This is a genomic window from Limnohabitans sp. MMS-10A-192, from assembly GCF_003063335.1.
Taxonomy (GTDB): Bacteria; Pseudomonadota; Gammaproteobacteria; order Burkholderiales; family Burkholderiaceae_C; genus Limnohabitans_A.
The window spans coordinates 57,672-115,342 of the sequence record NZ_NERX01000008.1 but is presented as its reverse complement, the minus strand read 5'-3'; the positions used below and the strand labels follow the sequence as shown (position 1 = coordinate 115,342).

General features: G+C 57.9%; 49 protein-coding genes and 2 pseudogenes (1 of these 51 only partly in view). 21 read left to right on the top strand and 30 right to left on the bottom strand.

All coding sequences use genetic code 11. The annotated features are described in order from the left end of the window. Positions 1–351 carry the 3' portion of a TolC family outer membrane protein gene (locus B9Z43_RS15130; protein WP_108326789.1) on the top strand. 987 nt of this gene lie to the left of the window's left edge, so the window shows 351 of its 1,338 coding nt (coding positions 988–1,338); its start codon lies beyond the left edge, outside the window; its stop codon occupies positions 349–351. Between the two features lie 29 nt (positions 352–380). Here the strand turns inward: B9Z43_RS15130 and B9Z43_RS15125 are convergent, their stop codons facing one another. The 5 genes from B9Z43_RS15125 to B9Z43_RS15105 all read right to left on the bottom strand — a co-directional run bounded on the left by B9Z43_RS15125 (position 381) and on the right by B9Z43_RS15105 (position 5,613). Continuing rightward, entirely contained in the window at positions 381–1,148 is a 768-nt protein-coding gene (locus B9Z43_RS15125; protein WP_108326788.1) for a class II glutamine amidotransferase, read from the bottom strand. A 3-nt stretch (positions 1,149–1,151) separates the two neighbouring features. Further along, entirely contained in the window at positions 1,152–2,636 is a 1,485-nt protein-coding gene (locus B9Z43_RS15120) for a DHA2 family efflux MFS transporter permease subunit (RefSeq protein WP_108326787.1), read from the bottom strand. Then, a complete protein-coding gene (locus tag B9Z43_RS15115; RefSeq protein WP_108326786.1) occupies positions 2,633–2,851 on the bottom strand; it encodes a cysteine-rich CWC family protein in 219 nt (72 codons plus the stop codon). The genes B9Z43_RS15120 and B9Z43_RS15115 overlap by 4 nt, the downstream gene beginning before the upstream one ends. Before the next feature lie 77 nt (positions 2,852–2,928). Next, on the bottom strand, positions 2,929–3,195 hold the full coding sequence (locus B9Z43_RS15110; RefSeq protein ID WP_233250102.1) for a hypothetical protein: 267 nt from the start codon (positions 3,193–3,195) through the stop codon (positions 2,929–2,931). Positions 3,196–3,381: 186 nt separating this feature from the next. Continuing rightward, positions 3,382–5,613, bottom strand: coding sequence for a malate synthase G (locus B9Z43_RS15105; protein ID WP_108326784.1), 2,232 nt, complete (start codon positions 5,611–5,613; stop codon positions 3,382–3,384). Here B9Z43_RS15105 and B9Z43_RS17175 point away from each other — a divergent pair. Both B9Z43_RS17175 and B9Z43_RS15100 read left to right on the top strand, forming a co-directional pair. After that, a complete protein-coding gene (locus tag B9Z43_RS17175; protein ID WP_158270132.1) occupies positions 5,612–5,788 on the top strand; it encodes a hypothetical protein in 177 nt (58 codons plus the stop codon). The genes B9Z43_RS15105 and B9Z43_RS17175 overlap by 2 nt on opposite strands. Positions 5,789–5,796: 8 nt before the next feature. After that, positions 5,797–6,720 (top strand): LysR family transcriptional regulator, encoded by a 924-nt coding sequence (locus tag B9Z43_RS15100; protein WP_108326783.1) that lies wholly within the window; start codon positions 5,797–5,799, stop codon positions 6,718–6,720. A 75-nt stretch (positions 6,721–6,795) separates the two neighbouring features. On the opposite strand, the gene B9Z43_RS15095 is transcribed toward B9Z43_RS15100, so the two are convergent. Then, positions 6,796–7,092, bottom strand: a complete 297-nt coding sequence (locus B9Z43_RS15095; protein ID WP_108326782.1) for a PsiF family protein — start codon at positions 7,090–7,092, stop codon at positions 6,796–6,798. Positions 7,093–7,267: 175 nt separating this feature from the next. Between B9Z43_RS15095 and argS the strand changes: the two genes are divergently transcribed. From argS to B9Z43_RS17520, 18 genes are all read left to right on the top strand, one after another. Further along, positions 7,268–8,941: an arginine--tRNA ligase gene (argS, locus tag B9Z43_RS15090; protein WP_108326781.1), complete on the top strand. Its 1,674-nt coding sequence runs from the start codon at positions 7,268–7,270 to the stop codon at positions 8,939–8,941. A 6-nt stretch (positions 8,942–8,947) separates the two neighbouring features. After that, positions 8,948–9,592, top strand: a complete 645-nt coding sequence (locus tag B9Z43_RS15085; RefSeq protein WP_108326780.1) for an SPOR domain-containing protein — start codon at positions 8,948–8,950, stop codon at positions 9,590–9,592. Positions 9,593–9,633: 41 nt separating this feature from the next. After that, positions 9,634–10,275 (top strand): thiol:disulfide interchange protein DsbA/DsbL, encoded by a 642-nt coding sequence (locus B9Z43_RS15080; protein WP_108326779.1) that lies wholly within the window; start codon positions 9,634–9,636, stop codon positions 10,273–10,275. Between the two features lie 138 nt (positions 10,276–10,413). Then, positions 10,414–11,037 carry a lipopolysaccharide transport periplasmic protein LptA gene (gene lptA, locus B9Z43_RS15075; protein WP_108326778.1) on the top strand — a complete coding sequence of 208 codons (624 nt, stop codon included), beginning with the start codon at positions 10,414–10,416 and terminating at the stop codon, positions 11,035–11,037. Then, the gene (gene lptB / locus B9Z43_RS15070; protein WP_108326777.1) at positions 11,034–11,789 is read left to right on the top strand and encodes an LPS export ABC transporter ATP-binding protein; all 756 of its coding nucleotides are present in this window, start codon (positions 11,034–11,036) and stop codon (positions 11,787–11,789) included. Before lptA ends, lptB begins: the two co-directional genes overlap by 4 nt. Before the next feature lie 37 nt (positions 11,790–11,826). Beyond that, positions 11,827–13,365 (top strand): RNA polymerase factor sigma-54, encoded by a 1,539-nt coding sequence (locus B9Z43_RS15065; RefSeq protein WP_108326776.1) that lies wholly within the window; start codon positions 11,827–11,829, stop codon positions 13,363–13,365. A gap of 13 nt (positions 13,366–13,378) precedes the next feature. Further along, positions 13,379–14,677: a class I SAM-dependent RNA methyltransferase gene (locus tag B9Z43_RS15060; protein ID WP_199222325.1), complete on the top strand. Its 1,299-nt coding sequence runs from the start codon at positions 13,379–13,381 to the stop codon at positions 14,675–14,677. After that, positions 14,674–15,111 (top strand): putative toxin-antitoxin system toxin component, PIN family, encoded by a 438-nt coding sequence (locus B9Z43_RS15055; protein ID WP_108326774.1) that lies wholly within the window; start codon positions 14,674–14,676, stop codon positions 15,109–15,111. The genes B9Z43_RS15060 and B9Z43_RS15055 overlap by 4 nt, the downstream gene beginning before the upstream one ends. Positions 15,112–15,126: 15 nt before the next feature. Beyond that, positions 15,127–15,900: a YecA family protein gene (locus B9Z43_RS15050; RefSeq protein WP_108326773.1), complete on the top strand. Its 774-nt coding sequence runs from the start codon at positions 15,127–15,129 to the stop codon at positions 15,898–15,900. An 863-nt stretch (positions 15,901–16,763) separates the two neighbouring features. Then, positions 16,764–18,038, top strand: a complete 1,275-nt coding sequence (locus tag B9Z43_RS15045; protein WP_108326772.1) for a TolC family protein — start codon at positions 16,764–16,766, stop codon at positions 18,036–18,038. 19 nt (positions 18,039–18,057) lie between these two features. Continuing rightward, positions 18,058–20,148 carry an ATP-binding cassette domain-containing protein gene (locus B9Z43_RS15040; protein WP_108326771.1) on the top strand — a complete coding sequence of 697 codons (2,091 nt, stop codon included), beginning with the start codon at positions 18,058–18,060 and terminating at the stop codon, positions 20,146–20,148. Further along, positions 20,145–21,296: an HlyD family efflux transporter periplasmic adaptor subunit gene (locus B9Z43_RS15035; protein WP_108326770.1), complete on the top strand. Its 1,152-nt coding sequence runs from the start codon at positions 20,145–20,147 to the stop codon at positions 21,294–21,296. The genes B9Z43_RS15040 and B9Z43_RS15035 overlap by 4 nt, the downstream gene beginning before the upstream one ends. A 5-nt stretch (positions 21,297–21,301) precedes the next feature. Then, positions 21,302–22,021, top strand: a complete 720-nt coding sequence (locus B9Z43_RS15030) for a response regulator transcription factor (RefSeq protein ID WP_158270131.1) — start codon at positions 21,302–21,304, stop codon at positions 22,019–22,021. Beyond that, a complete protein-coding gene (locus tag B9Z43_RS15025; protein WP_158270130.1) occupies positions 22,014–23,345 on the top strand; it encodes a FecR domain-containing protein in 1,332 nt (443 codons plus the stop codon). Before B9Z43_RS15030 ends, B9Z43_RS15025 begins: the two co-directional genes overlap by 8 nt. After that, on the top strand, positions 23,342–25,654 hold the full coding sequence (locus B9Z43_RS15020) for a CHASE2 domain-containing protein (protein WP_108326767.1): 2,313 nt from the start codon (positions 23,342–23,344) through the stop codon (positions 25,652–25,654). Before B9Z43_RS15025 ends, B9Z43_RS15020 begins: the two co-directional genes overlap by 4 nt. A 146-nt stretch (positions 25,655–25,800) precedes the next feature. Continuing rightward, complete coding sequence (locus tag B9Z43_RS15015; protein ID WP_146183937.1) at positions 25,801–26,688, top strand: EAL domain-containing protein; 888 nt, start codon at positions 25,801–25,803, stop codon at positions 26,686–26,688. Further along, positions 26,669–27,280 carry a helix-turn-helix domain-containing protein gene (locus B9Z43_RS15010; protein ID WP_158270129.1) on the top strand — a complete coding sequence of 204 codons (612 nt, stop codon included), beginning with the start codon at positions 26,669–26,671 and terminating at the stop codon, positions 27,278–27,280. Before B9Z43_RS15015 ends, B9Z43_RS15010 begins: the two co-directional genes overlap by 20 nt. Before the next feature lie 97 nt (positions 27,281–27,377). After that, positions 27,378–31,403, top strand: coding sequence for a hypothetical protein (locus B9Z43_RS17520; protein WP_146183936.1), 4,026 nt, complete (start codon positions 27,378–27,380; stop codon positions 31,401–31,403). A 299-nt stretch (positions 31,404–31,702) separates the two neighbouring features. On the opposite strand, the gene B9Z43_RS15000 is transcribed toward B9Z43_RS17520, so the two are convergent. The 24 genes and pseudogenes from B9Z43_RS15000 to B9Z43_RS14890 form a co-directional block, all read right to left on the bottom strand. Next, the gene (locus tag B9Z43_RS15000) at positions 31,703–32,011 is read right to left on the bottom strand and encodes a HigA family addiction module antitoxin (RefSeq protein ID WP_108326763.1); all 309 of its coding nucleotides are present in this window, start codon (positions 32,009–32,011) and stop codon (positions 31,703–31,705) included. A gap of 13 nt (positions 32,012–32,024) precedes the next feature. Continuing rightward, a complete protein-coding gene (locus B9Z43_RS14995; RefSeq protein WP_108326807.1) occupies positions 32,025–32,303 on the bottom strand; it encodes a type II toxin-antitoxin system RelE/ParE family toxin in 279 nt (92 codons plus the stop codon). A 357-nt stretch (positions 32,304–32,660) separates the two neighbouring features. Continuing rightward, positions 32,661–33,374 (bottom strand): nucleotidyl transferase AbiEii/AbiGii toxin family protein, encoded by a 714-nt coding sequence (locus tag B9Z43_RS14990; protein WP_108326762.1) that lies wholly within the window; start codon positions 33,372–33,374, stop codon positions 32,661–32,663. After that, positions 33,367–33,852 (bottom strand): helix-turn-helix transcriptional regulator, encoded by a 486-nt coding sequence (locus B9Z43_RS14985; protein ID WP_108326761.1) that lies wholly within the window; start codon positions 33,850–33,852, stop codon positions 33,367–33,369. Before B9Z43_RS14985 ends, B9Z43_RS14990 begins: the two co-directional genes overlap by 8 nt. A 440-nt stretch (positions 33,853–34,292) precedes the next feature. Further along, positions 34,293–34,957, bottom strand: a pseudogene (locus tag B9Z43_RS14980) (phosphomannomutase/phosphoglucomutase); the annotation flags it as partial. 43 nt (positions 34,958–35,000) lie between these two features. After that, the gene (locus B9Z43_RS14975; protein ID WP_108326760.1) at positions 35,001–36,350 is read right to left on the bottom strand and encodes a hypothetical protein; all 1,350 of its coding nucleotides are present in this window, start codon (positions 36,348–36,350) and stop codon (positions 35,001–35,003) included. Beyond that, on the bottom strand, positions 36,347–37,657 hold the full coding sequence (locus B9Z43_RS14970; RefSeq protein WP_108326759.1) for a hypothetical protein: 1,311 nt from the start codon (positions 37,655–37,657) through the stop codon (positions 36,347–36,349). Before B9Z43_RS14970 ends, B9Z43_RS14975 begins: the two co-directional genes overlap by 4 nt. Continuing rightward, complete coding sequence (locus B9Z43_RS17080) at positions 37,654–37,848, bottom strand: hypothetical protein (RefSeq protein WP_146183935.1); 195 nt, start codon at positions 37,846–37,848, stop codon at positions 37,654–37,656. Before B9Z43_RS17080 ends, B9Z43_RS14970 begins: the two co-directional genes overlap by 4 nt. A 22-nt stretch (positions 37,849–37,870) precedes the next feature. Further along, positions 37,871–38,728 (bottom strand): NAD-dependent epimerase/dehydratase family protein, encoded by an 858-nt coding sequence (locus B9Z43_RS14965; RefSeq protein WP_108326758.1) that lies wholly within the window; start codon positions 38,726–38,728, stop codon positions 37,871–37,873. A 17-nt stretch (positions 38,729–38,745) separates the two neighbouring features. Continuing rightward, entirely contained in the window at positions 38,746–39,783 is a 1,038-nt protein-coding gene (gene gmd / locus B9Z43_RS14960; protein ID WP_108326757.1) for a GDP-mannose 4,6-dehydratase, read from the bottom strand. Positions 39,784–39,852: 69 nt separating this feature from the next. Then, positions 39,853–40,959: pseudogene (locus tag B9Z43_RS14955) on the bottom strand (glycosyltransferase family 4 protein); the annotation flags it as partial. Further along, positions 40,955–41,524, bottom strand: coding sequence for a glycosyltransferase family 1 protein (locus B9Z43_RS17440; RefSeq protein ID WP_233250104.1), 570 nt, complete (start codon positions 41,522–41,524; stop codon positions 40,955–40,957). The gene B9Z43_RS17440 and the pseudogene B9Z43_RS14955, both read right to left, overlap by 5 nt. A 491-nt stretch (positions 41,525–42,015) precedes the next feature. Further along, on the bottom strand, positions 42,016–43,209 hold the full coding sequence (locus B9Z43_RS14945) for a hypothetical protein (protein ID WP_146183934.1): 1,194 nt from the start codon (positions 43,207–43,209) through the stop codon (positions 42,016–42,018). A 38-nt stretch (positions 43,210–43,247) separates the two neighbouring features. Continuing rightward, entirely contained in the window at positions 43,248–44,135 is an 888-nt protein-coding gene (locus B9Z43_RS14940) for a glycosyltransferase (RefSeq protein WP_108326753.1), read from the bottom strand. 15 nt (positions 44,136–44,150) lie between these two features. Beyond that, positions 44,151–45,476 (bottom strand): lipopolysaccharide biosynthesis protein, encoded by a 1,326-nt coding sequence (locus B9Z43_RS14935; protein ID WP_146186078.1) that lies wholly within the window; start codon positions 45,474–45,476, stop codon positions 44,151–44,153. Positions 45,477–45,541: 65 nt separating this feature from the next. Next, on the bottom strand, positions 45,542–46,147 hold the full coding sequence (locus B9Z43_RS14930; RefSeq protein WP_108326751.1) for a DapH/DapD/GlmU-related protein: 606 nt from the start codon (positions 46,145–46,147) through the stop codon (positions 45,542–45,544). A gap of 5 nt (positions 46,148–46,152) precedes the next feature. Beyond that, a complete protein-coding gene (locus B9Z43_RS14925) occupies positions 46,153–47,283 on the bottom strand; it encodes an NAD-dependent epimerase/dehydratase family protein (protein ID WP_108326750.1) in 1,131 nt (376 codons plus the stop codon). A gap of 19 nt (positions 47,284–47,302) precedes the next feature. Beyond that, positions 47,303–48,748 (bottom strand): mannose-1-phosphate guanylyltransferase/mannose-6-phosphate isomerase, encoded by a 1,446-nt coding sequence (locus tag B9Z43_RS14920; RefSeq protein WP_108326749.1) that lies wholly within the window; start codon positions 48,746–48,748, stop codon positions 47,303–47,305. Between the two features lie 9 nt (positions 48,749–48,757). Next, on the bottom strand, positions 48,758–50,146 hold the full coding sequence (gene wbaP, locus B9Z43_RS14915) for an undecaprenyl-phosphate galactose phosphotransferase WbaP (protein ID WP_158270128.1): 1,389 nt from the start codon (positions 50,144–50,146) through the stop codon (positions 48,758–48,760). Between the two features lie 69 nt (positions 50,147–50,215). Then, entirely contained in the window at positions 50,216–51,121 is a 906-nt protein-coding gene (gene galU, locus B9Z43_RS14910) for a UTP--glucose-1-phosphate uridylyltransferase GalU (RefSeq protein WP_108326747.1), read from the bottom strand. A gap of 50 nt (positions 51,122–51,171) precedes the next feature. Further along, the gene (locus B9Z43_RS14905; protein WP_108326746.1) at positions 51,172–52,341 is read right to left on the bottom strand and encodes a Wzz/FepE/Etk N-terminal domain-containing protein; all 1,170 of its coding nucleotides are present in this window, start codon (positions 52,339–52,341) and stop codon (positions 51,172–51,174) included. Between the two features lie 203 nt (positions 52,342–52,544). After that, positions 52,545–53,945: an RNA-binding domain-containing protein gene (locus B9Z43_RS14900; RefSeq protein WP_108326745.1), complete on the bottom strand. Its 1,401-nt coding sequence runs from the start codon at positions 53,943–53,945 to the stop codon at positions 52,545–52,547. A 274-nt stretch (positions 53,946–54,219) separates the two neighbouring features. Beyond that, positions 54,220–56,613 carry an SLBB domain-containing protein gene (locus B9Z43_RS14895; RefSeq protein ID WP_146183932.1) on the bottom strand — a complete coding sequence of 798 codons (2,394 nt, stop codon included), beginning with the start codon at positions 56,611–56,613 and terminating at the stop codon, positions 54,220–54,222. Between the two features lie 478 nt (positions 56,614–57,091). After that, positions 57,092–57,376 carry a GIY-YIG nuclease family protein gene (locus tag B9Z43_RS14890; protein WP_108326743.1) on the bottom strand — a complete coding sequence of 95 codons (285 nt, stop codon included), beginning with the start codon at positions 57,374–57,376 and terminating at the stop codon, positions 57,092–57,094. Between the last annotated feature and the right edge of the window lie 295 nt (positions 57,377–57,671).

Genomic DNA, 57,671 nt, shown 5'->3' with positions numbered 1-57,671 from the left:
ACAGCAGCCAACTACGAAAAATCACAGGCTTTGCTCAACGCCAAGATCAATGAGGTGATGGTGGATTTGCGCAAGCAATTCAATCAAATCCGAACGGGTGGGACGCGGATCGAAGCGTTGAAAGAAGCGGTGGATTCCGCGGAGAACCTGGTCATCGCCGTTCGAAAAAGCATCACGGGCGGACAACGCGTCAATGCAGACTTGCTCAATGCGATGCAGCAACTGCATACGGTCAAGAAAGATCAAGCACAAGCACGCCTGAGTTATTTGCAAGCTTGGCTGCGTATCAAAGCACACACCGGACTGGTTGACGAACAAGACATGGAGCAGATTGCCGCGTACTTTCGATGAAGTCGCAAGGTCCACAGGGAGGGCACGGCTCAAGTGCCAGACACGTCACCGTCTTCAAACGTGTAAACCCGTCCCGGCTCGAAGGCCACCCATGCCTCGTTGGTGGTCAGTGGCTGCGTAACGACCACGGCCACGCGGTCGGTCTCGCGGGTGTGTTCGGCAAAGTTCACGCTCAGGTCTTCGTCGCTCAAGGTGGCTTGGCTGAAGGGGTGGCGGCGCAGCACATAGTGCAGCTGCGTGCTGGCATGCGCCCACAAGGCCTGGCCGTTGGACAGCAAAAAGTTGAAGGTGCCGTGCTTGGCGATGTGCGGCACCAGTTCGCGCAGCGTGAGCGACAGCTCTTGCACGCTGGGCACGCTGGCGTGTGACTTGGCCAGCTCTTGCATGAGCCAGCAAAAGGCGCGCTCGCTGTCGGTCTGGCCCACGGGTTTGAAGTTGCCGTGCAGGCGCGGCTCGAAATTGACCAGGTTGCCGTTGTGCGCAAACACCCAGTAGCGACCCCACAGTTCGCGCACAAAGGGGTGGCAGTTTTCCAGGCTCACCTCGCCTTGCGTGGCTTTGCGGATGTGGGCGATGACGTTGGTGCTTTTGATCGGGTAGCGGCGCACCAGCTCGGCCACCGGCGAGGTGCTGGCGCTTTGGTGGTCCACCATGTGGCGCACGCCGCGCCCTTCAAAAAACGCGATGCCCCAGCCGTCGCTGTGGTGGTCGGTCACGCCGCCGCGCTGCGCAAAGCCGCTGAAGCTGAAGGTCACATCGGTCGGGGTGTTGCAGTTCATGCCGAGCAGTTGGCACATGGGTCAGTCTTTCTTGTGGGCGGGCGCGGACATGAGCCAGGCCGGGATGATGGCCAGCGCGGTGAGCACCGCCAAAAACCAGAAGGTGTGGTGGAAGGCCTGCAAGCGGGCATGGGCATCGCCAGCGCCGAGCAAAGCCACGCCCATGGCGCCCAGCCGCCACTCCAGCACGATGGCGCACAGGCTGACACCGGCTGCGCCGCCGAGCATGCGCAAAAAATTGACCACACTGGCCCCCTGCGGGATCAGGTGCGCCGGGATGCCTTGCATGGCCCCGAGGTTGAGCGAAGGCAAGATGAAGCCCAGGCCGATGCGGCCCACGATGGTCCACAACCACAGGGCCAGCAAGCCCCGGTCCGGGTCGACCGTGCTCATGAGTGCAAACGAGCACGTCAACAGCACCAGGCCCACCAACACCAAATACCGTTTGTCGGTGCGGTCGGCCCAGCGCCCCACCAAGGTGATGGTGATGGCCAACATGAAGCCCGCAGGCAACAGGGCCGAGCCCACATACGAGGCCGACAAACCCAGGCCGCTTTGCATGAACACCGGCAGCAGATAAGTGGAGCCAAACAGCGCGGTGCCATAGGTCACGGCCACCAAAGACCCCATCAGGAAACTGCGGTGGGTGAACACGCGCAAGTCCATCAAGGGCGCCTGTGCGCCGGTGGCGTGGTGCTGAAAGCGCCGCTGCAAACGCATTTGCCAAGCCACAAAGCATGCGGCCATGAGGGCGGCGCCCAGCAGCAAAGGCAGGCCCTGCGCGGTGCCCGATTCGCGCCAGGTGACCATGCCATTGAGCAAGAGCACCGTGCCCAGCAACGCCATCAACAGGCCCCACCAGTCCAGGCGGCCCGAGGCAGCATTGGCCTGCACGCCGCCGGGTGCGGTGGTGGGCACGTAGCGCCGCGCCAGCCACAGCGCGGCCAGCGCCAGCGGTACGACCATGAAAAAGATGGAGCGCCAGCCAAAGGCATCGACCAGCAAACCGCCCACGCTCGGGCCGATGGCAGGGGCCAACACCACGCCTGTACCAAACAGGCCACTGGCGCGGCCGCGCTCTTCGGGGGCGAAGGCGTTCATGATGATGATCACCGGGATCGGCTGCACCACACCGGCGGCCAAGCCTTCCACAATGCGCGCCACCAGCACCCAGCTGTAATCGTCGGCCAAGCCGCCCGCGATGCCGCCGCCCAACAGCATGAGCATGCAAATTTCGTAGGTGCGGCGGTAACCAAAGCGCGAGAGCAACCAGGGCGTGGTCAGCATGGACACGGTCATGGCCACCATGAAGCCCGAGCTGACCCACTGCACCCGCGTCTGGCCCAGCGTGAAATGCTGGCTCATGTCGGGGATGGCCACGTTCATGATGGTGGACGACATGACCGAGGCCATGGTGCCCAGCATCACCGACAAGAGCAGCAGCCAGCGGTGGCGCTCGCCATAACGGACCTTGAGGGCCTGCAGGCTGTGCGGGTCTTGACTCATGTCGCTTGCGCTGCTTTCTGGACGCAGGCCTGGCAGATGCAAGCTTTGCCTTTGGCTGCATCTGGAATTTGCCGCAGCAAGGCCGCGCTGAATTGTTCACGGGTGCACCAGCAAGCCGCCTGCGCCTGTTCATGGGCCGGTGCTTCCATGGCGCAGCGGTTGGCTTGCCCGCACAGGGGGCAAAGGCAAGGGTCAACGGTGGAACAAACGCTCATGGCAAGGGTGGTGGCGGTAAAGCATCAAGTTTAGGTCTTTGGTGCGACCTTGGACCCAGGCCAGGTCAACAGGCGTTTCAGTTTTTGTTCTGGCGGCGCTGCGCATCGCGCCACAGCCGCACAGCCAACAACACGAGCGGCGTGGTGTGCAAGAACAAATCAAAAATATCGATCGGCCGACTCAGCGTGCCTTGAAACAACATGCGCCATTTCTCACTCAGATGAGGCTCTGGCACAAAAGGGGCGACAGCGAGATAAACCGCAATCAGCGCCAGCCAAAGCAGCGGGATTCGGTCAATCCAGCGCATGCGGTCCTTGGAGGTGGAGTTTGAAATGGGGGTCATGCACCCTATTACAGCAGGTTCCATAGCATCTTCGATTTGAACCCATGCCTCGTCTGCTTTTGCCCTTGGGGCTGCTTATGCATGCCCCAAAGTCTGGGAGATGGCCTGCTCAAGCGCCAACGAAAAACGACTCCCGAGGGAGCCGTTTTCACAGATGCCGGAACCCGTCCGGCATGAGCGGACCGATCAGGCCGCCTTGACCTTCAAACGCCAAGCGTGCAGCAATGGCTCGGTGTAACCGGAAGGTTGCGCCTTGCCCTTGAAGACCAGATCGCAAGCGGCTTTGTAGGCGGCCGACTTGGCGAAGTTGCCCGCCATGGGCTGGTAAGCCACGTCGCCCGCGTTTTGCGCGTCCACCACAGCCGCCATGCGCTCCATGGTGGCTTTGACTTGCTTTTCGGTCACGACACCGTGGTGCAACCAGTTGGCCATGTGCTGGCTGGAGATGCGCAGCGTGGCGCGGTCTTCCATCAGGCCCACGCCGTTGATGTCGGGCACCTTGGAGCAGCCCACGCCTTGGTCCACCCAGCGCACCACATAACCCAAGATGCCTTGGGCGTTGTTGTCGAGTTCCTTTTGCTTGTCTTCTTCAGACCAGTTGGCGGCGTCTTTGGCCACCACGGGGAACTGCAGCAAGGCGTTGAGGGTGTCTTCGCGCAGTTGTTTCGGGTCTTGCTTGGCCACGGCTTTTTCCATCTGCTTTTGCAGCGCAGGCACGTCCACTTGGTGGTAGTGCATGGCGTGCAGCGTGGCAGCGGTGGGGCTGGGCACCCAGGCGGTGTTGGCACCGGCCATGGGGTGACCGATCTTGGCTTTGAGCATGTCGGCCATCAGGTCGGGCATGGCCCACATGCCTTTGCCGATCTGGGCACGTCCGCGCAGGCCGCAGGCCAGGCCCACGTTGACGTTGTTCTTCTCGTAGGCACCCAGCCAGGTGCTGTTCTTGATGTCGCCCTTGCGCATGACAGGACCGGCCAACATGCAGGTGTGCATTTCGTCGCCGGTGCGGTCCAGGAAGCCGGTGTTGATGAAGGCCACGCGGCTCTTGGCAGCGGCGATACAGGCTTTCAGGTTGGCGCTGGTGCGGCGCTCTTCGTCCATGATGCCCAGCTTCACGGTGGAAGGCTTCATGCCGATGACTTTTTCCACGCGGCCAAACAGTTCGTCGGCAAACGCCACTTCGGCGGGGCCGTGCATCTTGGGCTTGACGATGTAGACGCTGCCGGTGCGGCTGTTGCGCAGCGGGTGCGAAGACTTTTTCTGCAAGTCCACCAGGGCGCAGGTCACGGTGACCATGGCGTCCAGAATGCCTTCAGGAATCTCTTTCATGCTGCCGTCAGCGGCTTTGTAGAGGATGGCGGGGTTGGTCATCAGGTGACCGACGTTGCGCACGAACATGAGCGAGCGACCGTGCAGTTTGACGGTGCCTTTGCCTGTGGGCTTGGTGTACTCGCGGTCACCGTTCATGGTGCGGGTGAACGTCTTGCCGCCCTTTTGCACTTCTTCGCTCAGGCTGCCTTGCAAGATGCCCAGCCAGTTGGCATAGGCCAGCACTTTGTCGTCGGCGTCCACAGCGGCCACGGAATCTTCCAGGTCGAGGATGGTGGACAGCGCGCTTTCAGCGATCAGGTCGGACACGCCAGCGGGGTCGGTCTTGCCAATCGCAGTGGTCTTGTTGATTTGCAGGTCGAGGTGCAGGCCGTTGTGCACAAACAGCACCGAGGCAGGTGCCTTGGCATCGCCGGTGTAACCCACGAATTGCTTGGCATCGGCCAAGGTGGAGTTTTTGCCATTGGCCAGGGTCACCACCAGCTTGCCGGCTTTGACGATGTAGCCCTTGCTGCCCACGTGCGAGCCGGTCTTCAGCGGTGCGCAGCGGTCGAGCACGTTGCGGCAGTAGTCGATGACTTTGGCGCCGCGCTTGGGGTTGTAGCCCGTGCCTTTTTCGCAGCCGTCGGCTTCGCTGATGGCGTCTGTGCCGTACAGCGCGTCATACAAACTGCCCCAACGGGCGTTGGCGGCGTTCAGGGCGTAGCGGGCGTTCAAGATCGGCACCACCAGTTGGGGGCCTGCGAGCTTGGCCAACTCAGCGTCCACGTTGGCGGTGGTGGCTTGGGCGTTGCGTGGCTCGGGCACCAGGTAACCGATTTGGCTCAGGTATTTGCGGTAAGCCTTCATGGCCTTGCCAGCGGGCACGGGGCCGGGGTTGGCGGTGTGCCACTCGTCCATGGCGGTCTGGATGCGGTCACGCTCGGCCAGCAGGGCGATGTTCTTGGGGGCCAAATCGGCCACGATGCTGTCAAAGCCAGCCCAGAACTTGTCCTTGTCCACGCCAGTGGCGGGCAACAGGGTGTCGTTGATGAAGCTCAGCAAAGGATTGGCCACTTGCAGCTTGTGAATCGCGGTGCGTTCGGTCATGGGAACCTCGGATGTTGAAAAAAGGAATTCGGGCGCACTGCCAACCCTGCGCGCTTGGGCGCGAAAGACTTTGCAGCATGGGAAGGACTTTATTCTAAGTTTCGATGCGGATAAAGACGGCAAAAATTCATTAACCCGTGACTTTTTTGCACAAATATCCGGCAAAAAAGCATAATTGCCCCCATGGACAAGCTCAAAGCGTTCGACACCTTTGTCTCGGTTGCCACCAAGGGCAGCCTGACGGCCGCCGCCCGCGGCGAGGGCGTGGCCCCGGCCATCATTGGGCGCAGGCTGGACGCGCTGGAGGAGCACCTGGGCGTGAAGCTGCTGGTGCGCACCACGCGGCGCATCACCCTCACGCACGAGGGCAGCGCCTTTCTGGAAGATTGTCAGCGCCTACTCTCAGACGTGGCCAATGCCGAAGCCAGTGTCTCGGCCGGTGGCGTCAAGGCCAGCGGGCATTTGCGCATCACGGCCCCTGCGGGCTTTGGGCGGCGGCATGTGGCGCCGCTGGTGCCCAAGTTCCGCGAACTGCACCCCGATGTGACGATCTCGCTGAACCTGTCGGACCGCGTGGTGGACCTGGCGGGCGAAGGCTTTGACTGCGCCGTGCGCGTGGGCGATTTGCCCGACTCGTCTTTGGTCAGTGTGCGCATGGCCGACAACCGCCGCTTGTGCGTGGCCACACCAGCCTACTTGGCACGGCGCGGCACACCGCAGCAACCATCCGATTTGCTGCACCACGACTGCCTGACCTTGTCGAGCGACGCTTCGCAAACCCGGGGCTGGGCCTTTCGCACCGAGGGCGGCAGCAGCGAGGTGATCCATCTGCGCCCCGGCGGCCCACTGGACTGCTCGGACGGTCAGGTGCTGCACGACTGGTGTCTGGCCGGTTACGGCATCGCCTGGCGCAGCACCTGGGAGGTCGAGGCCGAAATTCAGGCTGGCCAGTTGGTGGCGGTGCTGGAGGACTTTGCCGCACCGCCCAACGGCATCTACGTGGTATTCCCACAGCGCAAGCATTTGCCTTTGCGGGTGCGCCTGTGGATCGATCACCTCAAACAAAACTACGGTCAAGCCGAGTTCTGGCAACGCACCGGCCTGTGACCGCCCCCATGAAAAAAGCCTGACAAGTGTCAGGCTTTGGAGACAGTCAACAGGACAGGCGCCCTGCGGACGCCATCACTTTTTCAGGCATTCGGACATGAAGGCTTTGCGCTCGTCGCCCTTCTTGCCGGTTTCCTTGGCTTCAGCGTTGCAAGTTTTCATCTTGTTTTGCTGGGTTTCTTTTTTGTTGGCGCTCAGGCAGTCTTTCATGAAGGCTTTGCGCTCATCGCCTTTTTTGCCGTCGGCCTCTTTGTTGCAAGTGGCCATTTTGTTTTGCTGCGGGGTTTTTTCAGCGGGTGCCGGGTCGGCGGCCTGCGCCCAACCCGAAGCCAATGCCAAACCCAAAGCCAGAACTGTGAAACCGTGACGCATATGAAACTCCCTGATGGTGAAGATGGATGGTGGCGCGACATGCATTTCAGCGCCGCATGCATTAGGGCACTTGGGCTGGCGATTTGTCCAGCGCGAGCTTGTAATCAACTGTAAATGAACACACACAAAAGCGTTCATCCGCGCAGACCGGGCCACGCCCCGTAAAATCCACCCCATGCTTTCTGCCAAACAACATTTGCTCACGGCCCTGGCCGCCGAGCTCGACAAACTCCAGCCCGGCGCAGGCGCACGGGCCGCCTTTGAATCCCCCAAGGTCGCCGCCCACGGCGACCTGGCCTGCACGGCCGCCATGCAATTGGCCAAGGCCCTGAAACAAAACCCCCGGCAACTGGGCGAAACGCTGCGCGCCGCCTTGCTGGCCACCCCCGCTTTCGAGCGCTGGGTCGACGCCATTGAGTTGGCGGGCCCGGGCTTCATCAACATCCGCCTCAAAGACGCCGCCAAGCAGGCCATCGTTCACGAAGTGCTGCAAGCGGCCGAATGCTTTGGCGATCAACCCGCGCAAGCCCACAAGGTGCTGGTGGAATTTGTCTCGGCCAATCCCACCGGCCCGCTGCACGTGGGTCACGGCCGCCAAGCCGCTTTGGGCGATGCCATTTGCAATTTGCTGGCCACACAAGGCCAGCAGGTTTACCGAGAGTTTTATTACAACGACGCAGGTGTGCAGATCGGCACCCTGGCCAACTCCACCCAGCTGCGCGCCAAGGGCTTCAAGCCCGGTGACGCCGAGTGGCCCGAGGCCGCCTACAACGGCGACTACATCCAGGACATCGCCAACGACTTTTTGGCCAAGAAAACCGTCAAGTCCGACGACCGCGAATTCACCGCCAGCGGCGATGTGAACGACCTGGACGGCATGCGCCAGTTCGCTGTGGCCTATTTGCGCCACGAACAAGACCTGGACTTGAAGGCCTTTGACGTCAAGTTCGACAACTACTACCTGGAGTCGAGCCTGTACACCAGCGGCAAGGTCGATGCGGCCGTGCAAAAGCTCAAGGACGCGGGCAAGACCTACGAACAAGACGGCGCGCTGTGGCTCAAGTCCACCGACTACGGCGACGACAAAGACCGCGTCATGCGCAAGGGCGACGGCACCTACACCTACTTTGTGCCCGATGTGGCCTACCACATCACCAAGTGGGAGCGCGGCTTCACGCGCGTGGTGAACATCCAGGGCACCGACCACCACGGGACGATTGCCCGTGTGCGCGCTGGCCTGCAGGCCGCAGGCGTCGGCATTCCGGAAGGCTACCCCGACTACGTGTTGCACACCATGGTGCGCGTGATGCGCGGCGGCGAAGAGGTCAAGATCTCCAAGCGCGCCGGCAGCTACGTCACGCTGCGCGACCTGATCGAGTGGACCAGCAAGGACGCGGTGCGTTTCTTCTTGCTCAGCCGCAAGCCTGACACCGAATACATCTTCGACATCGACTTGGCGCTGGCACAAAACAACGACAACCCGGTGTACTACGTGCAGTACGCCCACGCACGCATCTGCTCGGTGCTGAGCGCCTGGGGTGGCGACAAAGCCAGCCTCACGCATGCCGACCTGTCTGCTCTGCAAAGCCCACAGGCCCATGCGCTGATGCTGGCCCTGGCCAAGTACCCCGAAATGTTGACCTCTGCGGCCAACGACTTCGCCCCGCACGACGTGACCTTCTACCTGCGCGATCTGGCCTCGCTGTACCACAGCTACTACGATGCCGAACGCATTCTGGTGGACGACGAAGCCGTCAAGAAAGCCCGTTTGGCGCTGGTGGCGGCCACGGCTCAGGTGCTGCAAAACGGCTTGAAAGTTCTGGGTGTGTCAGCACCTGCCAAGATGTAAATGACAATGAAAAACTCTCAACGCGGCGGAACGTTCATGGGCGTCATCATCGGTCTGGTGGTGGGCTTGGGCCTGTCACTGGCTGTGGCCATCTATGTGACCAAGGTGCCCACACCGTTTTCCAACAAAAACCAGCCCCGCTCGTCCGAGCAAGACACTGCTGAGTCGCAAAAGAACAAGGACTGGAATCCGAACACGGTGCTCCAGACCAAGCCGTCCGCCGAACAGCCCCCTTCACCGATCGTGCCCAGTGCAGAAATGCAGCCCAAGCCGATCGACAAGACTGCTGCTGCCCCTGTCGAACCGGCCAAGCCCGATGCCCGCCCGCCCGCCGTCTCGGCCGACCCGCTGGGTGACCTGGCCAAAGCCAAATCGGGCTTGTCCACACCGGCCGCCAACGCCAACGCGGGCGACCCCTTTGACTACGTGATCCAGGTGGGCGCCTACCGTGGCGCGGCCGATGCCGATGCCCAAAAAGCCAAACTGGCCATGATGGGGCTGGACGCCAAGGTCTCTGAGCGGGATCAAGGCGGACGCACGGTTTACCGCGTACGCTTGGGGCCTTACGATGACAAGGCTGCGGCCGAAAAAGTGCGCGCCCGTCTCGAAAGCAGCAGCATTGAAAACACCTTGGTGCGGGTGCAGCGCTGAGCGCCCCGCCCCACCCGCCCAACACCCACTGAGGAGACCCCATGAAACGCCGTCTTTTTTCTGGCGCTTTGCTCGCCACTTCTGCTTGGCTGAGTCAATCCACGGCTTGGGCGCAAGCCTTGTTCAAAGCGGGCAAAGACTATTTGCCGCTGGAGCGCCCCGTGAGCACCGACGCCGCAGCGGGCAAGATCGAGCTGATCGAGTTCTTTTGGTACAGCTGCCCACACTGCAGTGCGTTTGAGCCCACATTTGCGCAATGGGTCAAAAACGCCCCCAAAGACGTGGTGGTGCGCCGCGTGCCTGTGGCTTTTCGCGACGACTTTGCACCGCAACAACGTTTGTTCTTTGCACTCGAAGCGATGAACCTGCTGGACAGCCTGCACGCCAAAGTGTTCACCGCCATCCATGCTGAAAAGCAGCCGCTCAACACCGAAGCGGCCATCCTGGACTGGGTGGCCAAGCAAGGCGTGGACAAAGCCAAGTTCAGCGAGACCTACAAATCGTTTGGCGTGGCCAGCAAACTCAAACGCGCCGTGCAACTGCAAAACGACTACAAGGTCGAAGGCGTGCCCTCCTTTGGCATTGCCGGCCGCTTTTACACCGATGGCTCGATCGCCGGCAGCATGGAGCGCGCCATCAAGGTGGCCGAATCGCTCATCGCACAAAGCCGCACACGCACTTGACCTCTGGCATGCACCCATTCGGAGCCAAAGCCCGCCCAGGCCCCGCCTGCGCGGGCTTTTTTGTGGCCAAGCTGCGGTATCGGTGCCGATATGCAGACGCTTGCGCCTACAATCAAAAAGCCTCGAACAGCAAGATTCATGCCTTTTAAAACTTTTCTCCACTTGATCGCCGGTGCAGCCCTGAGCTGGGGCCTGCTCTGTGCGCCCGTGCACGCTGAAAAAGCCGACAAAGACAAGCCCATGAACATCGAGGCGGACAACATGCGCCACGACGAAGGTCTGAAACTGACCCAATTCAACGGCAATGTGGTCGCGGTCAAAGGCACCCTGGTCATACGCGCCGACCGCATGGAAGTACAAGAAGACGGCAAAGGCCAGCAATTGGCGCAATTTTGGGCCGCCCCCAAACAGCGGGTTTTCTTTCGCCAAAAACGTGAAGGCGTCGACGAATACACCGAGGGCGAAGCCGAAACCGCCATCTACGACAAACAAGCCGATCAAATGACGCTGGTGCAGCGAGCTGAAGGCCGCATCTTGCGCGGCACCGAAGTGGCCAACCGTGTGACGGGCGAGAAAATCGTCTTCAACAACACCACCGAGGTGATGACCGTGGATGGCCAAGCCAAAGGTCAGGCCGCCAACGGGCGTGGCGAGCGCGTGCGTGCCGTGATCACCCCCCGCAAAGAGGGCACAGACACGGCCCCCGCCCTGGCACCGGTGCTGCGCACCAGCCCCTCTTTGGGCGAAAGCAAAAAACCATGAGCGACACCCCCACCAGCTGCCTGGAAGCGCGGCATCTGAAAAAATCCTACGGCAGCCGCAAAGTCGTGCACGACGTGTCGATGAAAGTGTCCAAAGGCGAAGTGGTCGGCTTGCTCGGCCCCAACGGTGCGGGCAAGACCACCTCGTTTTACATGATCGTGGGCCTGGTGCGCGCCGATGGCGGCCAGATCCTGATCGACGGCGAAGACGTGACCCGCATGCCCATCCACAAACGTGCACGCATGGGCTTGTCGTACCTGCCGCAAGAAGCCTCCATCTTTCGCAAGCTGTCGGTGGCCGAGAATGTGCGTGCCATTTTGGAGCTGCACACCGACGCGCAAGGACGCCCGCTCGGCAGTGCCGAGATTGAACAAAAGCTGGACGCTTTGCTGGCCGATTTGCGGGTCGACCACCTGCGCGACTCACCTGCTGTGGCCTTGTCGGGCGGCGAGCGCCGCCGCGTGGAGATTGCCCGTGCGCTGGCCACCGACCCGCGCTTCATCTTGCTGGACGAGCCATTCGCCGGCATCGACCCGATCGCCGTGATCGAGATCCAGCGCATCATCGCCTTCCTCAAACAGCGCGGCATTGGCGTGCTGATCACCGACCACAACGTGCGCGAAACGCTGGGCATTTGCGACCACGCTTTCATCATCAGCGACGGTCATGTGCTGGCCCAAGGCACCCCCGAAGAGATCGTGGCCAACGCCGATGTGCGGCGCGTCTATCTGGGCGAACACTTCCGAATGTGATGCGCCCTGATTTGACATTCGACATGCGAGCTGCAGCGTGAAACCAGGTCTGTCGCTGCGCATGTCGCAGCACCTGGCGCTCACGCCCCAGTTGCAACAATCGATCCGCTTGCTCCAGCTGTCCACGCTGGAGCTGACGCAAGAAGTCGAGCAAATGCTCGACGAAAACCCCTTCCTCGAACGCACCGACGAAGAGGCCCCACAAGAAGCATTTGGCCTGGAGCAGGCCGACAGCCATGTCAGCCTGGGCGACCGCGTGAGCGAAAGCGCCAGCGAATCCAGCCACGACGATGGCCCCAGCGAAGTCACCAGCGAAGCCGTGAGCGATGTGGCCGAAAGCTGGGACGGCGACGGCAGCGTCGAGATGCGCCCCGACGACAGCGAATGGGGCGGCGAAGCCGGATCGCGCCAAAACCATGGCGACGACACCGCCGATGCGGTGGAGCTGGCCCGCAGCATGGGCTCGCTGACCGAGTTTTTGCACCGACAAGCCCTGTCACTGCGCCTGTCCGAGATCGACCGCGCCGCCCTGCGCTTTTTGATCGAGTCGCTCAATGACGACGGCTACCTGACCGACACCCTGCCCGAGCTGGCCGCCAGCCTGGCGGGCAGCGAAGACGACGAACAGCTGGACGAGCTGGTGCACCGCTTCACAGTGGCGCTGGGTTTGCTGCAATCGCTCGAGCCGGTTGGGGTGGGCGCCCGCGATCTGTCCGAATGCCTGCGCATCCAGATCAAGGCCTTGCTGCAGGACGACCCGACCCACGCGACCATGCAAGCCGCACTCAAGGTCTGCGGCCAGCCCATGGAGCTTTTGGCCAAGCGCGACTTCAAACGCCTGGCCGGGCTGACCGGCGAAAGCGAAGCGCTGATCAAAGCGGCCATCCCCTTCATTGCGCGGCTGGAGCCCAAGCCGGGCCGCCCCTTTGTGCAGGCCGAGCAAAACATCATCGTGCCCGATGTGATCGTGACCAACCTGCGCAAAACCGGCGCACCCAAGTTCCGCATCCAGCTCAACCCCGACGTGATGCCCAAGCTGCGTGTGCACGACATCTATGCCAACGCCCTGCGTGGCGGCAAGGGCGAGTCGCACGCAGGCCTGCAGCAGCGCCTGCAAGAAGCGCGCTGGTTCATCAAGAACATCCAGCAACGCTTTGACACCATCTTGCGCGTGTCCTCTGCCATCGTGGAGCGGCAGAAAAACTTTCTGGTTCAAGGCGAGCTGGCCATGCGACCGCTGGTGCTGCGCGAGATCGCCGACGAGCTGGGCATGCACGAGTCCACCATCAGCCGCGTGACCACGGCCAAATACATGTCCACGCCGCAAGGCACGTTTGAGCTCAAATACTTCTTTGGCTCGGGCCTGGGCACCGACAGCGGCAATGCCGCGTCGAGCACCGCCGTGCGGGCCTTGATCAAACAACTGGTGGCCGCCGAAAATCCAGCCAAACCCCTGTCGGACAACCAGATCTCGGAAATGCTCAAGGAACAAGGCATCGACTGCGCACGCCGCACCGTGGCCAAATACCGTGAAGCCCTGAAGATCGCGCCCGCCAACCTGCGCAAAACACTTTGAGAAACCTGCTGCCGTGAACTCACTCCAACTTTTCATGCCCTGCGCCGCCGGCGTTGAGGGCTTTCTGGCCGACGAAATCCACCAGATCACCGGCCTGACCGGTCAAGACCTGCTGACCGGCCGCGGCGGCGTGATGGCCCGCGCTTCGTGGCGCGATGCCCAACGCATCAACCTGCACAGCCGCCTGACCCAGCGCGTGCTGGTGCAGCTGTCCGAGACGCCCTACCGCAACGAAAACGACCTGTACCAGGGCGCCAGCGCCGTGGCCTGGGAGATCTGGTTCACGCCCAAGCAGACCTTCAAGATCGAGATCACCGCGCAGCACAGCCCGCTGACCAGCCTGAACTTTGCCGCACTCAAGATCAAAGACGCCGTGGCCGACCGCTTCCGCGCCAAGCGCGGCGAGCGCCCCAGCGTCGACACCTCCTGGCCTGACGTGCGCATCTACGCGCACGTGACGCCGGAAACCCTCAACCTGTACATCGACACCTCGGGCGAGCCTTTGTTCAAGCGCGGCTGGCGCACCGACAAGGGCGACGCGCCTTTGAAGGAAACCCTGGCCGCCGCCATGATCGCCGCCAGCGGCTGGGACGCCACCGTGCCTTTGTACGACCCTTGCTGCGGCAGCGGCACCATCCCGATCGAAGCGGCGCAAATCGCCTGCGGCATCGCGCCCGGTTTGCAGCGGCGCTTTGGTTTCGAGAAACTGCTGCCCTTCCAGAACCACGTCTGGCAAGGCTTGATCGAAGAAGCCCGCGACCTGGAGCACGAACCCACGGCGCCAATTTTTGGCAGCGATGTGGCCTTCCGCATGGTCGACTTTGCCGAACGCAATGCCGAGCGTGCTGGTGTGTCGGGCGTGGTCGAGTTCCGGGGTGGCGACGCGCTGCAACGCATGCCGCCCAGCGAAACCCCCGGCGTGATGCTGCTCAACCCGCCCTATGGCGAGCGCATTGCAGCGGCCGGTGTGGCCGGGCGTGGACGCGACAACTTCCAGCCGGGCGCCCTGGCCAGTTCGCGTGCAGCCGACCAAAGCCACCACCGCGAAACCGCACAGGTTGACGACGGCGGCGACTTCTTCGCCCAACTGGCCAGCCACTGGAAGAAAAACTACAGCGGCTGGAGCGCCTGGATGCTCACGCCCGACCTGAAGCTGCCCAGCAAGATGCGCCTGAAAGAATCGCGCCGCGTGCCCATGTGGAACGGCCCCATCGAATGCCGCCTGTTCCGCTTTGACATGGTCAAAGGCAGCTTGAAGCGCACCGCTGCAGATACCCCCACCCCGGGGGCCGCCGGAACACCTGCGCCATGAGCGCACCGCAGGGCGGCCAGGCCCCGGCACGCTGCGTGCTGGACACCAACATCGTGCTCGACCTGTGGGTGTTTGACGAACCCCGCGCCGAGGCCCTGCGCCTGAGCGTCGAAAACGGCCACACGCAATGGCTGGCCACCACCGCCATGCGCGAAGAGCTGGCCCGCGTGCTGGCCTACCCGCAAATCGCCAAACGCTTGACGCACCGCGAACTGCCTGCCAGCGCCGTGCTCGGCCACTTCGACCGCTGGGCCCAATTGCAGCCCGACGCGCCCAAAGCCGAATACGCCTGCAAAGACCCGGACGACCAAAAATTCATCGACCTGGCCGTGGCCCACACCGCCAGCTTGCACAGCAAAGACGCGCAGGTGCTGTGCATGCGCAAACGTCTGGAGCGCTGCGGCGTGGCGCTCAACCCTACAATCCTCGCCTGATCACCGGAACACCCCATGAACACCACCGCTGGCTTGCAAGCCGAAGACTTCGACACCCTGGACAACATCCTCGACGACCTGCGCGAGCGTTTTGAAGAAACGCCGCAATGGGAGTTCTGCGAAGGCTTCATGGCCGCCATGGTCTGCTGCCGCCGCCCCATCCCTGAAGGCGAATGGCTGCCCATGCTGCTGGGTGTGGACGAAGGCGAAGAAGGCGGCAGCTTTGCCGACGATGCCCAGCGCCAGCAATTCCTGGCCTTGTGGCAACGCCGCTTTGACGAGATCCAGCTGTCGCTCGACACCCCCGTGGAAGCACTGGACGACGACAAGGCCTACGCCCCCGAAGTGATGGACGTGCGCGGTGCGATCGCCACGCTGCCCGAAGAAGAACGCGCCGAAATCGACGACAACGAAATCCCCGCCTTTGCGCAAGTCTGGGCACTGGGCTTCATGTTCGCGGTCGAGAACTGGTCCGACGAATGGGCCGCCCCCAAAGACAAAGACGCCGCCAAGTGGCACGACCTGTCGCTCGAAGCCATCGTGGCCCTGACCGAAGACGACGCCGACACCCCCACCCTGTCCGCCCTGTCCGAAGACGGCCCCCCCAGCGTCAGCGAAAACCGCCTGAACGCTTACGGCGAAGCCCTGTGGGCCGTGTACGACCTGCGCGAAATCTGGCGCAACATCGGCCCCCGCGTGGAACAAGTCATCAAAGCCGCCACCCCCGGCCGCAACGACCCTTGCTCGTGCGGCAGCGGCAAGAAATACAAAAAGTGCTGCGGCGCCTGAACGGGATCACCACGTCGCTTCGCGCCGCGCGATGACGACATAAGCGTCATCGCGAGCAAAGCGCGGCAATCCAGCCGCCTCCTGTCCTTGCGAGCGAAGCGCGGCAATCCAGCCGTGAAGGGGATGGATCCCGGGTCAGGCCCGGGATGACAGAGGGGAAGTGGATCCCGGGTCAGGCCCGGGATGACAGTGGGGAGCGGTCACCCCACCCTTCCAATGTCACCCCGCACACCCAATGTCACCCCGCACACCCAATGTCACCCCGGGCGAAGACCCGGGGTCCATCTGCAACTGCATGGATGCCGGATCAAGTCCGGCATGACAAAGAGGCGTGGATACCGGGTCAAGCCCGGCATGACCGAGGGGAAATGGATCCCGGGTCAGGCCCGGGATGACGGAAAGAGCGCTGTCACCCCCAGCCCATCCAATTTCACCCCACCTTTCCAATTTCACGCCTCCCTTCCAATTTCACCCCGCACCCCAATGTCACCCCGGGCGAAGACCCGGGGTCCATCTTCAACTGCATGGATGCCGTATCAAGTCCGGCATGACAAAGAGGCGTAGATACCGGGTCAAGCCCGGCGTGACGAAGGGCGATGGGTAACGGTCAAGCATGTCCAGTGTGCCGCCTGATGACTCGTTTTGATATGGATTGCTGCGGCTCCTGGATCGCCACGTCGCTTCGCTCCTCGCGATGACGGAATGGGGGTCGCCAGGACAGCGAAGGAAGGGTTCCGTGACGTCCGCACCGCTCAAATTTACAAGTCCTGATATTTGATTAATCGAATAAATCAAAAATAACATTTTGATTGTTTACAAAAACGAGATCGGTTGAAGAAATACAGGACATCGGCGGCGACACCATGAAGTTTTTTATCCAGCTGCCTGCATCGGTATTGCTGATTTTTTTGTGGCCCCAATGGCTCCATGCACAAAGTCTGCATCAGCTCATTGCGGCCAGCCTCGAAAGTCACCCCAGCATCCGGGCACAACAAGCTCAACTGCAGGCCAGCGAATCAGAGATCACGCTGGCACAGCAACAGTTTTTGCCCACCTTCTCACTGAGCTGGGAAAAGGCGCAAACCAACAGCCCCATGGACAGCGCCTACGCCAGCGGTCGCCCGGTGGCTTTGGCGCGCTTGCAGCAACCGCTGTGGACCGGCGGTCGCCTCACAGCGAGCCTGGACAAAGCGCGTGCACAAAACAGACTGGCCATGGCCCAACTTGGCGAAGCGCAATGGCAACTGAGCTTGCGCGTCGTTCAAGCCTATGGTGAGTGGTGGGCTGCCCAACAAAAAACCCAGGCACTGAACAACAGCCTGGCCGTTCACGCCGAGCTCAAGCGGCAAATCAGCCACCGTGCCCAAGAAGGCGCCTCCGCGCAAGGCGAAGTGACCCTGAGCACCGCACGGCTGGAACAAACCCGTGCCGAGCTGCAAAACACGCGCATGCAAACCGCGGTGGCTTTGGCCAAACTGCAGCAACTGAGCCACCAGCCACTGGAGACTCAACATCTGCAAAGCAGCACCACGCCGCCGCCCGCCATCAACACCCAGGCCGAAGACGCGCTGTATGCGCAAGCAGTCAACCATGCCCCCACACTGCAACGCCTGCAAGCACAACAAGCCATTCTGAGCCACGAGCGGGAAGAAAAAGAAGCCGCCCGCTGGCCCGAGGTTTATGTGCGCGCAGAACACCAATCGGGCAGCCCCTACACCACCCAACCGTTCTCCACCAACCGCATGTTCGTCGGCTTGAGCGCCTCCACAGGCGCGGGTCTGAGCCTGATCCAGCAAATGGAAATCCTGCAGCAACGGGAAAAGGCCCTCGAAGCCGACGTCGCCGCCGCACACCTGAGCCTGCAAGAACAAATCAGCACCGATGTGCAATGGCTGCGCACCAGCCAGGATCGCCTGGCCAGTCTGGCAGCGCATGCGCAAGCCAACCAGGCCATCAACGAAGCCTATGCCCGGCAATTCAATGCAGGCCGCAAAACCTGGATCGACGTGATGAATGCAGCACGCGAATTGACCCAGGCACACCTCCAGCTGTCCGACGCACAAGCCACCGCCCTGACCAGTGCCTGGCGATTGCACATCTTCACGCAAGGCCTGGCACACCTGTCGCCCACGCCCTGAGAGACCGGCCCCTACACACATGATCACACTGTTCCCCGCACTGCTGCGCCTGGCACAACGACAAGGCCAATTCCTCGACAAAAACGCGGTCCTGGTCACCATGACCGACAGCGCCCAAAAGCAAACCGACCCACACAAGCAACTGCAAGCGTTTGCCCAACACTGGCCGTCATTGCACTTGCTGTGGCCGCAGCCACGCCAGGTCGACCCCACATGCCTGCCCTGCCTGGTGCATCGCCCGCAAACCGGCTGGGCAGTCTTGCACAGCCAATCCGCCCAAGGCCAATGGGTGCTGGAGAGCTGGAGCACAGCCCAATCGGGCTGGCAAGAAATCACACTGCCCACGCTCGACGACGTGCTGGTGGCGCAACTGCGTTTTGAAAAATCCAACGACGCCAGCCCCGTTGTGGCGCAAATCAAAAGAGCCCTGGGCACACGCCGCAAAGAACTGCTCGAAGCCCTCGCCGGCAGCGTGATGATCAACCTCGTCGCCCTGGCCGCATCGATGTACAGCATGCAGGTGTACGACCGCGTCATCCCCACCTCAGCCAGCCAAACGCTGTGGGTCTTGACGCTGGGCGTGATCGGCGCCACCGGCTTTGAACTGTTGGCCAAATGGACGCGCTCGCGGCTGTACGAAAACGTGGTTGACCACGTTGACCAACACCTGGCACGCGCCGTCTATGCCAAATTCTTGGCCATTCGGCTTGACCAAATGCCCCGCAAAGTCGGCGCCTTGGCCTCCCAGCTCAGAGGCTACGAAACCATCCGCCAGTTTCTGACCGCCAGCGCCACCCAATGGCTGGTGGAAATACCCTTCGCCCTGGTGTTCACCAGCATCGTGGTCATGTTGGGTGGCGCGTTGGCAGCGATCCCGCTCGCGTTCCTGGCCGCATCGGTGGCGCTGGGCCTGTGGTCACACCGCCGCATCGAACAACTGGGCGTGCAGGCGCAACAAGCCAGCCACCGCAAAACAGGCCTGCTGGTGGAAGCCATCGAAGGCGCCGAGACCATCAAATCCGGGCAAAGCGGCTGGCGCATGCTGACCCGCTGGATGCAAAACGTGGACCAAGCCCGGGTCGAAGAAAACCAGATGCGGCAACTTGGCGAACACAACCAATACCTGATCGCCGCCATGCAGCAACTGTCTTATGTGCTCATGGTCGCCATCGGTGCGCTGTGGGTCTCGCACGGCGAAATGACCATGGGCGCACTGATCGCCTGCACCATTTTGTCGGGCCGCATCCTCACCCCCGTCAGCCAACTGCCCAGCCAGATCACACAATGGGCGCACGCCAAAGCCGCACTCAAATCGCTGGAACAGCTGTGGGCCCTGCAAGACGACCACCACGGCATCGACCACCCGATTGTGCTGAGCAACGTGCGAGGCGACTACCTGATCGACAAACTGCAATTCAGCCACGGCGTCACAGCGGCACTGAACATCCCAAGGCTGCACATCGCAGCAGGACAAAAGATCGGCGTTCTGGGGCCCATCGGCTCCGGGAAAACCACCCTGCTGCGCATGCTCAGCGGCATGTACAAACCGCAACTGGGCACCATCACGCTGGACGGCATTGACCTGTCGCACATTGCCAAACCCGTGCTCAGCGAACGCCTGGGCTACCTGCAACAAGAAGGCCGCCTGTTTGCCGGCACCCTGCGCGAAAACCTGATCCTGGGCCTGCCCGACCCCGGCGACGAAGCCATCCTTGCTGCGGCGAACGAAACAGGCTTGTTGGCCAACGTCATCCAGCCCCACCCCCAAGGCCTGCACCAAACCATCGACGAAGGCGGCGCCGGACTGTCGGGCGGCCAACGGCAACTGCTCAATTTCACACGCGTGATCCTGCGGCGCCCTCGCATCTGGCTGCTGGACGAACCCACCGCATCGATGGACAAGCACATCGAGCAACGCATCATCCAAGTGCTCAAGCACCGGCTGCGCCCCGAAGACACGCTCGTCATGGTCACCCACAAAAGCGAACTGCTGGAGCTGGTGGACCGCGTCATCGTCATCGCGCAACACCAAATCGTCCTGGACGAAGCCAAGCACAGCGCCTTGGCCCGTCTGGCCGGGCACACCCCGCCCCATGGAGCCGAAACATGAAACGCCCCTTCGAACACCTTCGCCCCAGCATGACGCTGGTCATGGCCAGCGGCCTGATAGGGTTCATGGCCTGGGCCAGCTGGTTTGAAATCGACCAGACCGTGCGCGCCACAGGCCAGATCATCCCCGGCACACGAACCCAAATCATCCAAACCGCCGATGGCGGCGTGCTGTCAGAAATCCTCGTCCATGAAGGCCAAGTCGTGCAAGCAGGCGAGCGCCTGGCCCTGCTCGAAAAAGACCGCAGCCACGCCGCCTACTCGGAAACCCAGGCCAAAGTGGCCTCCGTGCAAACCGCCCTGGTGCGCGCCCATGCAGAAGCACAACAACGTCCACCGGTGTTTGCACCCGCACTGCAACGCTACCCGCAATTCATCCAAGCGCAAATGGCCCACTACCAGCAACGGCGCCAAACACTCGACGATGAACTGCAGGCCCAGCGCCTGGCCTTGAAACTGGCCCTCGAAGAACACCAACTCAACCTGAACCTGTTCAAAACGGGCGACGTCAGCAAAGTCGAGGTGCTGCGCACACAAAGGCAAGTGAGCGAAATCGAAAGCCGCCTGCAAGCGATACTCAACAAATACCAACAAGAAGCACGGCAAGAAGTCATCCGGCTCGAAGACGAACTGTCCTCCCACCAATACAAACTCGAAGAACGCCAAAGCGTGCTCGAGCACACCGAGCTGACCACCCCCACCGCTGGCATCGTCAAATACCTCAAGGTCAACACCGTCGGTGGTGTGCTTCGTGCTGGGGACGAATTGATGCAAATCTCCCCCACCGACAGCGACATGGTCATCGAAGCCAAGGTCAACCCCGCCGACATCGGCCAACTGCACACCGGCCTGCCCGTGGCCATCAAATTTGACGCCTTCGACTACAGCACCTACGGCACCTTGCAAGGCGTGCTCACCTACATCAGCTCCGACACCCTCAACGAAACCAGCCCCACCGGCGTCAGCACCAGCTACTACCGAGCACACGTCCAACTCAGCCCCACAACAGCCCACGCCAAGCTGCGCACCGACATGCTCAAAAACGGCATGACCGCCAGCATTGACATCCAAACCCGCCGTCGCTCCATCATGAGCTACCTCACCAAACCCCTGCACAAAGCCTTTGGCGGTGCACTCAACGAGCGATGAACACCATGCACATCGCCATCCTCGAAGACGAATACATCCTGGCCCTCCACACCCAGGACCTGCTTCACCAAGCCGAACACACGGTCGAAATTTTCACCACCGGCAAAGCCTTGCTCAAAGCCCTGCAGCGCGACACCTTCGACCTGCTGATCCTCGACTGGAACGTGCCCGACATCAGCGGCATCAAAGTCCTCAGGCACGTGCGGGAAGAACTCAACAGCAAGATCCCCGTCCTGTTCTTGACCAGCCGGCAATTCGAGCAAGAAATTGTCTACGCCCTGTCCTGCGGTGCCGACGACTACTGCGCCAAACCCGTGCGTGAAAACGAATTCATGGCACGCGTTGCGGCACTGGGCCGCCGGGCCTACAGCCCGGACGCCCAAAACACCACGACCCACAAACTGTGGGGCTACACCTTCAACCGCCTGGACAACACCGTGCAATGGACATCGCGCGGACAAGAGCAACACACCAAGCTGTCGGAAAAAGAATTCAACCTCGCCCTGTTCCTGTTCGAGAACACCGGCCGCTCACTGTCACGCAAACGCCTGATGACCCACATATGGGGCCGAGACGACGACGCCTGCTCGCGCACACTCGATGTGCACATCTCGCAAATACGCATCAAGCTCGACTTGTCCGCCACCTCCCAACTGCTGCGACTCAAAGCCATACACGGATTTGGCTACCGGATCATCACAGCAGAAAGCACCTCCGATGTTTGAGCTGCGCCCAACCCTGTGCACCTGCATCACGGCGGCGCTCAGCCTGCACACCAGCGCCATGTGGGCCCAAGCGCCCGAAAAAATCACGGCCAAACCCCACGTCATCGCCTATGCCGTTCAACCCGGCGACAGTTTGACCAGCGTCATCCAAGGCCTGCAACTGCCCGAGCACAGCGCACAAGCGCTCAGCCGCCTCCACACCATGAACCCGGGCCACAGCATCACCGCACTGCGGCCGGGGCAAACACTGCAAATCCCAGAAAACTGGCTGCGACAAGAAGCTGCCCATGTGCGCGTCAACCACCTCAGCTGCACAGGCACCCTCTTGCCCGAACTGAGCGATGGCCGGGTCCTCGCACAAGACCAATGGCTCGCCGAAGGCAGCACCATCAAAGTGCCCGCCGGCTGCAAAGTCGGCCTGCTGCTGCAAGACGGCTCACGCTTGCAACTGCCATCGGGCGCAGTCCTTCGCCTGGATGTCCTGCGGCATCAACCCCTGCACAAAGCGCCCCTGGTTCAAATCCACCTGCTGCAAGGCAAGCTGGGGCTCGACATCTACAAACAACGCCCCGCCCGATCCCGCTTCGAAGTCCAAACCCCCAAAGCCATCACGGGCGTGCGCGGCACCCAATTCAGAGTCGGCATTGCGCCGGACAGCCAAGCCACCCTCATCGAAGTGCTCGAAGGCAAAGTACAAGCCCAAGGCGAGGCCGACCCGCAAAACCAAACCATCGAAAAACGCGAAGGACTGGTCATCAACGCCCAAGGCCAAAACCAAGGCCTGGAAGCCTTGCCACCGCCCCCTGTGCTGGGCGTTGCCCCGCAAGCCAACGCATGGGCATTCATGCCCGTTGCCCAGGCACACGCCTATCTGATCGAACAACTCGGCAGTGCCAACGCCATGGCCACAGACACGCCACCGGTCACGCAAGCCCCCACCGTCGTCGCCACGGCCGACCGCTCGCCACAGGCACAGCTTTACCGTGCAGCATCACTCACCCGCAGCGGCCTTCAAGGACCCTCCGCCACCTACGCCATGTGCAGCCATGGCCAGCACTGCGGCGTGCCCTTCGACCTGAGTGAAGCGCACGGCCGCACCAAGCGCTTTGAGCTCCAACAAGTCAAAGGCAGCGCCGTGCAAACCATCCTGAACGCGCAAGTCCCCCTGAACACCACCCACATGATTGCCACAGGACTGGCACCCGGACGCTACCACTGGCACATCGAATACACCGAGCCATCGCCCCCGCCCCAGCCTGACCACACCGTCAGAACACAAGGCGACTTCATCTTGACAGGCCAGCCCAACGTCAGCGCCCCGTGACAGGACGCACCGGCCGTCCTCATTGGAGACACCACCCAGCCACCGACTGGTTCATCACGCTGGTCTGCGCGCAACTGCTGCTGCTCATCTTCCACTACATGGCTTTCGGCAGCAGCGCCAACCTGCGCCTGTACGACTACCTGGTCATGAAAACGGGCTACACCGCCAGGCCCGACATCGTCGTGGTCAGCATTGACGACCCCACCATCGAAGACCACGGGGGCTGGCCCCTCCAACGGAGGCACTACGCCGACCTGCTGCAACGCATGAGCACACCGGCCAACCGCCCCAAAGCCATCGGTTTGGACTTGCTCTTCATCGACAGCACAGACGACGACATGCAACTGGCCCAAGCCCTGCACGATCTGCCCGTGGTCCTGCCCTTGACGCCCATCGAGTCCTCGCCACTGCCCGCCCTGTCTGCGCCAAGTCCGAACGCCAGCATGCCAGACAACAGCATGGTCATCCCGCCCAGCCTGGCCCGTGCCGTGCAAACCTACGGCCACATCCTGCTCGCCTACGACCAAGACGGCATCAGCCGCAGCATTGCACCCAACGTGCCCCACTCACCCCACATGGCCCTGGCCATGATGCAACGCAGCCAAGACCCCGACGCGGTCAGCAAAGTCGAAGCCCTCAGCCAAAGCAAGACCCGACAACGCTTTCGCATGGTCGACCCCGAAGTGGGCTTCACCACCATCTCCTTGAAAGACGCGCTCAACCCACACCTGTCGGCCGACTTCTTCAAAGACAAATGGGTCCTGATCGGCGTCACCAGCCCCAGCCTGGGCGACCACCACGCGACGGCCTACACGGCCATCACCGGCGCCAGCACCCCAGGCGTCTACATCATTGCCAGCGTGCTCAACGAAGCACTCAACGGCCAATGGATCTCGGTGCTGCCCGACACCCCATCGATGCTCCTTGGGCTCATTTGGGTGATGCTGACATCGCTGGCCCTCTTCTGGAGCAATCCCTCGCGCGTCTTTGTGGTCACCCCCATCGCCTTGCTCATGCTCTGCGGCATCGACTTGTTGCTGCTCAGCCAATTCAACACCTGGGCCAACATCATGCCCAGCTGCATCGTCATCGGCTTCATGGGCGGCTTCTGGTCATGGCGAAGGCTCATGACCACGGTCAACATCCTTCACCTCCAACTGGAAAAAACGCAAGCCAACGCCCCCCTGAAAATTGCCAAAAGCCCAATCCTGCCCGATGCAACGGCCCTGTTTCTGAACCCCTTTGTCGACACGACACACCGCGTCGTCGAAGAACTCAACACCGCCATCGAACTGCAAAAGAATGACTTGGCACTGCTCAACAGCATCCTGCAGCAGATCCCCGAGCCGGTGGCCATTTTTGATGCCGGCCACAAACACCTGACCAGCAACCAAGCCATGAACGGACTGGCCAGAAAACTCCAACTGAATGTGCACAGCAGCGCGCACTACGACTTCGACCAATTGGTCAACGCCCTGCAAATCTCCAAATCACGCGCCCTGCATTCAGGCCAGGAAGAAACCACCGTCAGCCTGAGCCAATACAACCTGCCCAACCTGTACTTCATTTTCAGAACCTCCGAGATCCAAAGCAACGACGTGTACAAACTCAAGCTGGTCACGCTCAGCGACATCACCGCCAGCCAACGGCATCAGATACAGCGCGAACAAACCTTGCAATTTCTATCGCATGACATGCGCACCCCCGTCGCGGCCATCCTGGCGCTCAAAAAACGATTGCTTCTGCTGCCCACCAACAACATGCCCCAGGTGCAAGCCTGCGCAGACCAGATCACCCAAAACGCACAGCGGCTGATGGACATGATGGACGGCTTCATCGTCCACAGCCAGGCCGAACAAATGCCCCTGCACCTGACGGGCTGCCTGGTCAGCGACTTGCTGGACGACGCCATCGAACAAGCACAACCCCTGGCCGACCAGCACCACATCCAACTCCAACTCATGGAAACACCGGCCTTGCTGCGCATCATGGTGGACACCCACCTGATCGTGCGGGCTCTGCTCAACTTGCTGCACAACGCCATTCGCCACGGCATGCCCGGCAGCTGCGTCATCATCCGGACATCGCCCCACGCAGGACAAGTGCAGCCCATGGCCCGCATCGAAATCCTCAACCCCATTGGCGCCATGCTCCCCGACAACGACGTCAAAGGCTTCGGCCTCGGGCTCAAGTTCGTCAAAACCACCATACAACGCCACGATGGCAAATTCCACCTGCAAATCCCCTACCAAGAGGTTGACGACCACATGGCCTGGATCGCGCTGGACATCCCGCTCTACAACGACTGAACCCCGATCGACATTTTCTGAAATTTACGAGATTTAAGAATTTAGACAGTACGCAAGCCGTCCAATCAAGACCATTCACTGCACACCACGATCATCACAAAAGCAGGTGAACGGTGACAGGCAAAACCGGCAAGGGTACCGTCGACATGAAACTTTTCTCCACGCAAAAACGTCTGGCTGCACCGCCCAGCTGCGCGACCCGAAGCACGCCACAGCCCATCAGCGGACAACACCAACGGCTCACCTCCAGAATCCGCAACGCCTGTGCACAAGCCGGCATCCAGCTCGCCTACGAACCCCTGATCCACCTGCCCAGCGGCCAGCTGTGGGGGGTTGAGGTTCGCGTGCTCAAACCCACCGAACAAGGACAACTGATCAACCTGCGTGCCGATGAACTCATCAGCCATGCAGAAACCAGCGGCTACGTGCTGCCCATGGGCTACTGGGCACTGGAGACCGCCCTGAGCGAACTGCAACCCTGGTTCGCACAATATCCGCAAGGCCAGATCCTGATCCACCTGCGCCCCGGCCAAATGGCCTCACCGCACCTGGAAGCCACCGTTCAACACCTCTGCCAGCAATATGCCTTGTGCCCCTCGCGCCTGAAACTGCAAATGCGCGAACCCGGACTGCAAGTGCACGGCCCCAAAATTTGGCGACAACTGCAACGCAAACCCTTCGAGCAACTGCAGCTGGTGATCGACTCGTTCGATTGCTCCGGCGCAGACTTTTCCTGGCTCAACAGCGGCCTGATCCAAGGCGTCAAAGTCACCCCCCCACGCCAGCCACAACCCCACCAAAGCCTGTACACACAGCAAATGAAAACCCTCATGGTCTTTAAAAACCTGATGGGGATCGACATCATCGGCTGCGACATCCACAACGCCGTCGAACTGCAACAACTGCGCGAACTGGGCTGCGACATCGGCATGGGCCCCGCACTGGCCAGCGCCGTCGACAGCCACACCCTCATCCACGCGCTGCCGCGCACCATCCAACCCCATGGGACCCCACATGAAACACAAACACACTGACGCCGCCAACCAAGACCTGCCCTTCATCACCTCCGGCGAGACCGCGCAAATTTTGGGCCTGTCAACGGGCACCGTGCAAAAACTGGCCGACGAACAACAAATCACCGGCTGGCGCACCTCGGGTGGACACCGCCGCCTGCACAGGAAATCCGTCATGGACTACCTGCGCAAACAACCCTTCAATGAACCCGCCAACGAAGACAACTACGCCCCCAACACCCTGCTGATCACCGACGACGCCCAAAAACTCAAGACCCAAAGCGAGGGCTGGCTCCCCATCCATGGCGGCGGCAAAGTCCACATCACCGCCTCCCTCTTGGAAGGCCTGCTGCTTTTGAATCTGCGCGACATCGGCATGTTGATCATTGAACTCGAGCGCAGCACCCACGAACTCAACACCCTGATCCAAGACCTGATGGACAGCTGCCGCAAACAAAGACTCAGCCTGGTGGTCGCTGTTTTTGCCCCTGGCCACGTCCTGCGCCTGCCCAGCTCGGGCGAACACCTGCGGGTGCACCACGTGCCAGAAAAGCTCAGCGCCCACCACCTGCAAGCCCTGTGGATCGGCAGCCAAATGAACCCAAACGAGTAAATCGGCAAATTTATCAAATCACTTTACAAAATTTATGAACTTCTGAGACCCACACGCCAAGAATCAAGTCTTTCTCCTTTCAGACTTGGACAAGCCCATGGCACAACTCACACTTCAGCAATCGCCCCAATTTTCAAAATCATTCGCCACACAGGCCATCGACCCAGGCACCACGCTGGCCGAATTGAAAAACACCCAGCAAACCGTCCTGCTCAAAACCCAGCCGAACACCAGCTACCGCGTGACGGACCCAGCCACCGGGCAAATCCAGACCGTCAAGAAAGTCCTGCGCAAAAACCGCGACCTCAGCGTCGAACTCGACACCGGCACCACCATCGAACTGCAAGACTTCTTTACCCAGGCCAACGCCCAAGCCACACCCGAAGCCACCAGCGAATTCGTCCTGCACACCGGCGACACCGTCTGTCCCTACTCGCAAGTGGCCTCTGATGCGCCAGCAAGCGCAGACACCAACGCCGAAGCCATCATCTGGCAGCCAGGCACCGCATCCGCCATGTGCATACCCGTCATGGCGGCCACAGAATCGGCCGCCGCCGCGAGCGGAGCCACCACAGCAGCCACTGCAGCAGGCACCGCAGCCACAGGCATGTCCACAGGCGGCCTCATCGGTGCATTGGCACTGGGCGCAGCCGCCCTGGGCGGCGGTGGCGGTGGTGGCAGCACCACCACACCCGAAGCCAAGAAAGCACAAGCGCTGGAAACCATCCAGGCCGCCACCCAAGACAACACCGCCGCGCAACTGACCCCCACCCAATACAGCGATGCCGGCGTGACAGGCGTCACCAGCGACAACGTCGCCGCCATCAACAGCGCCCTCAACACCGGCGAACTGAGCAAAACCCAAGTCGACACCACCGCCAAAGTGCAAACCATCGTCGACGCCTACAACGCCATCCTGGCCGAGGCCAATGGCAGCGCCGCTGACGCCACAGTCACCAACCCCACACAAACCGACTACGCCGCCATCGGTGCCGACATCGGCGCCGCCGCCACCGACAACGCCAAACTCGGCCTGCTCAACGACATCGTCGCCAACCAAGCCAGCACCGGCGTGGACACCGTCGCAGAAATCAACAACCTGGCCAACATCGCCAACACCATCCAGACCATCGCCGCAGAGGGCACCCCCGCCACCGCGCTGACCGTCACCGACTTTGCCACCGCAGGCCTGACCGGCGTCACCACCGACAACCTGCCCGCACTGATCAACGTCATCCAAGCCCAAGCCGACAACGGCAGCGCCACCGACACCGTCACCGAGCTGCAAGCCCTGATCAACGCGATTGCCCCCAACGTCAACCTCATCAGCGCCGCCGCCGAAGGCAACACCGCCAACACCCTCACCACCGCTGAATTCACCAGCGCAGGCGTCACCCACGTGGACAGCACCAACCTGCCCGCCGTGCTGGACGCACTGAACACCGCCAGCAACACCGGCGCCGCCACCGACACCACCGCCAAAGTGCAAACCATCGTCGACGCCTACAACGCCATCCTGGCCGAAGCCAATGGCAGCGCCGCTGACGCCACAGTCACCAACCCCACACAAACCGACTACGCCGCCATCGGTGCCGACATCGGCGCCGCCGCCACCGACAACGCCAAACTCGGCCTGCTCAACGACATCGTCGCCAGCCAAGCCAGCACCGGCGTGGACACCGTCGCAGAAATCAACAACCTGGCCAACATCGCCAACACCATCCAGACCATCGCCGCAGAGGGCACCCCCGCCACCGCGCTGACCGTCACCGACTTTGCCACCGCAGGCCTGACCGGCGTCACCACCGACAACCTGCCCGCACTGATCAACGTCATTCAAGCCCAAGCCGACAACGGCAGCGCCACCGACACCGTCGCCGAGCTGCAAGCCCTGATCAACGCGATTGCCCCCAACGTCAACCTCATCAGCGCCGCCGCCGAAGGCAACACCGCCAACACCCTCACCACCGCTGAATTCACCAGCGCAGGCGTCACCCACGTGGACAGCACCAACCTGCCCGCCGTACAGGACGCCCTGAACACCGCCAGCAACACCGGCGCCGCCACCGACACCACCGCCAAAGTGCAAACCATCGTCGACGCCTACAACGCCATCCTGGCCGAAGCCAATGGCAGCGCAGCGGACGCCAGCGTCGTCAACCCCACGCAAGCCGACTACACCGCCATCGGCGTGCCCAGCGACACCCTCACCGCGGCAGGCAGCACAGAACTGCTGAACAACATCATTGGCGACAAAACCACCACCGACGTGGACACCGTCGCAGAAATCACCGCCCTGGCCACCCTGGCACAAAGCATCCAAGCTGTCGCACAAGGCGGCAACGACGTTGTGCCCACCGCCAGCTTCACCACACTGGGCATCACCGGCGTGACCGACGACAACATCACCGCACTGAACAACCTGATCCGCGCCCAAGCCGACGACGGCACCGCCACCGACAACGTGGCCGAACTGCAAGCCCTGGTCACCAACATGAACGCAGCGCTCATCAACCTGAGTGCCATCGCCCAAGCCAACAGCGCCACACCCAGCGGCCCCACACTCAGCGACTACACCCAGGCCGGCATGACCGGCGTCACCGAAGACAACCTGGCCGCCATCAACGAGATCCTCAACACCGGCAGCATCGACGGCAGCGCCACCGACACCGCCGTCAAAATCCAGAACAGCATCAGCTCGTTCAACAAAATCGAAGCCGAAGCCAACGCCACGGGCGCCAACCCCAACGGCACCCAATGGCTCACCGTTGAGGACTTTGCCAACGTGGGCGTCTCGATTGCCAGCGGCAACGCACGCTACCTGCTCAACAACACCATCGCCAACAAAACCGTGGCCGACGTCAACACCGTCGCGGAAATCGCAGAACTGGCCCGCATCTCGGGCGCTGTGGTTGCCAAATCCTCCGGCACAGGCACCCTCACTGCGGCAGACTTGACCACCCTGGGCATCACCAGCGCGACCGATACCAACATGACACTGATGAACGAAGTGGTCAGCCGAACCATTGACGGGGGTACCCAAGTCAATACCCTGTCCGCCGTTCAAACGTACATGAACAAAGTCAATGTCATCGTGGAAGAAGCCAACGGCTCAGCCGCCGACAGCACCGTGGCCAACCCCGCATACGCCGACTACCTGTCGGTCATGTCGATCAGCTACGTGACCAACACCCCTGCTTTTGTGAACCTCATGAACGACATGGTGGGCAGCAAAACCACGGCCGACATCGACACCGTGGCGGAACTGCAAACCCTGGGCACAGCGGTCAAAAAAATCGCTCCGGTTGTGAACGGGACCACCAACAACATCCTCACAGCCGACTTGCAAGCATTGGGTATCGTGACCAATTACGACTCAACCACCAACTTGCGTTTTTATGTGGCCCGGATGTTTGCCAACGAAAACGACGATGGCTCCACCACCGACAGCGTTGCAGAACTGCAAGCCCACCTGGACGGATGGATGACCGCGCAAACCAACATCCAGGCAGCAGCAGAAGCCAACAACGCCAACAGCGCCATCACCTACGCCACCTATGCCAAGACCGGCATGAGCAACGTCGTTGAAGCCAACGTCAGCGCCTACAACAGCGCGCTGGAGAGCGCTGAACTGCACAACTACAACGTTGACTCACTCGAAGGCGAACTGCAAACCATGGTCAACTCCTACAACAACATCCTGACCATCGCCAACGGCAGCGCCTCCGATGCGGGCGTGGGCTCCACCCCCACCGCCAGCAACTACAACGCCATTGGTGTGACGGGTTTTCTGAACCCCGACAACATTGTGCGCATCACCAGCTCGATCAGCATCAACTTGCTCAACGACATCATCCGCACCAAAACGGCAGACCAAGTCGACACGGTTGACGAAATCAATGCCCTGGCCAGCGCAGGCATGCGCATCATGCGGGAATCCACCAACTACCACCTGAGCCCCCAAGTGCAGGACTTCACAGACATCGGCATCACATCGGTCACCTCCAGCAACCTCACGGCCATCCTGAACGCCATCAACGCCACAGCCGACGACGGCTCTGCCGTCGACACACTCTCTGAAATCCAGAACCTGGTCAACCAGGTCAACTCGGCAGTGATCTGACGCTCACTGTCATCACGAGCAGAACGTGGCAATCCAGTTGTGAAGAGGATGGATCCCGGGTCAAGCCCGGGATGACAGAGGGAAGCGGTCACCCCACCCTTCCAATGTCACCCCGCACACCCAATGTCACCCCGGGCGAAGACCCGGGGTCCATCTGCAAAGCATGGATACCGGATCAAGTCCGGGATGACAAAGGGGGGCGGGATCGCCGCGTCGCAAACTCCTCGCGATGACGGTATGGGGCGCACAAACTCCGAAGGGGCCCTTGGGCCCCTTCATCTTGCGCTGCCAACTGGCGTTCAAGCCAAGGCAACACCGCCCATAGGCATCACAGTTTTGAGGATGGTCTTGAGCATCGACTGCTCGGCCACTTTGAGGTCATAACTTTGCTGCAAATTGAGCCACGACTGCGCGTCCCCGCCAAAGTAACGGGCCAAGCGCAATGCCGTATCTGGCGACACACCGCGACGACACAACACGATATCGTTCATTCGGGACGGCGTCACATGAAGCGCCTTGGCCAAGGCATTGACACTCAAGCCCAAGGGCACGAGGTATTCCTCCTTGAGGACCTCCCCAGGATGGATGGCGCGCATTTTATTTTTCATAAAAACTCCAAACTCAGTGGTAATCCACAATCTCCACACCCATCGGGCCACGCTCAGTCCAGACAAAGCAAATGCGAAACTGATCATTGACCCGGATGCTGTGCTGTCCAGCACGATCACCGCGCAAAGCCTCTAACCTGTTGCCAGGAGGTGAACGCAAAAACTCCAACGTCGCGGCACTGTCGAGCATCTGCAACTTGCGTTCAACAACCGTTTTCATCGCATTGAACCGCTTGACCTTACCGCCCTCAAAAAGGGCTCTGGCGTCAGCGCATGCAAATGAGATGATCATGACTTGGATTTTATACCGATGATCGGTAAACGGCAATCCACTGCCAAGCACTGCTAGATCCGCCCTTCCAATGTCACCCCGCACACCCAATGTCACCCCGCACTCCAAATGTCACCCCGGGCGAAGACCCGGGGTCCATCTGCAAAGCATGGATACCGGATCAAGTCCGGCATGACAGAGGGAAGTGGATACCGGATCAAGTACGGGTTGACAAAGGGGGACTGGATCGCCGCGTCGCAAGCTCCTCGCGATGACGGTCAAACGTCATTGCGAGCGGAGCGTGGCAATCCAGTGCGCGGTCAAGCGCGGCGACTTAAACAATCAGGATCTGAACCCGATTACGCTGATTGTTTTCAGTCATGTCGCCGCAGGCAAAACCTGTCGGAGACTTCGTATTTTTTGCCACAGCACGGCCTTGGGCATGTCCATGGCCATGGCTTGCATGCACCTTTCGAGCCAGCCCTGCCTGTTTTGCATTCTGTCTATGGCTTTGCCCAGATCTCTGGCTATGGAGATGCCGTAGGCTTCGGTGGCTTTTTCAAGTGCTTCCCGCAGTTGGGGTAATTTCAAACTCATCATGGCCAAATCTATGATGTCCCGACCGAAAACGCCGTCATCGGCTTGGCGGTCTGAATTGGCCAACATTTTGCTGGCCGCAAGGTCAAGCAGCGTCAGGGTCTTGACGCCACAAACGGAGTCTTGCTTCCCGGGATCTTGAAACAGGATTCGGGCTTCTCGCACGATTTCAAATTTGATCGCGTGCCCGTCCATGCGCACTTGGGTGCGAATGCCGTATTGGTCAGCGCGAACCTCCCGCAGCAGCTCCAGCGGCATGGCACCTTGGCGCGTGATAGGCGCCAGCCCGTCAGTGCCCGTGAGCATTTGACGGAGCTCTCGGTAGCCAACCGGATCGGAGACCAAAAAGTCGATGTCCACCGATTCACGGTATTCACCAAACTTCAAAGCGATACAGGTGCCGCCCCCAAACCAGCAAGCGTTTTGAGCCAACACGCTGCCATCCAAAGCGCCCAGCACGTGCGCGATGCGTTGATGGTGTGCCCGCTCAAACATCGGCGGCCCGCTTGCCAAAGGCTTGTTGCAGCGCTTGCCACAGCGCCAGTTCTTGGCTATCCATCATGGCCATGTCCATGTGCCGGGCATTGCGTTCGTAAATGTCAAATGCCTCGACTGGGGTCAGATGATCTGTGCCATGCACTTGCCAAGCCAGTGCTTTGAGTTGCGGATAGTCGGCCAGCGTAATGCGCACAGGCCACCAGCCGGGTGGCGCAGTTGGCGCGGGCTGGGCCGCTTGATGGTCCTGCAACTGCAGTTGCATGCCCAATGCGGCGATGGCGTTGCTCCACGCGCCCATGGTGACGGACGGTTCGCCCTTTTCGATACGGTGCAGCGTGACCCGGGACATGCCTGCAGCCTCTGCAGCCACCGTGGCACTGACACCCAAAGCCTTTCGACGCTCGGCCATCTGCGCCCCCAGGCTTTGAAGCTTGGCCGCGGTGAACTCGTTCAATGGCGGTGATTTTTTTGGCATAGTGATTCTCATTATTTACAATATATTCTTTTTGTCAATAATAAGAAACGATTCACCGGTCATCCTGACCTTCCAATGTCACCCCAAATGTCACCCCAAATGTCACCCCGGGCGAAGACCCGGGGTCCATCTGCAAAGCATGGATACCGGATCAAGTCCGGTATGACAAAGGGGGCCTGGATCGCCGCGTCGCAAGCTCCTCGCGATGACGGGGTTGGGGGCAAGCTCCTCGCGATGACGGTATGGGGCGCAGAAACGACGAAGGAGCCCGCAGGCTCCTTCTGTGTTGTTCGCTGTTGACTGGCGCGTTACATCGTGGCCAGTCTCTCGTTTTCCATCCAAACCCAGTCGACCACATCGCCCTCGGCCTGGTAGCCGGGAACCAGGTCTTTGAGTTGCTTGCGGATGTGCGGCATGTCGATCAAGTCCAGCGCCAGGCTCAGGGCCTGCATCAGGTCTTGCAGGTTTTCGGGCTTGCTCGGGTCGGGGTGGTGGTTGGGGAACTCACCATCGACTTCACTGAACAGCTCGATCACCTCGCAACCCAGGGCACGGAAGATGCCGGGGGCCGAGGCACCGGCGATGCCGTTGCCCGAATCCACCACGATCTTCATGGGGCGCGCCAAGCGGATGTCGCCCAAGATGCGTTGGGTGTAATCGGCCAGCACGTCAACATGCGACATGCGACATGCCGCCACCGGCCTTGAGTTGCCACGTCTCGGTTTCCATCATCATCTGACGCAGGGCCTGGATCTCATCGCCATAAGTGGCGCGATCGGCCAGGACCATCTTGAAGCCGTTGTAGTCCTTGGGGTTGTGGCTGCCGATCACCTGGATGCCGCTTTGGCAAGCGGTGTTGGCCGCCCATACAACATGGGCGTAATCGTCATGCCGATGTCGATCACCTGCACACCTGCAGCCACCAGACCGCGTATCAGCGCTGCCGACAAGGCCGGGCCGCTCAAACGGCCGTCGTGTTTTGCCCCTCGGCCAGCTCCACCGTGCCAAAGGCCTTGTCCAGTCCCACGGCGACTTGCTCGTTCAAGGTAGCGGGCACAACGCCGCGGATGTCATAGGCTTTTACACTCGAAGGAGTGACTTGCATGATAAATTCAATTAATGCAATGGCGAGAGAATGCCTGTAAAGATCAATGGTTTAGCCATTCGCGCAACACATCGAACACTTGCTGGTTGGACTGCACATGCGCGATTGACGGCAAATCAGATCGTGCTGCGACGATCAAAGGTACATGGTCATCCACCAAATCTGGTTTGACCACGCAAGGCACATCAAAATATACAGATGAAGTGGAGCACCATAGTGCCTGTCTAAGGGGGTGATCCGAATAAATTAAAAACCGTGGCTCTATGTTGTTCTCTCGCAATTTTGCGATCAGTTGGCCCAGCAACGCCTCTGCTTTCTGCACATTTCGCAAATATTGGTCTTGCAATGTGCCCGTACCTTCTGAAGGCGGATGCGGCAAGGGCAAGTGCGCGTATAGAACCCCACCCGACTTAAGCGCAGGCGCATCAAGCATGGCAGCATTTACTTTTTCTCGCAATTCGACAGTGGACGAATTAAGCCGCTCCTCGCACGACTTATACCCCTGCTCTTTTGTCATGCCTGGATATATCTTTGCGGTACATTTCCACCGGTCCAGATCCCAAAAATCATGTGTCATGGTGATGCGCTGACAAGAGCGCAACCCCTGCATAGCGCAATACGGATGGAAGAACCCTACGACATCGACATCATCGCGTTCGACGGAAACCTGCGAAAAATCGAGCGCCACATCTGCGGCGCAAATGCGATCTAAACCACAAGGGCTGGCACCGCTAAATTTCTTCCTAGAGAATATTGCGGGTACTGCCTCAACAGTTAGCCCATGTACCGCTTGAACCGCCTTAAAGTTAACGCTTAAACCCTCTTTTTCCAATACATTTTGCAAGCCCAAAGCAGATTTGGAATTCATCTCATCCAGCAACAAGACAATGGTTGCTGTCCTGTGCTTTTGCTGAATTGAATCGGTTGATAACCAGACGATCGGAGCGTCTAACCAGTAACCCGCAACTACAGGAGACACCACAATCAGCGCTGGTAAAAAAGCGACGATGCGACGCAAGCCCGACCAAATACTCGGAGATGATTTAAAACTAGCCCATAGACCAAATGAAAATAGTAAACCCGACCAAACCGCTGTGATTGCAAGCCCCTTCAGATGCATAAGAAGTCCGCTATATCTAACGGCCAGACCGACAATCAAACTAACCCACATCCATACCTGAGCTGCCCGCCAAATCTTTCTACTGCCTATCCATCGCAGATAGGCCATTACCAACCATGAGATCAACAAATAAAGTGTCGGCCCAACTGTTTCCACCTGCAAACCATGATGTCCATGATAAAGCTGTGTCAATACGATAAACGCCACAAATGCCAGCACTGCCGCACTGCCTGCCATCACATCCAAAATCAATTCACGGTCTGCGGATTTCATACGGTCTTTTCCAACAAGGCCAAATGCCGATGCCCCTCGGGCAAGGTCACCTCTTGACGCAGCACAAATCCAGCTTTGATGAACGCCTGCCTTTGACTGTCCACCGCAAACTCACTGACGTCGCGTCTGCGCTGGGCGCACAACTGTTGCACTTGTGGGTCTGACGGCTCCAGCCACTCCACCACCAACCAGCGGCGTGTGCAAGCCGCAGCAAAATGGGCCACCTGCTCCAGATGCACCGCCCCAGCTATGCTCAAGTGATGAATCAATGCCAGCATCAACACCACATCTGCGCATCCAGTAAGACGTTTGGCCAAACCGGTGTGTTCAACACCCGCCCATCCACGACCTGAGTGGATATCGTCCAAAGAAGCCAAGACCGGGTACAGCTTGCGTTGACCTGCGTGATGCAAATACATGGCCTGAACGGCATCGTGATCACCGTCTAGCGCAATCACCTGGGAGCCTGCGCCCAATGCCAGCTGAGAAAACTCTCCGCTGTTGCAACCCAAATCCAAAGTCCATGCTGGCTGCAACTTCGTCAACCACTGCGCCACTTGTTCACGCTTGGCCTGCAATGCAAGTGATGTGTAATGGCCTCGCTGCTCTGTGTATTGACCCCACACCGTGTTGCGAACAGCTCTCGGCTTCACGCCATTGAGCATCCAGCGCAGTGATGCCACCAGCTGCTGCCGGTAGCGTGCTGTTTGTGGTGTGACCACGCTTAGCGAACCCGATGCGGTTTGGGCTTTGGCTTCTGCCACCAGGGGCCAGCAGCGCCACAAAAACCGCCGCCAACCCAATGTCTCACGCACCAGTTCGGGCATGGCCCCATCGCGGTTCATGCGGAACACATCACGCGACTGCAAACCCGTCGCCCTCGACAACCACAAAGGGGAAATGAAATGGCGAACAAATTGGCCAGCGGCCCACCAGGCGTGTGACTGCATCGGCTCCAAAGAAGTCAGGTCACAAAACACGGGCGCGCAACCCTCAAAGATCACATTCCATGCACTGGCGTCCTTCAAGTCTGTGCCTGCTGCATTGGCACTCTCAAGCAAGTCCAATGTCAGACCTGCGGCGTCCAGCAACTGAGCATCGCACCATTCCTCGGGCGACGAAACAAAAGGGATTTTGGGGGAGATCAGCCGGTGTGTATCCAGCCAGTCAAAGGGGATCAACAAACCATTGTCGGCCCACTGCCGAGCCTGTGCAGTGTGCAACGGATGCTGTGCAGGCAATGCTTCGCGCAGATGGCGAACAACCTGGTCTGCCCCAAAGACCAGGCTGGCCTGCGGGTCCCTCATTTACCGCGAATCCGGGCAATCCAGGATTTGATCACCTGGATCGGATTGCGAAAGAAAATCAAGACTGCGCCAATGAGAGCGACAAGACCTTGCCAAAGCAACATGCCGCTGCCTGGGTCCACATAAGCATAAGCGCTGGGCGTTAACAGCAACCATACACAGGCGATACGCCATAAATTTGTATTGTTCATAATACGATTTAAAGATTAATTTTTAAAGCTGCTGTCCATCAGTCAACATCCACTCCAAAGTTTCTTGCAAGGTGTATGGCAGCAATTGCTCTGTACACGCCATCAATTTATGTGCACTTCCGCACAAGCGGTGCACCTCATTCACCCTGACAAAAGCGGGGTTCACTTGCACATCCAAATGATGCCCCGTGATCTCGGTCAACATACCGATCACCTGTTGCAGGGTATGGGGCTGACCAGAGCACACGTTGTAAATTTCGCCAGCCAAGCCTTTGTCTAATAAAGCCAAATACGCATCACACACCATGCGCACATCGTTGAACTCACGCTCCACATGCAAGTTACCCAACTCAATGGTGGGCGCACGTTGGGCGAAATGACTCACGAGCTTGGGAATCAAGAAATTGGAGGCTTGACCAGGCCCTGTGTAGTTGAACGGTCGAGTGATGACAATCGGCAAGCGATCAAGGTATGTGCGGGCCATGTGTTCCATGGCCAGTTTGCTCATCGCGTAATGGTTCACCGGCGACGCAGACTGATCCTCAGTGATAGGTGACGCATCGCAATTGCCATAAACATTGGCACTGCTGGCCAACAAAACTTTGGACGGTTTAACAGGCAAGGCCGCTAAAGCAGCCAACAAATTCATGGTGCCCACCACATTGACACCGTAGAACGCCGTATCGTCCGCATGCCCGACAAAGCTGATGGCAGCCAAATGCACAACCGCATCGGGTTGTACTTGCATCACTTCCGACGCCACGGCCGCTTTGTCCGTCAAATCTGCCAGCAAGGGCAGCACGTGATGTCCTGCAGCCTCGGCCGCAGACTTAAAAAAACGGCCGGTAAAACCGGCCGCACCTGTCAGAAGTATTTTCATCCAGCCAGTCTATTCATTCAGAAAGAGAAGCCCGCTTGATTTCGACGCAAATCAGCGTCCACCATCATCTGGCACAGCTGCTCCAAGGTGGTCTTGGGCTCCCACCCCAGCTTGGCCTTTGCCTTGGCTGGGTCGCCTATCAGCAACTCCACCTCTGCAGGGCGGTAAAACTTCGGGTTGATGCGCATGAGCGTCTTGCCGGTGGCGGTATCAACCGCGATTTCTTTTTCTTCACTGCCGTTGAAGTCCACCATGATGCCTGCGCCCTTGAATGCCATGCGAACGAAATCACGCACTGTCTCCGTTCGGTTCGTCGCCAACACAAAGGTATCGGGCTCATCCGCCTGAAGCATGCGCCACATGCCCTCGACGTATTCCTGTGCGAAACCCCAATCGCGCTTGGCATCCAAATTGCCCAGCTCCATGCAGTCGAGCTGACCCAACTTGATCTTGGCCACGCTGTCGGTGATTTTGCGGGTCACGAACTCGCGTCCGCGCAGCGGGCTTTCGTGGTTGAACAAGATGCCGCTGGAGCCAAAGATGTTGTAGCTCTCGCGGTAGTTGACGGTCATCCAATGGGCGTACAGTTTTGCCACGCCGTAGGGGCTACGTGGGTAGAAAGGCGTGCTTTCAATCTGAGGAATGGCTTGTACTTTGCCAAACATCTCGGATGTACTGGCTTGGTAAAAACGAATCTTGGGATTGACCAGGCGAATGGCTTCTAGCAAATTGAGGCAGCCGATGCCGGTGATCTGCGCAGTGGTGCTCGGTTGATCAAACGACACGCCTACAAAGCTTTGTGCAGCCAAATTGTAGATTTCGTCGGGTTGTACCTTTTGGACCAGTGCGATGTTGGACCCCAAGTCGGTCAAATCATATTCAACCAAATTCAAGTTAGGGTGGCTCTGAACACCCAACTCCTCCAAGCGCCAGAAATTCACTGAGCTGGTGCGGCGGTAGGTGCCATACACAGTGTAGCCCTTGTTCAAGAGCAACTGGGTCAAATACGCTCCATCCTGCCCCGTCACGCCTGTAATAATTACTTTTTTACTCATTGAAATAACTCTCTTTCTTCACAAATTAAATTCAAGTCAATTATTTTTAAACTCATCAAATTTCCGTGTTACGAAACTCAATATTTCAGATCTGAACCTGTTGACACCGAAAGTCTCAGAATGTGCCCGGCACACACGTGGCGAGATTGGCACGGATAAATTTTCAAATTTATCAACAGCAGAAATCAATGAATCCACCGTTTGCTCCTTAAACCAAATGCCAGTAGCCTTGTTAGTGTCACTGCAATCGACAACTGTCTCTAAAGCACCGCCTTTACCATAAGCAATGACGGGTGTACCGCAGGCCTGCGCTTCTAGCGGGGTTATCCCAAAGTCTTCTTCAGCCGCAAAAATAAACGCTTTGGCATTTTGCATGTGCGTACGCAAAACCTCAAAAGATTGATAACCTAGTATTTGGACATTGGATGTTGCAAAGCTTTTAATCTTATCCATTTCGGGACCATCACCAATCACAACCAATTTTTTATCGGGCATTTTTGCAAATGCTTCAACAATTAAATCCATGCGTTTGTATGGCACCATACGAGAAGCAGTCAGATAATAATCATGCTTATTCTCAACCAACCCAAATCCTACAACGTCGACCGGCGGATATATAACAACCGATTCACGACCATATACTTTTTTAATTCTTTTTGAAATAAATTTAGAATCAGCGATCATGTGATCTACACCTGCTGCCGTTCTATAATCCCAAATCCTAATTTTATGTAAAATCCACTTAGCAATCCATCCTTTCAATCCAGTGGTCAAGCCGGATTCTTTAAGGTATTGATGCTGTAAATCCCACGCATATCTTATTGGTGAATATATATAGCTTATATGCAATTGATCTGGCCCTGTCAGCACACCTTTGGCAACAGCATGTGAACTTGACAAGACCAAATCGTAGCCAGACACATCCAACTGCTCTATAGCAATCGGCATGAATGGCAAATAATTTCTATATTTTTGTTTTACAAAAGGAAGCCTGCCAACAAACGTCTGTGTAATTTTTCTATCTTTTAAAAAGTCCTGGCTCTTGACGAAATCAGGATCAAAATACACGGTAAATATATCAGCCCGAGGGAAGACATTCAGTATTTCTTGCAGTACCTTTTCTGCACCTGCATTGACAGTCAGCCAGTCGTGAATCACCGCAATTTTTAAATCACGCATTCTTGGCATCCATTTCTCTCATGAGCAACTCAACAAATTCAGCCGCAGCCAGATCCCAGTCAAAATATTCAGTTTGAACAACCGATTGTTCAATCAACTCTTTTCTTAGATTTTCATTCTTAATAACAAGATTTATAGCTTCAGCTATCGCTTTAGGGTCAAGGGGATCAAAATAGACTGCAGCAGATCCGCATACCTCGGGTAACGATGCTGCATTTGAAGACACAATAGGCGTACCCAATGCCATGGCTTCTGCTGCAGGCAAACCAAAACCCTCATACACAGAAGGTTGAATGAAACACAATGCACCTTGATAAAGTGCAGCCAGCTCTTCATCCGTTACATAACCAGCGTGAACATACCGATTGCCACTCAATTCAATACCAGAAGCGAAGACAAGTCCATCTTTACCACCAGCGATGACCAAGTATGTGTCTGAATCCACATACTCCATCGCCTTTAACAAATTATGAAAGTTTTTACCCGGCTGTAAACTACCTACGGCCAATACATATTTTTTGGGTTGAATATTCAACTTTGAGAAAACTTTATCATCCCTCATCACCTTGAAGATATGTTTTCCACTCGCTCTCATTAAACGAATTCTATTCCGATCAATTTTCAAGGCGCCTGAAATCCTTGATATAGAGAATTCCGACGATGTAAACATCATATCCTTACGCAATGCAACTGCATAAGCCATGAATTTAGTCCAAACGCGATAAGCGAATGAATAGTTATTGGGCATATCAAAAACTGCCGCGTCGTACATTACAACTATTTGCTTTCGAGGTGTTAAAACTGGCGCTGCATTACAAAAATTAATCAAAATCCCCCGTGCAGTCGCTAAGGGCAATACCACTTGCTCCCACAGTGTGCCCCAAAATGATTGAAATCTTTTGAAGCGTAACCATTGTGGTATTTCCAAAATCTCACATTCAATTCCATTTTTTGACAGTATTGCTTTGACTCGCGGCACCATTTCGTGTGCGACACGCTGAACCCCCGTCATTCGCACGGACAAATACTTGCCATTGATATAGATTTTCTGCATCAAAATTCGCCCTTAATTCTTTTTATGCTTAGCACCAGGAAAAGCCAGGGAATCAAATAAGAAAATTCAGAAACGGCAATCAACATAGCCAGCATAGTTGACAGAAGGCATTGTTTCAAACCAATGTCAATGTCCTCATCACTTAACATCGAAAATGGCTTCAAAAAGATCCACATAAATCCAAATAAACCCACCAAACCACAATTCACGATGAGCGTTGAAATAAAGTCAGTAGAACGGACGTAACCAAAACCCACGCCAAATAATTGAGAAATCCAATTTAAATCCAGCCAATATTGAAATGTACCCAACATCGTCCCAGAACGTTCAGCTCCTGATAAGTTTTCACCAAGTGCTTTGGCCAAAACTACTTGATCAATCAAATCCAAGAAAAATTCAACGTTCATCAAAAAGATAAATCCCGTCACCATCAACCCAACAATAATTTTACGCCATGGAACACCTTTCCGCCATATAGCAACGCAAGAACCGACCATATAGCTTAATAGTGCTGTTGTTGAAAATGTCAACAACAAGGAAACCCCCAATACCAATCTTTCTGTCAGTGGCCATTTTGCTGCTTTTGCATAGAACCAAACTGGCATCATCATCAAGGCATACATCGATGGCTCACCAGTCAGGCTTTTCACCCGCATAATCCAGAGACTGCCCACTACCATGGACTGCGTCATACTTCCTGAAGCATCAAGGTCAGAACCAAACATTCTGTTGCTTATAAAATCCCCTGATTCATGAAACAAAAAGAAGTAAATAAACTCATACAAACCATATCCAGCCATCAACAGGGAGGCCCATCTTAATGTTTTTTCTTGACTCTTCCATTCTGTTATATATATCAACAATGCAAATAGAACTACAGCAAATAGATAAAGTGATTGAGTGAACAAACTTCCTCGAAGCACCACCCTGGTATCTAATGGGTCCACTAAAATAATATCAGCCGACAGTAAATTTGATTCGTGCTCTACAAGATTTCCCAATTGCGAGAATACAAAAAAAATGCACCAAACAAACAAAGAAACCAGTAAAAGCCTTAACCACAAAACAAACTTCTCAGACTCCATCAATACAGGAACCATTAGCATTGATGAAAAGCACAAAATATAAGCAGGCGTTGTACCTTGTATGGCTGGAAAAACCAAAAATGATGTTGCTGGGGCAGCCAGCAACATCATCCTTATGTACGCGCTACTGATGGTTCTTGCCTGCATCAAATTTCAATGGCAAAACCAGCCTTCAATCCATTCATTATTGCTTTTCGTTTTTTATCATCATATTTAGCAAATTTCACCACTGCAGAACAAAAAATATAAGCAACTGATAAAATCGATGCGAAAATCTGATAATTCTTTCGAACAAAGTATATTCGGTTTCTGAATGTATAAAACAATGAAAACTCACCATCAGACCCGCCTGTGGAATAACTTACTTTGTGCCACACCTCGCCGCCAGACCAATAGTAGAGTTTGTTTTTACGCTCATTAAATCTCAATATAAAATCCGTATCGTCATAATATACGAAATATTTTTCATCCATCACACCAACTGCTTCGAAAATTTTTTTTGATATCAGCATAAAGCATGTTGGCGCATACTCCACAAAATCACTTTTATCATACTGCCCAACATCAATTTCACCATCCCCATAATGAGGTGATTTCACTGCAAGTTTATTGATATATCCACCTGCACACCAAATTCTTGCAGCATCCGAGTGATAGTAAATTTTGGGCACCAATGCATTCGCATTAACTTCTTCCATCTTTGAAATCATTTCAGATATCAAAGTCTCGCTTTTAAATTCAATGTCATTATTGGACAGTAGAATGTGACTGCAACCATCACGTAAAGCCGATTCAATACCTTGGTTATTACCCTTAGCGACTCCAACATTGGCATTATTAAAAACAATCTGCACGTCAATTTTATATTTTTCAGCCAATTCTTGACTTAATCGGCTTCCGCTGTCAGTTTTGCTGTTGTCAATGACGTAAAGTCGATATTTCACATCTTTCTGTTTAGCCAAGCTCTCAAAAAAATCAGGGAGCACATCATCACTGTTAAATAGTACGGTCACAATGCCGATGAAATCTGTCATTTATTTCTCAATCTATCAATTCAGCACGCGTTCGAGTGCAACGTAATGCAATGGAGCAAAGACCAGCATGGGCCCAACAAACGCAAAGAAGGTAATTCGGACGGGTTGCGGCGTCAGCTCTGGTGTCCTATGAGCATTCATTGCGAACATCCCGACAATGCCGACCAGTGAACCCAGCAATGATCCAAATGCCACGCCCAAAGCCCCCCAATAGAAGCCCATAACGATGGATGCAAGCAAGTTGGCTACGCCTTCAAATACTGCGCTGATCAAAGCCCGCTTGTGAAGTCCTGTCGCCAAGAGCATCAAGGCATATGGCGCACCGATGTTGCGCAAACAATGTGCCATCACCAGCACCACCAATAAAGGACCTGTGCTGCTAACAAAGGACTCCCCCACCCACAAACTCAGAATCCAAGGGTGTAGGACGTTCACAAATAACGCCAGCAGATTCAACCCGACCGCTACACCCAATGTTGAGCGCGTCAGCAGGGCCGGTAACTGTGAACGGGTTTCGGGGTTGGCATTCAAAGCCGCAGCAGTTGTCATCAAAGGCGACAACACGGCCCCTAACAAGCCCACCAACACAGTAGCCGCGGTCATGGCAATGGCGTAGGGGCCAGCCATGACAAAATCCATTCGCCCCACCAAAACGATACCGGCTGAATTGACCAGCAACATGCATACAGACCAGACCGATAAAGAGCCACAGTAGTGCAACAGATCGCGGCGGCATGCCCGATCCAACACGGCAGTGGCCACCTCAGAAGCCCATGGCAAGCCACGAACAAAGACCGTGCGCATGGCAGGCCACAACAAGGCTGTAGCCGCTGCCATCACAGCCGCCAAGATCACCATGGGTTGCTGCAATTGCACTGCCAGCCAAACGGCAAACACGGTCAAAAGTCTGACCAGCATTTGCGTCCCCACAAACACGCTGTTGCGATGCAAGCCCTGGAACACCCCCATGTCCACCTGGGCCATGATCTGCGTGACCGCAGCCGCTCCGAACAAAGCCAAAGTGAACCGGAAGTCTGACACCATGCCCGGCGACACACTCGGAAACATTAGCGGATAGAACGCCACAAGCAGCGCCACCATCAGGACGGCAACGCCCGACGCCCCTTGTGCTATGGATCGCGCTGCATGCACGATGACGGGTAGCCGAGTTTGGCCGCTTGGCCCTGCTTCAGCGGCATGCGCCACTGCGCGCGCTGTGGCCGTTTGCAGCCCCATGCTCAGCAAATTCACATAAACCGCCATTTGCAGCGCGAGGTTCCAGACGGAAAAAGATTCCGCAGTGAGGTGATGAACGACCACGGCAGGCAAAAGCACGTTCACACCCGCTGTGGCCAGCCCACCGGTCATGTTGACCAGCGAATTACCAAGCCAACGACGCCGAAGACTCACAGAAAAGACCCGTCCGGTTGCGTTTTTTCCCAGCGCAAAGTTTCTACGTTGTAACGTTTGATGACTTTCGCTGGCACGCCCACCAGCACGCAATAGTCAGGATATGTACCGCGCACCACAGCGTTAGAGCCGACGATGCATTGCTTGCCAAGTACCGTACCTGCTTGGATCTTTGCACCCGCAGCGATGAAACAGTTGTCACCGATTCTGGTTGGTTGAATCAGATGAGGCTGGCGAAGGATATGAACACCGATCTCTTGGTAGTCATGATCGATGTCAGTGATCATTGAACAAAATGAGACAGTGACATTGTCGCCAATAATCAACTCACCACAACTTGAAATGCTTACGTTCTGTTCGAACGAAGAGCTATGTCCGATCCGTATGCTGCCATTGCCAACAACTTCAAGTCGAGCATGGTCTCGGATCAGCACTTTGCTGCCAATGCTTATCCGATCAGGATTGGCAATGAAAAGTGGATTGAGCAAGGTCGTTTTCCTGCCGATCGAATCGAAGAACAAGGCGTACCAACAACGGGTCTTTACCCGGTGCCAGATCATGATGCTTTTGTTCAAAGCACGAAACAGGAAAGAGCGAATCATTGCTTTCAGCTTTGCGTGCGGCCTAGACCCAAACTTGCCAACTCATGCATCGCTTTTTCTGAACGATCTTCCAGCACAGGCTGCGTCATCACCCATTCACAAAAACGTGCGAGGCCCTGCTCCACGGTCAAAGATGGCGTAAAACCGAGCACTTCTGCCGCCCGTGCCAAGTCTGCATAGCAGTGACGAATGTCCCCTGCACGGAAGTCACCCGACACAGCCAACTTGGATTGGCTGCCCAACAGGTCACGCAGCGTCTCGGCCACCTTCATGACCGATGTGGCCACGCCCGATCCCACATTGATGGCGTGAAAACCGTTCAACGGCTTGTCCAATGCCAAGCCAATAGCCGCGACGATGTCGCTGACATGGACAAAGTCTCGGCTCTCCTCGCCATCTTCAAAAATGTTGATGGGCAAGTTTTGCCGCATGCGGTTGGAGAAGATCGACAAAATGCCGGTGTAAGGGTTGCGCAATGACTGACGCTCGCCATAAACGTTCTGGAAACGCAATGCCACGACTGTGGTGCCATAGGCTTCCGCAAAAATTTTGCCCAAACTCTCATTGGCCAATTTGGTGGCCGCATAGACCGATGCCGGGCTGGGGCTGACATCTTCCGGTGTTGCCACCAGTTGCAGCGCTTCGCCATTGGGGCCAACGGGTTCAAACTGTCCTGACTTGAGCCTGTTGGCATCACGCGGGGCTGCCACCACGATTTGGTCGTTCAGCTTGTAAGCACCTTCACCATAAATCGAACGGCTGGATGCCAGGATGACGCGCTGAATGTGACGATGTTTGGTGCCAATAGCCTCGAACATGGCCGCTGTCGCTTGCTGGTTGACGTCGTAGTAATGCGCGATCTGGTACATGGACTGACCCGTACCAGTTTCAGCGGCCAGGTGCACGACGGCTTCTACACGGCCCAGCACATCGTCCATGACCTTTTGGTCTCGCACATCTGCGCGAATAAATTCGACTTTGTCGGTATTGAGCCATGACACATCGGGCTGTGGCAATGCGCCGTGAATTTGCGGGCTGAGGTTGTCCACCACGGTGATGGTGTGCCCGGCCTGGATGAGTGATTCAACCAACCATGAGCCAATAAAGCCCGCGCCGCCTGTGACCAGAATTTTCATGCTGTGATTACCTTTTTATTTATTTGCTGCGCCCGTAGACGTCTTCAAAGCGAACGATGTCGTCTTCACCCAAGTAACTGCCTGACTGCACTTCGATGATTTCGAGCGGAATGGAGCCCGGGTTGGCCAACCGGTGCACCTCGCCCAGTGGGATGTAGGTGGATTGGTTTTCAGTCAGTGTCAGGACCTTGTCGCCGTTGGTGATTTCTGCGGTGCCGGTCACCACGATCCAGTGTTCGGCCCGGTGGTGGTGCTTTTGCAGGCTCAGGCTGGCTTTGGGCTTGACCTGGATGCGCTTGACCTTGAATCTGCCGCCTTCGTCGATGCTGTCGTACCAGCCCCAGGGGCGGTGTACTTTGCGGTGCAGGGTGTGCTCTTCGCGTTTTTGAGCTGTCAGCGTGTTGACGATGTGCTTGACGTCTTGGCTGAGCGATTTGTCGACCACCAATATGGCATCTGGTGTTTCCACCACCACCAAATTGCTCACGCCCACCAATGCCACCAAGCGGCTGCTGGCATGGACCAGTGTGTTGCGGCTGTCGGTGCAAAGCACATCGCCCGTGTGTGCGTTGCCTTGGTCGTCTTTGGGCAAGACATTCCAGACCGCGTCCCATGCGCCCAGGTCGTTCCAGCCTGCGTCAAGCGGCACCATGTGAATGCTTTGGCTGCTGCCGGGGCACTTTTCCATCACGGCGTAGTCCACCGATTCGCTAGGCACCTGGGCAAACAGGTCTTTGTCTGGCCGGACGAATTGTCCGTCTTGTTTTTTGGCAGTCCATGCAGCTTGGCAGGCTTGGGCAATGTCGGGCCTGAAGTTGTTCAGCGCCGCCAGCCAGACCGATGCCTTGACGACAAACATGCCGGCATTCCAGAAGTAGTTGCCTTCTGAGAGGTACTTTTGGGCGGTTTCAAGGTTGGGCTTTTCAACAAACTTCAGTACCTTTTGGGACTGGATTGTTTGCTCGCTTCGCTCCTCGCTATGTCTTGCAGATTGGATGTAACCGTAGCCGGTTTCAGGTTTGTCTGGCGTGACGCCCAAGATGACGATGTGGCCTTGTGAAGCGTCGTCAATGGCTATTTGCAGTGCTTGACCAAAAGCCTCTGTGTTGGTCACCGTTTGGTCAGCCGGGGTCACCACCAGAACAGGGTCTGTACCAGACTGCACAGCAGCCAAGGCTGCCAATGTCATGGCAGGTGCCGTGTTGCGGGCCAGTGGCTCCAGCAAATAGGTGGCCTGTGTCACACCCATTTCGCGCAATTGCTCTTGCGCCAAGAAGCGATGCTCTTCGTTGCAGACAATGTAGGGGGCTGCCCCTAGTTTGCCTAACCGTGCAACGGCTTGCTGAAAAAGACTGTCAGTGCCTGTCAGGCACAAAAACTGTTTGGGAAAGCCTGCACGCGACATGGGCCACAGGCGTGTGCCCGAACCACCGCACAAGATAACGGGCTGAACTGCGCTTGTCATTTTCTCTCTCTAGTACGCACCACGGCGCTTGAATACAACAGACCAAGTCTTGAAAAGAATGGTGATGTCTGTCCATATGGACCAGTTTTTGACGTACCACGTATCAAAGATCACACGGTCCTCAAAAGTGGTTTGACTGCGTCCGCTGATTTGCCACAGCCCTGTCAAGCCTGGCGGTGTTTGTGCATACAAAGACAAGTCATCGCCGTAATCAGTTTGCTCTCTTGGCAACAAGGGGCGTGGCCCCACCAGACTCATTTCGCCTCTGAGGACGTTGAACAACTGTGGCAATTCATCAATGCTGGTGCGCCGAATAAAAGCACCAATGCTGATCAGTCGCGGGTCATTGGCCAGCTTGAAGTTGTTGGCTGTGTACTCTTGCCATTCACGGCTGTTGGTGGCTTCCCACTGTTTAAGCATGTCTTCGGCGTTTTTGACCATGCTGCGGAATTTGTAAAACTTGAAGGTTTTCAAGTCTTTGCCGACTCGGGGCTGCGAGAAGATGACGGGTGTGCCATCGCTGCGCCAAATTTTGTAGGCCACCCAGAGCATCAGTGGTGACAAGATGCCGATCAAACACAGCGCCCCTGTCACGTCGAATATCCGCTTGGTCCATCGGTGCAAGGGGTTCATCAAGTTGTTGCGCACATGGATCATCAGCACTTCGTGGCTGAAGAACTGTGTGGTCTGCAGCCCAAACAAGGGCACGCCCCGCATGGCCGGGATGACCGACACACGGCGCACTTGGTGATGCGAGAGTTGGCGGATCAACTGGTCGCGCAGTTCGCTTTGCTCGGCCTCCAAGGCCACAATGCAGTGATGTTGGCGCAGCCATGCAAAGTCTTCTGCAGATTGCGGCCAGGGCTTGCAGGGGGCACCGGTCACGGCCACGGGGTCTGCTGTGCGCGGGGCACAGTCAGGCTGCACAAAACATTGCAAGGCATAGCCCAGGCTGGGTTCACTGCGCAGGGCCAGGGCCGCTTGCTGGGCGTTTTCGCCAGCACCAAAAATGACCGCTTGCCGCTCCCAGACGTTTGCAGCTTGCAGTGTTTGGCGCATCAGCACCCTGCCCAAGGGCAAGAGCATGGCCAAGGCCACACCCCAGGCGCCATAGGCCAACGGGGTTTGGTGGACACCGCCCAAGTCGGCACCGATGTAGCCCAAGGCCATGAAGACACCAGTCCCTTTGAACAGGCTGAGGAGTTCGGACCAAAACGGTTGGCGACGAAAGTAATGGCGTCGAACAACCATGAACCACATGGCCCACAGGCCCGCCAGCAAAACCAGATGCCCAATGGGCAGCAGGTCTTGGGCCGCAAAGCGGTATGACAAAACCCATGCAAGCATGTCAGCCAGCAGCAGGCCAATGGCGCAGAGGGCGGTGTGGAGTTTGTTCACGGTGTAGGAAAGTTGTGTCCCGGTCATGACCGGGATAGAGCGCCCAGGAGCGCTGTGTGCTGGCCGATTTCAGGCGGTCAGGGCGCGGCCCATGTCTTGGGCTCGCAGGGGTTGACGCTTTTTGAGCCAAGCGGCGAAGGCCTGGCCGACTTCGCTGTGGTGTTCGGCCAGGTCCACGCTGGCTTGCAGCAGGCCCAGTTTGCTGCCGCAGTCGTAGCGGCGGCCTTCGTAGCGGTGGGCAAAGACTTTTTCGGTGTGGGTCAGTTGTTCGATGGCGTCGGTCAGCTGGATCTCGCCGCCCACGCCACGCTGGCCCTTGGCCAGCAGGTCAAACACGCCGGGCGTCAGCACGTAGCGGCCAGCCACGGCCAGGGTCGATGGTGCTTGCTCGGGGTTGGGTTTTTCGACCATTTCGGTCACTTGGCTCAGCCGGTCATTGATGACGGGGCCTGCCACGATGCCGTATTGGCGCGTTTGTTCGCGCGGCACGTCTTGCACGGCCAGCACGCTGCAACCGGTTTCCCAATAGGTGCGGACCAGTTGTTGGGTGATGGGGGTGGGGCCAACCATCAGGTCGTCGGCCAGCAGCACGGCAAAGGGCTCGTCGCCCACGGCAGGTCGCGCGCAGAGCACTGCATGGCCCAAGCCAAGGGCCACCGGTTGGCGCACAAAGATGCAATTGACGTTGCTGGGCAAGATGTTTTGCACCACGTCCAGCAGTTGCAGTTTGCCTTTGGCCTCGAGCTCGGCTTCCAGCTCGGGCGATGCGTCAAAGTGGTCTTCAATGGCCCGCTTGTGGCGACCGGTCACAAAGATGAGGTCGGTCATGCCTGCGGCCACGGCTTCTTCAACCGCGTATTGGATGAGCGGTTTGTCAACCACGGCCAGCATTTCCTTGGGGCTGGCTTTGGTGGCGGGCAAAAAGCGCGTGCCAAGACCGGCAACCGGGAAGACGGCTTTGCGGATGGGTTTCATGGTTATTTTTTTGTCGAGGCTGAAGCCTTCGACCAAGCGATGGAGCTGTCTTATTTGCCGAGGGCCTGGCGCCAACTGGCTTTGAGTGCTGACAGTTTTCTCTCGGTTTCGCTGTCGCTGCTTGCTCTTTTCAGGGCTTGCCTGATGAACACAAACAGCAACAGCGCAAAGCCTGTGGCCAGGGTGGCAATGATGGCCATCAACGCTTTTTTGGGTTTGGCTTTGCGCTCGGGTGCTTGGGCCACGTCGAGGACTTGAATGACAGCGCCTTCACGGGCTTCATCGACCTTGGCCAGTTCATATTGTTTGGCAAAGAGTTCAAACAATGTTTCGTTGTATTTGAACTCGCGGTATTTGCTGATGTAGTCGCCCTGTCCTGCAGTGGCTGTACTTGTGTCGTCTTTGTCTTGCTTGGTCAATTGAGCGCGCAGGTTGGCCAACTCGGTCATCGCTTGTTTGAAGTCTGGCGCGGTCTCGGCCAGGTAGCCGCGCATGGCGCCGACTTTGACCTCTTGTACAGTGACTTGTGCTTTCAGTGCAGCAATGCCAGCCACAGCGCTGACAGGGTTGCTTTTGAGGACACTGTCCGATATGCCGGTGGCTTTGAGGGCTTGCTCTGCAGCGGTGAGTTTGTCTTTGGCTTGTGTGAGTTGCTTTTCAAAGAACAGTCGTCGTTGCTGGGCTTCTGTCACAGCCATACGCCCAAGAACTTTGCGCAATTCTTCAACATAGGCATTGGCTACGCTGGCTGCAAACTGAGGATCTTTGTCATCGAATTCCAAAGCGATCAAGCCGTCTTTGCCTGATGTTATGTTCGTTCTCTTTGTCAAAGTTTTGCGAGCGTCCATTTTGTAGTCGGCCTTGTAACGCTCTTCGAGCTTGTAGCGCTCGATCAGGGCATCCAGCACAGCGTTGCTCTTCATGAAAGCGATGAACTGGTCTGCAGGGTTTTTAAGGCCCCCTACAGCACCAGCCAGGCCACCCAAACCACCCAGGCTGGCCAACATGCTGGCAGCAGCGCTTTGCTGCTGCTGGGGTGGCAAAAATTGGGTTTTGGCGGTGTAGGTGGGGGGGATGAGGAAGCTGATGCCCAGGGCCAGGATGCCGACGGCCAAGGGGCCCAGGACGAGCAGGCGCAGGTTGTCGACGATGACTTGGAGCAGGTCCAGGAGACTGATTTCGTCTTCTGGTTGGTCTGGTTGTTCGGGGGTGGTGGTCATGTTGGGGACGGAGGGGGGATGGATCCCGGATCAAGTCCGGGATGACATTTGGAGTCGGGATGACATGAAGACTGGATTGCCGCGTCGCTTCGCTCCTCGCAATGACGGGTCAGGGGGCTATGACGATGGGACTGCTGGGACTGGATTGCCGCGCTTCGCTCGCAATGACAGCTACGGGTCGGGGGCGATGACGAGGGAAGGGGTCAGTTGTGTTGTTTGGGGTGGTAGCCGCCGGTTTTGGGGGCGCCACGGAATTCGATGTGACCTTGGTCTTTGAGTTGTTTGAGCCAGCGTTCGATGGTTCTGCGTGTCACAGAAAATGCGATGGACATCTCACCGGCACGTTGCCCTGGTGTGTCTTTGATGTACTGAAGTAAGGGGTTTACTCCGACATTTACTCCGACATTTACTCCGACATTTACTGCGACATTTACTCCGACATTTACGCCCTCAACCAGGGTGTCTTGGGGTGGCTCCCCCTTGAGTGAAAACGTGGCCATGACGCCGCCAAACTTTTCGGCGATGTCGAACTGGACTTCCGGGTAGTCCTGCAGGGCTTTGCGGATGCGGATGAAGCCGCTGCCGTATTTTTCGATGGCGTTGACGAGGTAGAAGCCTTCGGCCACCAGTTTGTTACGCAGGCTGGAGCGGTAGCTGTCGGCCTGCACTTCGGCCACGGTCAGGCCACCATAAAAGGTACCTGGGCTGAAGATGGTGATCTGGTCGTCAAAGATTTTGATTTGGATGTCGCTGGGGTCGGTGTAGCTGCGGTGCACCACGGCGTTGAGCAACGCTTCGCGCAGGGCGGGCAGCGGGTAGGCAAAACGCTCTTTGCGCTGGATGCTGCCGTCAAACTCAAATGCCACACTGATGTGCGAGACGATGAATTTCATCGCCTGCTCGACCACTTCAAACAGGGTGTCGGTGAATTGGCGGTCGTCAATGATCAGGCTGGGCGTTTTGAAGCGGCCGATGTGGACGTTGTGCCTCAGGGGCTCTTGCGCAAACAACAGCATGGCGGCCCAGGTGGGCTGGCCATTTTTGAGGTAGTTGAGCTTTTCCAGTGCAGCGTGTGGGTTGGTTTCGTCGAGTTCAAATCGTCCGTGCTGGTTGACAAGCCGAATGAAGCGACGGATTTTTTCTGATGAGAGTTGTTCTGCTCGGTGGCCTTGGGCCTCGTAAGCATCCCACGAGAGTTGCAGGGCCTGCATGTAGAGGTCGGCGATTTCACCGGTGTTCAGCGCGTGGTTGGAGCTGGCGATGCGTTTGTAATAACGCCCGCGTGTGTTGACCGGCTTGATCGGGTATTCGGCAATGCTGATTTCGACGATGGTTTTGCCGTCAACGCTGTGGGCTTGGATGTCGGGGATCAAGGCCGGGCTGGTGGCGTCTTTGATTTTGCCCAGCCATTCGTTGAGGCTTTCTTTGCCCAGCGTGGTGCCCTGCACTGCGCCCCGGTCTGTCACGCCCACGAGCACGCGCCCACCCTTGGCGTTGGCAAACGCCACCAGGGTTTCGATGCAGGCTTTGTCAAACGAGGTTTTGAATTCCTGCGTTTGGGTTTCGCCTGACTCGATCCAGTGATGGAGGGGGTTTGGGGGCATGTGTTGGGGGTGGATTGCGGCGGCGGGGATGGATCCCGGGTCAGGCCCGGGATGACGACTTGCGGCCCGGGATGACATTTGTTTGTCACCCCGGACTTGATCCGGGGTCTAGGTATTCAATGGATCCCGGGTCAAGCCCGGGATGACGATTCGGGGATGGATCCCGGGTCAGGCCCGCAATGACGGGTCAGGGGGGCAATGACGATGGGGCGGCTGGGGCTGGATTGCCGCGTCGCTTCGCTCCTCGCAATGACGACTCGGGGGGCGATGGCGCTTATTTCAGGGTTTTGAGGGCGGCGGCGCCTATGCCGAATTGGTAGAGGATGGCGGTCCAGTCTTTGGCGCCTTGGATGAATTGGGTGTAGGCGCTGCGGCGGTCGACGACTTCGGGGATGAAGATGGAGTCGCCCGGTTGCAAGCGGGTGTTCATGAAACTCATGTTGCCAAAGCCCACCCAGCTGCGTTGGGCGCGGTTGGACAGGACGGTGCCATCACCACGGATGAGCATGGCGGCTTCGAGGTCGGCTTCGCGGGTGGGGCCGGCTTTGTCGATGTAGTCGGCCACTGTGCCGTTGCTGCGGTGGATGAAAGAGTTCTCGGCCAACACAGCGCCAAACACGGCCACAAAGCTGGGCTTGCTGGGCACGGTGATGCTGTCGCCGTCTTGCAGGGTCAGGGCGGGCAGCTCGGGGCGGTCGGCGTCCATCTCCAGGGCGATGCGGCCACTGGCCTTGAGATTGCGCAGGCGCTCGAGCATCATGCGTTGGCCAGCGGCTTGGGCTTGGGAGTTGCTGATGCTGTCTTTGTCGTAGACGTTTTGCACCGTGGTGGCGGCTTGGGCCTGCACTTGGGCTTCCATGCGGCGGATGGCCTGGTTGAGGTTTTCTTGCTGCTGCGCCCGTGTGGATTCGCGGCTGAAAACGGTGCCATACAGGTAAGCATCTCGGCTCAGGCCACCTGCGCGTTGCACCAGTTGGGGCAGTGTTTCGCCGGGGCTGACTTGGTAGATGCCAGGCACTTTGACTTCGCCGCCCAGGCGCACAAACTGGGTGCGCTTTTCCAGCGGCACGGGGATGTCGTCCACGCCAAAGATGGTGACCACGTCACCGGGCATGAGCTCGATGTTGTTGGCGGGGTCTTTGTCTTTGATGGCCTTGCCCAGGTTGAAGGGGATCAGGGTGGTTTTGACTGCTTTGGGGTCCAGGCGTTCGATGACGGCGTAGTCCCAGTTGATTTCGGTGAGCTGGTTTTTGACGTCGTTGACCACTTTGTCGCCAGTGACTTTGTCGGTGCGGGCTTCGTATTGGACGGAGCTGTTTTTGCGGCTGTAGTAGTCGGGCAGGATCAGGGCGTCGGCTTCGGGTACCAGGTCGGACACGCGCATGCCGGGTTTGAAGGCGTGGCGCAGTGGGCGTTCGACGTTGCCGCGCAGGGTGACGGCGTTGGCAAATTGGCCGCTGATTTTGAACAGGGTGAGCAAGTCGCCGTCGCGCACGGTGGTTTTGAGGCCTGTGGCGTCCAGGGTGCGTTCTTGCACTTCGCGGGGGGTCTTGGCGTTTTGTTTGTTGACGCGTTCGAGCAGGGCTTTGTGCGGGGTGGTCAGGGTGTGCGATCCGGCGCTGTAGCTGAGCAGTTGGCCGATGCTTTCTTCGGGGCTGGCCAGCTCGAAGATGGCGGCGGTGTCGGTGGCGCCGGTCACGGCCACGCGGGGGCCTGCGGCAGGCACGACGATGACGTCGCCGGGCAGCAGGCGGGCGTCGCCAGTGGTGACGCCGGCGTGGATGAATTTGTACAGGTCGAGGGTGGTGACGGTTTTGCCGCCGCGCACCAGTTGCACGGCGCGCATGCTGCCGCTGGCAGCGGGGCCACCGCTTTCAAACAAAGCGCCGATCAGTGTGGACAGGCTGGACACGGTGTAGGCGCCGGGGTTGCGGGCTTGGCCGACCACAAAGATTTGCATGGAGCGCAGGCGGCCGATGCTGGCACTGAGCTCGAAGTTGGCGAACACGCGGCCGACTTGTTTTTTGAGGTGGGCGTCGAGGTCGCTGGCGGGGGTGCCGGCCACGGTGACGGGGCCGACTTTGGGCACGGTGATTTGGCCGTTGCGGTCGACCGGCAGGCGCATGGCGACGTCGACAGCGCCCCAGATTTTGAGGTCGATTTCGTCGCCGGGGCCAACCACGTAGTTGGCGGGCACAGGCACGTCGGTCAGGCTGGGGAAGCGGCTGCGGTCAAACAGGTTGTAGCCATACAGCGGCAGGGCTTTGCCGGTGGCGTCTTGCACGAAGCGCTGGAACTGTGTGGGGGCCAGGGCTGGCAGTGCGGGCAGTGTGGTGGGGTTGACGTTTTGGCTTTGTGCGCCTGCGCCCACTTGGGGCTGCATGCCTTGCAGTGCAGCGCGGCCACCCAGGCCCTGTATGCCTGCACCACCCATGCCACCGGCCAGGCCCGCCGCTGCAGCACCGCCGCCCATGGCGTTGGCTTCTGCGGCTTTGCCCAGGCCGCCGCTCATGAGAGGGGCTTCGACAGAGGCGTCAGCGGCTGTGCCTTGCGCTTGTGACAAAGCTGGCACCAACAGGGCGGCACCCAAGATCAGGCTGAGTGTGGGGCGCAACGACGCGCTGAAAACAGCTGCGCTGCGGCTTGGTGCGTGTGTGGGGCTTGGCATGGGTGTGGGGGGGGTGACGGGCAGGCTACCGCAGTGCCCGGTGGTTGCGCTGAACCAGAAATGGGCACAAAAAACAGCGCCACTGGGGGCGCTGTGAAGTCGGCAAATTTTACTGGTTAACATGTAAGTAGAATCGTCTTTTTATAATTCTTACGATTAAATAAACGGTGTATTTGTGATTATCTAATTAACGTTTTTACCGTAGATGTTACTTTTACCGCTTGTAATGTTTTTAATATTTGTTTTGTGATTTTTTTGGCGGGCAGCGGAGCCAGGAATCGCCCTCAAAGTCATGGATCCCGGGTCAAGCCCGGGATGACATTTACTGGCGCACGTGATGACGTTAGGGAGTTGTCACCCCGCACAACAACTGTCACCCCGGACTTGATCCGGGGTCCATTCTTTAGCCCTTGCGCAGCACAAATGTCACCCCGACCCCCGAGCCGGGGTCCACGCCCTCCCCCGCGCAGCGCACACCTCACAAGATCCCGTCGTACAAATCATCCCAAGCCGGATTGGTCTTTTCAATCAGCTCGATCTTCCATTCACGACGCCAGCGCTTGAGGCGTTTTTCGTGGGTGATGGCTTCTTCGATGCTGTCGGTTTGATCGAACCAGACCAGCCGCGTCACGTTGTATTGCGACGTGAAACCCTCAATGAGTTTTTCGCGGTGCTCATGAATGCGCCGCACCAGGTTGTTGGTCACGCCTACATAAAGCGTGCCGTGGCGCTGGCTGGCGAGGATGTAGACAAAGTAAGCCATGCCCAAGGCTAAAAGCCACCACCACTTTTGTCATGCCTTTTGACAAACTCAAGCGTGAGCGTTTGTAACGGCCACGGGCTTGAGAAGTGGTTGGGGGCTTGAGAAGTGGTTGGGGGCTTGAGAAGTGGTTGGGGGCTTGAGAAGTGGTTGGGGGCTTGAGAAGTGGTTGGGGCTTGTCACCCCGCACAACAACTGTCACCCCGGCCCCCGAGCCGGGGTCCACTTCTTAGCACTTGCGAAGCACATTTGTCACCCCGGACTCGATCCGGGGTCCACTCTTTAGCCCTCGCGAAGC

Excerpts from the sequence above, each read along its gene's own strand:
- B9Z43_RS15035 (WP_108326770.1), top strand. The coding sequence starts at position 20,145 with ATGAAACGCCCCTTCGAACACCTTCGCCCCAGCATGACGCTGGTCATG.
- B9Z43_RS17440 (WP_233250104.1), bottom strand. The coding sequence starts at position 41,524 with ATGAGGGATGATAAAGTTTTCTCAAAGTTGAATATTCAACCCAAAAAA.
- B9Z43_RS14905 (WP_108326746.1), bottom strand. The coding sequence starts at position 52,341 with ATGACCACCACCCCCGAACAACCAGACCAACCAGAAGACGAAATCAGT.
- lptA (WP_108326778.1), top strand. The coding sequence starts at position 10,414 with ATGCCTTTTAAAACTTTTCTCCACTTGATCGCCGGTGCAGCCCTGAGC.
- B9Z43_RS14900 (WP_108326745.1), bottom strand. The coding sequence starts at position 53,945 with ATGCCCCCAAACCCCCTCCATCACTGGATCGAGTCAGGCGAAACCCAA.
- B9Z43_RS15030 (WP_158270131.1), top strand. The coding sequence starts at position 21,302 with ATGCACATCGCCATCCTCGAAGACGAATACATCCTGGCCCTCCACACC.
- B9Z43_RS14985 (WP_108326761.1), bottom strand. The coding sequence starts at position 33,852 with ATGCCAAAAAAATCACCGCCATTGAACGAGTTCACCGCGGCCAAGCTT.
- B9Z43_RS15025 (WP_158270130.1), top strand. The coding sequence starts at position 22,014 with ATGTTTGAGCTGCGCCCAACCCTGTGCACCTGCATCACGGCGGCGCTC.
- B9Z43_RS15080 (WP_108326779.1), top strand. The coding sequence starts at position 9,634 with ATGAAACGCCGTCTTTTTTCTGGCGCTTTGCTCGCCACTTCTGCTTGG.
- B9Z43_RS15045 (WP_108326772.1), top strand. The coding sequence starts at position 16,764 with ATGAAGTTTTTTATCCAGCTGCCTGCATCGGTATTGCTGATTTTTTTG.
- B9Z43_RS14945 (WP_146183934.1), bottom strand. The coding sequence starts at position 43,209 with ATGTTGCTGGCTGCCCCAGCAACATCATTTTTGGTTTTTCCAGCCATA.
- argS (WP_108326781.1), top strand. The coding sequence starts at position 7,268 with ATGCTTTCTGCCAAACAACATTTGCTCACGGCCCTGGCCGCCGAGCTC.
- B9Z43_RS14995 (WP_108326807.1), bottom strand. The coding sequence starts at position 32,303 with ATGATCATCTCATTTGCATGCGCTGACGCCAGAGCCCTTTTTGAGGGC.
- B9Z43_RS14895 (WP_146183932.1), bottom strand. The coding sequence starts at position 56,613 with ATGCCAAGCCCCACACACGCACCAAGCCGCAGCGCAGCTGTTTTCAGC.
- B9Z43_RS15040 (WP_108326771.1), top strand. The coding sequence starts at position 18,058 with ATGATCACACTGTTCCCCGCACTGCTGCGCCTGGCACAACGACAAGGC.
- B9Z43_RS14920 (WP_108326749.1), bottom strand. The coding sequence starts at position 48,748 with ATGACAAGCGCAGTTCAGCCCGTTATCTTGTGCGGTGGTTCGGGCACA.
- gmd (WP_108326757.1), bottom strand. The coding sequence starts at position 39,783 with ATGAGTAAAAAAGTAATTATTACAGGCGTGACGGGGCAGGATGGAGCG.
- B9Z43_RS15015 (WP_146183937.1), top strand. The coding sequence starts at position 25,801 with ATGAAACTTTTCTCCACGCAAAAACGTCTGGCTGCACCGCCCAGCTGC.
- B9Z43_RS15055 (WP_108326774.1), top strand. The coding sequence starts at position 14,674 with ATGAGCGCACCGCAGGGCGGCCAGGCCCCGGCACGCTGCGTGCTGGAC.
- B9Z43_RS14930 (WP_108326751.1), bottom strand. The coding sequence starts at position 46,147 with ATGATTCGCTCTTTCCTGTTTCGTGCTTTGAACAAAAGCATCATGATC.
- B9Z43_RS14925 (WP_108326750.1), bottom strand. The coding sequence starts at position 47,283 with ATGAAAATTCTGGTCACAGGCGGCGCGGGCTTTATTGGCTCATGGTTG.
- B9Z43_RS15000 (WP_108326763.1), bottom strand. The coding sequence starts at position 32,011 with ATGAAAAATAAAATGCGCGCCATCCATCCTGGGGAGGTCCTCAAGGAG.
- B9Z43_RS15105 (WP_108326784.1), bottom strand. The coding sequence starts at position 5,613 with ATGACCGAACGCACCGCGATTCACAAGCTGCAAGTGGCCAATCCTTTG.
- B9Z43_RS14965 (WP_108326758.1), bottom strand. The coding sequence starts at position 38,728 with ATGAAAATACTTCTGACAGGTGCGGCCGGTTTTACCGGCCGTTTTTTT.
- B9Z43_RS17520 (WP_146183936.1), top strand. The coding sequence starts at position 27,378 with ATGGCACAACTCACACTTCAGCAATCGCCCCAATTTTCAAAATCATTC.
- B9Z43_RS17080 (WP_146183935.1), bottom strand. The coding sequence starts at position 37,848 with ATGAACAATACAAATTTATGGCGTATCGCCTGTGTATGGTTGCTGTTA.
- B9Z43_RS15010 (WP_158270129.1), top strand. The coding sequence starts at position 26,669 with ATGAAACACAAACACACTGACGCCGCCAACCAAGACCTGCCCTTCATC.
- lptB (WP_108326777.1), top strand. The coding sequence starts at position 11,034 with ATGAGCGACACCCCCACCAGCTGCCTGGAAGCGCGGCATCTGAAAAAA.
- B9Z43_RS17175 (WP_158270132.1), top strand. The coding sequence starts at position 5,612 with ATGGGAACCTCGGATGTTGAAAAAAGGAATTCGGGCGCACTGCCAACC.
- B9Z43_RS15100 (WP_108326783.1), top strand. The coding sequence starts at position 5,797 with ATGGACAAGCTCAAAGCGTTCGACACCTTTGTCTCGGTTGCCACCAAG.
- B9Z43_RS14940 (WP_108326753.1), bottom strand. The coding sequence starts at position 44,135 with ATGACAGATTTCATCGGCATTGTGACCGTACTATTTAACAGTGATGAT.
- B9Z43_RS15110 (WP_233250102.1), bottom strand. The coding sequence starts at position 3,195 with ATGACCCCCATTTCAAACTCCACCTCCAAGGACCGCATGCGCTGGATT.
- B9Z43_RS15125 (WP_108326788.1), bottom strand. The coding sequence starts at position 1,148 with ATGTGCCAACTGCTCGGCATGAACTGCAACACCCCGACCGATGTGACC.
- B9Z43_RS15095 (WP_108326782.1), bottom strand. The coding sequence starts at position 7,092 with ATGCGTCACGGTTTCACAGTTCTGGCTTTGGGTTTGGCATTGGCTTCG.
- B9Z43_RS15120 (WP_108326787.1), bottom strand. The coding sequence starts at position 2,636 with ATGAGTCAAGACCCGCACAGCCTGCAGGCCCTCAAGGTCCGTTATGGC.
- galU (WP_108326747.1), bottom strand. The coding sequence starts at position 51,121 with ATGAAACCCATCCGCAAAGCCGTCTTCCCGGTTGCCGGTCTTGGCACG.
- B9Z43_RS14990 (WP_108326762.1), bottom strand. The coding sequence starts at position 33,374 with ATGTTTGAGCGGGCACACCATCAACGCATCGCGCACGTGCTGGGCGCT.
- B9Z43_RS14890 (WP_108326743.1), bottom strand. The coding sequence starts at position 57,376 with ATGGCTTACTTTGTCTACATCCTCGCCAGCCAGCGCCACGGCACGCTT.
- B9Z43_RS14970 (WP_108326759.1), bottom strand. The coding sequence starts at position 37,657 with ATGAGGGACCCGCAGGCCAGCCTGGTCTTTGGGGCAGACCAGGTTGTT.
- B9Z43_RS15085 (WP_108326780.1), top strand. The coding sequence starts at position 8,948 with ATGAAAAACTCTCAACGCGGCGGAACGTTCATGGGCGTCATCATCGGT.
- B9Z43_RS14975 (WP_108326760.1), bottom strand. The coding sequence starts at position 36,350 with ATGAAATCCGCAGACCGTGAATTGATTTTGGATGTGATGGCAGGCAGT.
- B9Z43_RS15115 (WP_108326786.1), bottom strand. The coding sequence starts at position 2,851 with ATGAGCGTTTGTTCCACCGTTGACCCTTGCCTTTGCCCCCTGTGCGGG.
- B9Z43_RS15050 (WP_108326773.1), top strand. The coding sequence starts at position 15,127 with ATGAACACCACCGCTGGCTTGCAAGCCGAAGACTTCGACACCCTGGAC.